The 55613-nt window shown below is 72.4% G+C and carries 57 protein-coding genes and 1 pseudogene (1 of these 58 running past the window's edge); 32 read left to right on the top strand and 26 right to left on the bottom strand.

Features of this window, described 5'->3' with window-relative positions:
* The 6 genes from BN2279_RS18445 to BN2279_RS18425 form a co-directional block, all read left to right on the top strand.
* Nucleotides 1-178, top strand: partial view of a hypothetical protein gene (locus tag BN2279_RS18445; RefSeq protein ID WP_199827755.1) — the 3' portion only. Its footprint begins 443 nt before the window's first position; the window shows 178 of its 621 coding nt (coding positions 444-621); its start codon lies beyond the left edge, outside the window; the stop codon is at nt 176-178.
* Between the two features lie 50 nt (nt 179-228).
* A complete protein-coding gene (locus BN2279_RS18440) occupies nt 229-4464 on the top strand; it encodes a putative T7SS-secreted protein (protein ID WP_234348004.1) in 4236 nt (1411 codons plus the stop codon).
* A gap of 48 nt (nt 4465-4512) precedes the next feature.
* Nucleotides 4513-4869, top strand: coding sequence for a hypothetical protein (locus BN2279_RS29480; protein WP_159037267.1), 357 nt, complete (start codon nt 4513-4515; stop codon nt 4867-4869).
* An 11-nt stretch (nt 4870-4880) separates the two neighbouring features.
* A complete protein-coding gene (locus tag BN2279_RS18435; RefSeq protein WP_159037266.1) occupies nt 4881-5627 on the top strand; it encodes a hypothetical protein in 747 nt (248 codons plus the stop codon).
* Between the two features lie 359 nt (nt 5628-5986).
* A complete protein-coding gene (locus tag BN2279_RS18430; protein ID WP_059011071.1) occupies nt 5987-6310 on the top strand; it encodes a hypothetical protein in 324 nt (107 codons plus the stop codon).
* Nucleotides 6311-6700: 390 nt separating this feature from the next.
* Complete coding sequence (locus BN2279_RS18425) at nt 6701-7474, top strand: GntR family transcriptional regulator (RefSeq protein WP_059011070.1); 774 nt, start codon at nt 6701-6703, stop codon at nt 7472-7474.
* 20 nt (nt 7475-7494) lie between these two features.
* On the opposite strand, the gene BN2279_RS18420 is transcribed toward BN2279_RS18425, so the two are convergent.
* From BN2279_RS18420 to BN2279_RS18410, 3 genes are all read right to left on the bottom strand, one after another.
* A complete protein-coding gene (locus BN2279_RS18420; protein WP_059011067.1) occupies nt 7495-7920 on the bottom strand; it encodes a DUF6278 family protein in 426 nt (141 codons plus the stop codon).
* A 64-nt stretch (nt 7921-7984) separates the two neighbouring features.
* Nucleotides 7985-8767, bottom strand: coding sequence for an exodeoxyribonuclease III (locus BN2279_RS18415; RefSeq protein ID WP_059011065.1), 783 nt, complete (start codon nt 8765-8767; stop codon nt 7985-7987).
* A gap of 23 nt (nt 8768-8790) precedes the next feature.
* Nucleotides 8791-9435: an MBL fold metallo-hydrolase gene (locus tag BN2279_RS18410; protein WP_059011063.1), complete on the bottom strand. Its 645-nt coding sequence runs from the start codon at nt 9433-9435 to the stop codon at nt 8791-8793.
* Nucleotides 9436-9618: 183 nt separating this feature from the next.
* Here BN2279_RS18410 and BN2279_RS18405 point away from each other — a divergent pair, with 183 nt between their 5' ends.
* Genes BN2279_RS18405 through BN2279_RS18385 form a run of 5 tightly spaced genes read left to right on the top strand, consistent with a single transcriptional unit; the run spans nt 9619 to nt 14482 of the window.
* Nucleotides 9619-10434 carry an ABC transporter ATP-binding protein gene (locus BN2279_RS18405; RefSeq protein ID WP_059011061.1) on the top strand — a complete coding sequence of 272 codons (816 nt, stop codon included), beginning with the start codon at nt 9619-9621 and terminating at the stop codon, nt 10432-10434.
* A complete protein-coding gene (locus BN2279_RS18400) occupies nt 10431-11222 on the top strand; it encodes an ABC transporter ATP-binding protein (protein ID WP_234348003.1) in 792 nt (263 codons plus the stop codon). Before BN2279_RS18405 ends, BN2279_RS18400 begins: the two co-directional genes overlap by 4 nt.
* Nucleotides 11219-12109, top strand: coding sequence for a branched-chain amino acid ABC transporter permease (locus BN2279_RS18395; RefSeq protein ID WP_059011057.1), 891 nt, complete (start codon nt 11219-11221; stop codon nt 12107-12109). The genes BN2279_RS18400 and BN2279_RS18395 overlap by 4 nt, the downstream gene beginning before the upstream one ends.
* A gap of 52 nt (nt 12110-12161) precedes the next feature.
* On the top strand, nt 12162-13202 hold the full coding sequence (locus BN2279_RS18390; RefSeq protein WP_079032396.1) for a branched-chain amino acid ABC transporter permease: 1041 nt from the start codon (nt 12162-12164) through the stop codon (nt 13200-13202).
* Nucleotides 13199-14482 (top strand): ABC transporter substrate-binding protein, encoded by a 1284-nt coding sequence (locus BN2279_RS18385; RefSeq protein WP_407702267.1) that lies wholly within the window; start codon nt 13199-13201, stop codon nt 14480-14482. The genes BN2279_RS18390 and BN2279_RS18385 overlap by 4 nt, the downstream gene beginning before the upstream one ends.
* 121 nt (nt 14483-14603) lie before the next feature.
* Here the strand turns inward: BN2279_RS18385 and pssA are convergent, their stop codons facing one another.
* From pssA to BN2279_RS18370, 3 genes are all read right to left on the bottom strand, one after another.
* Nucleotides 14604-15452, bottom strand: a complete 849-nt coding sequence (pssA, locus tag BN2279_RS18380; protein ID WP_199827754.1) for a CDP-diacylglycerol--serine O-phosphatidyltransferase — start codon at nt 15450-15452, stop codon at nt 14604-14606.
* Nucleotides 15439-16086, bottom strand: a complete 648-nt coding sequence (locus tag BN2279_RS18375; RefSeq protein ID WP_059011052.1) for a phosphatidylserine decarboxylase — start codon at nt 16084-16086, stop codon at nt 15439-15441. Before BN2279_RS18375 ends, pssA begins: the two co-directional genes overlap by 14 nt.
* Before the next feature lie 247 nt (nt 16087-16333).
* The gene (locus BN2279_RS18370; protein WP_059011049.1) at nt 16334-17875 is read right to left on the bottom strand and encodes a long-chain-fatty-acid--CoA ligase; all 1542 of its coding nucleotides are present in this window, start codon (nt 17873-17875) and stop codon (nt 16334-16336) included.
* Between the two features lie 286 nt (nt 17876-18161).
* On the opposite strand from BN2279_RS18370, the gene BN2279_RS18365 reads away from it, so the two are divergent.
* Nucleotides 18162-19424, top strand: a complete 1263-nt coding sequence (locus tag BN2279_RS18365; protein ID WP_059011047.1) for a PucR family transcriptional regulator — start codon at nt 18162-18164, stop codon at nt 19422-19424.
* Nucleotides 19425-19524: 100 nt separating this feature from the next.
* On the opposite strand, the gene BN2279_RS18360 is transcribed toward BN2279_RS18365, so the two are convergent.
* The 7 genes and pseudogenes from BN2279_RS18360 to BN2279_RS18330 form a co-directional block, all read right to left on the bottom strand.
* The gene (locus BN2279_RS18360; RefSeq protein WP_059011045.1) at nt 19525-20730 is read right to left on the bottom strand and encodes an acyl-CoA dehydrogenase family protein; all 1206 of its coding nucleotides are present in this window, start codon (nt 20728-20730) and stop codon (nt 19525-19527) included.
* 1 nt (nt 20731) lies between these two features.
* Nucleotides 20732-21241, bottom strand: a complete 510-nt coding sequence (locus tag BN2279_RS18355; protein WP_059011043.1) for a MaoC family dehydratase — start codon at nt 21239-21241, stop codon at nt 20732-20734.
* Nucleotides 21242-21259: 18 nt separating this feature from the next.
* Entirely contained in the window at nt 21260-22219 is a 960-nt protein-coding gene (locus BN2279_RS18350) for an HpcH/HpaI aldolase/citrate lyase family protein (protein ID WP_059011041.1), read from the bottom strand.
* Nucleotides 22216-24231, bottom strand: coding sequence for a protein meaA (locus tag BN2279_RS18345; protein WP_059011039.1), 2016 nt, complete (start codon nt 24229-24231; stop codon nt 22216-22218). The genes BN2279_RS18350 and BN2279_RS18345 overlap by 4 nt, the downstream gene beginning before the upstream one ends.
* A 1-nt stretch (nt 24232) precedes the next feature.
* A complete protein-coding gene (ccrA, locus tag BN2279_RS18340; protein WP_059011037.1) occupies nt 24233-25597 on the bottom strand; it encodes a crotonyl-CoA carboxylase/reductase in 1365 nt (454 codons plus the stop codon).
* Between the two features lie 316 nt (nt 25598-25913).
* Nucleotides 25914-26681, bottom strand: coding sequence for a TetR family transcriptional regulator (locus tag BN2279_RS18335; RefSeq protein WP_059011035.1), 768 nt, complete (start codon nt 26679-26681; stop codon nt 25914-25916).
* Between the two features lie 34 nt (nt 26682-26715).
* Nucleotides 26716-28519 (bottom strand): annotated as a pseudogene (locus BN2279_RS18330) (3-hydroxyacyl-CoA dehydrogenase family protein).
* A gap of 344 nt (nt 28520-28863) precedes the next feature.
* Between BN2279_RS18330 and prcB the strand changes: the two are divergent.
* Both prcB and BN2279_RS18320 read left to right on the top strand, forming a co-directional pair.
* The gene (gene prcB, locus BN2279_RS18325; RefSeq protein ID WP_059011033.1) at nt 28864-29703 is read left to right on the top strand and encodes a proteasome subunit beta; all 840 of its coding nucleotides are present in this window, start codon (nt 28864-28866) and stop codon (nt 29701-29703) included.
* A 72-nt stretch (nt 29704-29775) separates the two neighbouring features.
* Entirely contained in the window at nt 29776-30489 is a 714-nt protein-coding gene (locus tag BN2279_RS18320; RefSeq protein ID WP_059011031.1) for an HAD family hydrolase, read from the top strand.
* Here the strand turns inward: BN2279_RS18320 and BN2279_RS18315 are convergent.
* Nucleotides 30431-30937 carry a hypothetical protein gene (locus BN2279_RS18315; RefSeq protein ID WP_159037265.1) on the bottom strand — a complete coding sequence of 169 codons (507 nt, stop codon included), beginning with the start codon at nt 30935-30937 and terminating at the stop codon, nt 30431-30433. The two genes, BN2279_RS18320 and BN2279_RS18315, sit on opposite strands and share 59 nt — an antisense overlap.
* A gap of 108 nt (nt 30938-31045) precedes the next feature.
* Between BN2279_RS18315 and BN2279_RS18310 the strand changes: the two genes are divergently transcribed.
* Entirely contained in the window at nt 31046-31819 is a 774-nt protein-coding gene (locus BN2279_RS18310; RefSeq protein ID WP_059012513.1) for an SAM-dependent methyltransferase, read from the top strand.
* 23 nt (nt 31820-31842) lie between these two features.
* Here BN2279_RS18310 and BN2279_RS18305 read toward each other — a convergent pair whose 3' ends face one another.
* The gene (locus BN2279_RS18305; RefSeq protein WP_059011028.1) at nt 31843-32262 is read right to left on the bottom strand and encodes a barstar family protein; all 420 of its coding nucleotides are present in this window, start codon (nt 32260-32262) and stop codon (nt 31843-31845) included.
* Between the two features lie 199 nt (nt 32263-32461).
* Here BN2279_RS18305 and BN2279_RS18300 point away from each other — a divergent pair, with 199 nt between their 5' ends.
* Nucleotides 32462-33004, top strand: a complete 543-nt coding sequence (locus tag BN2279_RS18300) for an MOSC domain-containing protein (protein ID WP_059011025.1) — start codon at nt 32462-32464, stop codon at nt 33002-33004.
* Between the two features lie 191 nt (nt 33005-33195).
* Here BN2279_RS18300 and BN2279_RS18295 read toward each other — a convergent pair whose 3' ends face one another.
* The 4 genes from BN2279_RS18295 to BN2279_RS28675 are packed head-to-tail and all read right to left on the bottom strand — an operon-like array spanning nt 33196 to nt 35643.
* Nucleotides 33196-33738 carry an NUDIX hydrolase gene (locus BN2279_RS18295; protein ID WP_059011024.1) on the bottom strand — a complete coding sequence of 181 codons (543 nt, stop codon included), beginning with the start codon at nt 33736-33738 and terminating at the stop codon, nt 33196-33198.
* A gap of 10 nt (nt 33739-33748) precedes the next feature.
* Nucleotides 33749-34873 (bottom strand): adenosylhomocysteinase, encoded by a 1125-nt coding sequence (locus BN2279_RS18290; RefSeq protein WP_059011022.1) that lies wholly within the window; start codon nt 34871-34873, stop codon nt 33749-33751.
* A 33-nt stretch (nt 34874-34906) separates the two neighbouring features.
* The gene (locus BN2279_RS29475; protein ID WP_159037264.1) at nt 34907-35044 is read right to left on the bottom strand and encodes a hypothetical protein; all 138 of its coding nucleotides are present in this window, start codon (nt 35042-35044) and stop codon (nt 34907-34909) included.
* The gene (locus BN2279_RS28675) at nt 35041-35643 is read right to left on the bottom strand and encodes a hypothetical protein (protein WP_159037263.1); all 603 of its coding nucleotides are present in this window, start codon (nt 35641-35643) and stop codon (nt 35041-35043) included. The genes BN2279_RS29475 and BN2279_RS28675 overlap by 4 nt, the downstream gene beginning before the upstream one ends.
* 219 nt (nt 35644-35862) lie before the next feature.
* Between BN2279_RS28675 and BN2279_RS18280 the strand changes: the two genes are divergently transcribed.
* Nucleotides 35863-36708: a helix-turn-helix domain-containing protein gene (locus tag BN2279_RS18280; protein ID WP_059012507.1), complete on the top strand. Its 846-nt coding sequence runs from the start codon at nt 35863-35865 to the stop codon at nt 36706-36708.
* Between the two features lie 15 nt (nt 36709-36723).
* Nucleotides 36724-37281, top strand: coding sequence for a class IV adenylate cyclase (cyaB, locus tag BN2279_RS18275; RefSeq protein WP_059011018.1), 558 nt, complete (start codon nt 36724-36726; stop codon nt 37279-37281).
* 51 nt (nt 37282-37332) lie between these two features.
* On the opposite strand, the gene BN2279_RS18270 is transcribed toward cyaB, so the two are convergent.
* The gene (locus BN2279_RS18270) at nt 37333-38517 is read right to left on the bottom strand and encodes a low temperature requirement protein A (RefSeq protein ID WP_059011017.1); all 1185 of its coding nucleotides are present in this window, start codon (nt 38515-38517) and stop codon (nt 37333-37335) included.
* 444 nt (nt 38518-38961) lie between these two features.
* Here BN2279_RS18270 and BN2279_RS18265 point away from each other — a divergent pair, with 444 nt between their 5' ends.
* Nucleotides 38962-39378, top strand: a complete 417-nt coding sequence (locus BN2279_RS18265; RefSeq protein WP_059011015.1) for a hypothetical protein — start codon at nt 38962-38964, stop codon at nt 39376-39378.
* Between the two features lie 357 nt (nt 39379-39735).
* Nucleotides 39736-39912 (top strand): DUF397 domain-containing protein, encoded by a 177-nt coding sequence (locus tag BN2279_RS18260; RefSeq protein ID WP_059011014.1) that lies wholly within the window; start codon nt 39736-39738, stop codon nt 39910-39912.
* A gap of 1 nt (nt 39913) precedes the next feature.
* Here BN2279_RS18260 and BN2279_RS27920 read toward each other — a convergent pair whose 3' ends face one another.
* Both BN2279_RS27920 and BN2279_RS18250 read right to left on the bottom strand, forming a co-directional pair.
* The gene (locus BN2279_RS27920) at nt 39914-40183 is read right to left on the bottom strand and encodes a lasso peptide biosynthesis PqqD family chaperone (RefSeq protein WP_267887136.1); all 270 of its coding nucleotides are present in this window, start codon (nt 40181-40183) and stop codon (nt 39914-39916) included.
* Between the two features lie 170 nt (nt 40184-40353).
* Nucleotides 40354-41412, bottom strand: coding sequence for an Rv2578c family radical SAM protein (locus tag BN2279_RS18250; RefSeq protein WP_059011011.1), 1059 nt, complete (start codon nt 41410-41412; stop codon nt 40354-40356).
* Nucleotides 41413-41530: 118 nt separating this feature from the next.
* On the opposite strand from BN2279_RS18250, the gene BN2279_RS18245 reads away from it, so the two are divergent.
* Complete coding sequence (locus BN2279_RS18245) at nt 41531-41998, top strand: SRPBCC family protein (protein ID WP_059011009.1); 468 nt, start codon at nt 41531-41533, stop codon at nt 41996-41998.
* 4 nt (nt 41999-42002) lie between these two features.
* On the opposite strand, the gene BN2279_RS29990 is transcribed toward BN2279_RS18245, so the two are convergent.
* On the bottom strand, nt 42003-42824 hold the full coding sequence (locus BN2279_RS29990; protein WP_059011007.1) for an NAD(P)H-dependent oxidoreductase: 822 nt from the start codon (nt 42822-42824) through the stop codon (nt 42003-42005).
* Between the two features lie 99 nt (nt 42825-42923).
* Here BN2279_RS29990 and BN2279_RS29985 point away from each other — a divergent pair, with 99 nt between their 5' ends.
* The 4 genes from BN2279_RS29985 to BN2279_RS18220 all read left to right on the top strand — a co-directional run bounded on the left by BN2279_RS29985 (nt 42924) and on the right by BN2279_RS18220 (nt 48064).
* Entirely contained in the window at nt 42924-43793 is an 870-nt protein-coding gene (locus BN2279_RS29985; RefSeq protein WP_059011005.1) for a helix-turn-helix transcriptional regulator, read from the top strand.
* Between the two features lie 66 nt (nt 43794-43859).
* Entirely contained in the window at nt 43860-44696 is an 837-nt protein-coding gene (locus BN2279_RS18230; protein ID WP_059011003.1) for a M55 family metallopeptidase, read from the top strand.
* Entirely contained in the window at nt 44689-46032 is a 1344-nt protein-coding gene (locus BN2279_RS18225; RefSeq protein ID WP_059011001.1) for a M20/M25/M40 family metallo-hydrolase, read from the top strand. The genes BN2279_RS18230 and BN2279_RS18225 overlap by 8 nt, the downstream gene beginning before the upstream one ends.
* 10 nt (nt 46033-46042) lie before the next feature.
* Nucleotides 46043-48064: a S9 family peptidase gene (locus BN2279_RS18220; protein ID WP_059010999.1), complete on the top strand. Its 2022-nt coding sequence runs from the start codon at nt 46043-46045 to the stop codon at nt 48062-48064.
* Nucleotides 48065-48101: 37 nt separating this feature from the next.
* Here the strand turns inward: BN2279_RS18220 and BN2279_RS18215 are convergent, their stop codons facing one another.
* Together BN2279_RS18215 and BN2279_RS18210 are read right to left on the bottom strand one after the other, a co-directional pair.
* Nucleotides 48102-48536 (bottom strand): type II toxin-antitoxin system VapC family toxin, encoded by a 435-nt coding sequence (locus tag BN2279_RS18215; RefSeq protein ID WP_059010997.1) that lies wholly within the window; start codon nt 48534-48536, stop codon nt 48102-48104.
* A complete protein-coding gene (locus tag BN2279_RS18210; RefSeq protein WP_199827753.1) occupies nt 48518-48940 on the bottom strand; it encodes a hypothetical protein in 423 nt (140 codons plus the stop codon). The genes BN2279_RS18215 and BN2279_RS18210 overlap by 19 nt, the downstream gene beginning before the upstream one ends.
* A 133-nt stretch (nt 48941-49073) precedes the next feature.
* Between BN2279_RS18210 and BN2279_RS18205 the strand changes: the two genes are divergently transcribed.
* From BN2279_RS18205 to BN2279_RS18185, 5 genes are all read left to right on the top strand, one after another.
* Entirely contained in the window at nt 49074-49490 is a 417-nt protein-coding gene (locus BN2279_RS18205) for a CBS domain-containing protein (protein ID WP_059010995.1), read from the top strand.
* Nucleotides 49491-49583: 93 nt separating this feature from the next.
* A complete protein-coding gene (locus BN2279_RS18200) occupies nt 49584-49826 on the top strand; it encodes a LapA family protein (RefSeq protein ID WP_059010993.1) in 243 nt (80 codons plus the stop codon).
* A gap of 96 nt (nt 49827-49922) precedes the next feature.
* Nucleotides 49923-51824: a DUF5107 domain-containing protein gene (locus BN2279_RS18195; RefSeq protein WP_059010992.1), complete on the top strand. Its 1902-nt coding sequence runs from the start codon at nt 49923-49925 to the stop codon at nt 51822-51824.
* 68 nt (nt 51825-51892) lie between these two features.
* Entirely contained in the window at nt 51893-52390 is a 498-nt protein-coding gene (locus BN2279_RS18190; RefSeq protein WP_059010989.1) for an anthrone oxygenase family protein, read from the top strand.
* A gap of 79 nt (nt 52391-52469) precedes the next feature.
* Nucleotides 52470-52844, top strand: a complete 375-nt coding sequence (locus BN2279_RS18185) for a DoxX family protein (protein WP_059010987.1) — start codon at nt 52470-52472, stop codon at nt 52842-52844.
* A gap of 15 nt (nt 52845-52859) precedes the next feature.
* On the opposite strand, the gene BN2279_RS18180 is transcribed toward BN2279_RS18185, so the two are convergent.
* On the bottom strand, nt 52860-53666 hold the full coding sequence (locus BN2279_RS18180; RefSeq protein ID WP_059010986.1) for a methyltransferase domain-containing protein: 807 nt from the start codon (nt 53664-53666) through the stop codon (nt 52860-52862).
* A gap of 150 nt (nt 53667-53816) precedes the next feature.
* Between BN2279_RS18180 and BN2279_RS18175 the strand changes: the two genes are divergently transcribed.
* Nucleotides 53817-54890, top strand: a complete 1074-nt coding sequence (locus BN2279_RS18175) for an MBL fold metallo-hydrolase (RefSeq protein WP_059010984.1) — start codon at nt 53817-53819, stop codon at nt 54888-54890.
* A gap of 134 nt (nt 54891-55024) precedes the next feature.
* Nucleotides 55025-55613, top strand: a 589-nt coding sequence (locus tag BN2279_RS29980) for a winged helix-turn-helix transcriptional regulator (protein ID WP_199827752.1), incomplete at its 3' end; no start/stop codon positions are given.

Genomic DNA, 55613 nt, shown 5'->3' with positions numbered 1-55613 from the left:
GCTCGCGCGGGACGCGGAGCAGACCTGGCGTGACACCGGGCAGGCGCTGCTGACGGAGGGCACGGGCGGGCGGAACGCGGACATCCTCGACGGCCTGCTCGGCGCCGACACGTCCGGGCCGTCGCCGGAGCAGGCCCTGACTCTTATCCACCCCTCACGCCGCCGCCGCACAGGTTAGCGCCCCGTCCTTCCCCCCCCCCCGCCCACCCCCCCCTTGGGCTCGGAGATGTGTATAAGACGCAGCGGCTGGGGGACGTGGGCTGGGAGTCCGGCGCCGACTGGGTGCGGGAGCAGTCCCGTTCGCTGGCGAACCGGATGGGTGCCGAGACCGACGAGCTGGATCTCGGGCAGACCGAGGACAACACGAAGCTGATTTACGGCAGTCCGGGCACGTTGCGCGCCAACGTTTCCCATCTGCGCGATTTCCAGCGGTCGTTCGCGGATGTGGGCGCGGGGCTCGGAGGGCTGGACTCGGACTCGCTGCGCGGGGAGACGGCGGACGCGTTCCGCGAGCGGGTGTCGATCGAGCCGCCGAAGTGGTTACGGGCGGCGGAGGCGTGTGAACGGGCGGCCGGGGCGCTGGAGTCGTTCGCGGGAACGGTGGAGTGGGCCCAGGGCCAGGCGCAGGTCGCCATCGACCTGTGGCGGGAGGGCACGCGGGCGTCCGAGGAGGCGATGGACGCGCACAACGCGGCGGTGGACGCGTACAACCAGGCCGTCGACCGGTACAACGCGCAGCCGGCCGATGAGCGGGACCCGGCGTCGTTGCCGGCACGGCCGGGGGAGTTCTCCGATCCGGGCCTGTCCCTGATGGAGGAGGCGCAGGAGATCCTGGCGGAGGCCAGGCGGCAGCGCAACGAGGCGGCGGAGACAGCCCGTTCGGCGATCCGGGAGGCGCGGGACGCGGCGCCACCGAAGCCGTCGTACGCCGAGCAGGTCGGCGACGGCCTGGCGGAACTGCCGGTGATGTACACCCACTTCGAGGGCGGCATCCTGCGGGGCACGGCCGGGCTGGTCACCTTCGCGCGCGGCGTGAACCCGCTGGACCCGTACAACCTGACGCACCCGGCGGAGTACCTGACCAATCTGAACAGCACGGCGGCCGGGCTGGTGCAGGTCGCGAACGATCCGCTGGGCGCCGGACGCCAGATGGTCTCCGACTTCACGAGGGACCCGGCCGAGGGCCTCGGCCGTCTCGTTCCCGATGTGGCGCTGACGGTGGCGACGGGCGGCGCGGGCGCGGGCGTGAGGGCGACGCGGCTGGCCGGGGACGCGGCGGATCTGGCCGGGGACGCCGACCGGGCCCGCCGGCTGGCCGACGACGCGCCGCCGGGCACCCACGATCGCCCGGAGCCCGAGCGCGTCACCGAGGGCACCGACCCGGTGGACCTGGCCTCGGGACGGATGTTCCTGCCGCAGACCGACGTGGCGCTGCCCGGCGCGCTGCCGCTGGTGTTCACCCGCCGGGTGGAGTCCGGCTACACGGCGGGCCGCTTCTTCGGCCCTTCCTGGTCCTCCACGGTGGACGAACGCCTGGAGATCGACGCGAAAGGCGTCATCCACGTCACCGCGGACGGGCTGCTGCTGACGTATCCGCACCCCGCGCCCGGCCTGTCGACCCTGCCCGAATCGGGCACCGCGCGCCGCGCGCTGACCCGTGACGCGGCGGGCGACTACACCGTCACCGACCCGGACACCGGCCTGGTGCGCCACTTCACCGCCCCGCCCGGGACGGAACCCGGCGGGGACGGCGACGCCTGGCTCGTCCAGATCGACGACCGCAACGGCCACACCATCACCGTCGAGCGCGGCGCCGACGGCACCCCCACGGCTCTGGTCCACTCCGGCGGCTACGTCGTACGCCTCACCCGCGAGGACGGCCGGATCACGGCGTTGTCCCTGGCGGGTGTGGAGGCGCCGCTGGTCCGGTACGGCTACACCGACGGGAACCTCACCACCGTCACCAAGTCCCCCGGCTCCACCCTGACGTTCGTCTACGACGAGCACCGCCGGGTGACCGCGTGGATCGACTCCAACCAGCGCCGTTACGACTACGTCTACGACGACCGCGACCGGGTCGTCGCCGAGGGCGGCGAGGACGGCCACCTGCGGGTCTCGCTCACCTACTCCGCGCCGGACCCCGGGACGGGCCACCGCGTCACCACCCTGACCACGGCCGAGGGTCACACGACCCGCCACCTGATCGACGCCCGGTGCCGCGTCCTGGCCACCACCGACGCCCTGGGCCACACCACCCGCACCGACTACGACGACGCCGGCCGCGTGGTCGCCCGCACCGACGCCCTCGGCCGCACCACCGCGTTCGGCTACGACGAGGCCGGGCGCCTGGCCGCCGTCACCCTGCCCGACGGCTCCGGGACGACCGCCACGTACAACGACCACGGCCTGCCCGTCACGGTCACCGGCCCGGACGGCGCGGTATGGCGGCAGGAGTACGACGCGTGCGGCAACCGCACCGCCGTCACCGACGTCCTGGGCCACACCACCCGCTTCACCTACGACACCCACGGCCATCTCGCCTCGGTCACCGACGGGTTGGGCGCCGTCACGCGGGTGCGGTGCGACGCGGCGGGCCTGCCGCTGGAGATCACCGACTCCCTCGGCGGCTCGACGCGCTACGAGCGGGACGCGTTCGGCCGCCCCATCGCCGTCACCGACGCCCTGGGCGCCACCACCCGCCTGGAGTGGACGCCGGAAGGGCGCCTCACCCGCCGGGCGGACGCCAACGGCGCCGAGGAGAGCTGGAGTTACGACGGCGAGGGCAACTGCGTCCGCCACACCGACGCCCTGGGCCAGGTCACCCGCTTCGAGTACACCCACTTCGACCTCCTGGCCGCCCGCACCGACCCGGACGGCGCCCGCCACACGTTCGCCTACGACGCCGGGCTGCGCCTGACCGAGGTCACCAACCCCCAAGGGCTGACCTGGAGTTACGCCTACGACCCGGTGGGCCGCCTGGTCTCGGAAACCGACTTCGACGGCCGCACCCCGCGTTACACCCTCGACCCCGCCGGACAGCTCGTGGCCCGCACCACGCCGCTCGGCGAGACGATCGCGTATGAGTACGACCCGCTCGGCCGGGTGATCCGCAAGGACGCCGCCGGGCGGGTCACCACGTTCGCCTACGACCCGGCCGGACGCCTCGTGCACGCCGCGAACCCGGACAGCACGCTGATCCACCAGTACGACCGCCGGGGCCTGCTCAAGACCGAGCTGGCCGACGGCCACGCCACCACCTACGCCTACGACCCCCTCGGCCGCCGCACCCGCCGCCTCACCCCCACCGGGCAGCTCACCACCTACGGCTACGACTCCGCCGGGCGCCCCGACCACCTCACCACCGGCGGCCACCGCATCGCCTTCACCCACGACGCACGTGGGAACGAACTGGAACGCGTCATCGATGACGCCCTCACCCTGACCTCGACCTGGGACCAAGCCGGCCGCCTGGCCACCCAGCACCTCACCGCCGGCACCCGCACCCTCAACCACCGCGCCTACACCTACCGGCCGGACGGCCACCTCACCGGCCTCCACGACGCCCTGCGCGGCTCCTACGAGTACGGCCTGGACCCGATCGGCCGGGTCACGGGCGTCCACGCGGACGGCTGGACCGAGACGTACGCCTACGACGCGGCCGGGAACCAGACCTCGGCCTCGTGGCCCACCGACCACCCCGGCGCGGCGGCCACCGGCGACCGCGCCTACACCGGCACCCGCCTGCTGCGCGCGGGCCGCATGCGCTACGCGTACGACGACGCCGGACGCGTCGTCCTGCGCCAGAAGACCCGCCTCTCCCGGAAGCCCGACACCTGGCGCTACGAATGGGACGCCGAGGACCGCCTCACCACCGTCACCACCCCGGACGGCACCCGCTGGCGCTACCTGTACGACCCCCTCGGCCGCCGCACCGCCAAACAACGCCTCACGCCGGACGGTTCATCGGTGGCGGAGGAGATCCGGTTCGGCTGGGACGGCACCACCCTCATCGAACAGACCATCACCTCAGCCGACCTGCCGCACCTCGTCACCCTCACCTGGGACCACCGAGGCCGCAGCCCCCTGGCCCAGACCGAGCGCCTTCTGACGGCGGACGCCGATCAATCCCTCGTCGACGAACGCTTCTTCGCGATCGCCACCGACCTGATCGGCACGCCCACCGAACTCATCGACGAAACCGGCAACCTGGCCTGGCACACCCGCGCCACCCTCTGGGGCACGACCACCTGGGCCAGAACCAGCACGGCCTACACCCCGCTCCGCTTCCCCGGCCAATACCACGACCCGGAAACGGGCCTCCACTACAACCTGAACCGTCACTACGACCCCGAAACAGCCCCGTATTCCTCCTCTTGTCCTCAGCTCTATCACTGTCATGCGTCTTCTCTGTGCTATTCTCCTCCTCTCCTTTCCTCTTTCTTCCTTTTTTTTTTTTTTGAATGATCCGGCGCCCCCCGAGATCTCCACTATCCTCTTCGTCGGCAGCGTCAGATGGGTATAAGAGCCAGCACCTGGACCGACCCCCTGGGGCTCACGCCGTATCCCGCGCCGCAAATCACCCAGCACGGGCTGGATCACTCTTTCGACAGGCACGCGGCACAATGGTTCGGTGGGGAACCGAACCGGTCGACACAGATGGATGAATGGAGAGACCTCATCGAACGTACTTCCCATAGCAGCCATAGGATTCCCTGGAGTACGGGCGCCACCGAGACGCACGCATATCTGGCACGGATCGACAACAAATGGTTCGCTGTGCAGTTCGATCGCACGTCCGGTGATCTCGTGACCGCTTTCGTGCCCAACAGCCGACAGCTTTCGGCCATGCTCTCACTGCTCGGGAAGTGACGATGTCCGACATGTATCTCGAACCACCACACCTACTGACAGCCATCTATAGCCATGAGCCTGAGATGACGACCTTCCAGCGGGTTTGCGAGGTCGTTGCCGGTCTGGAGTGCTCCCTCCAAGACTTGGTAGAAGTAGCCCCACGCTGCCAGCAGTTCGAGTTGCTGTCCGATCTGGGCGGTGCGAGGAAGCTACGCAGTCCGGGGCTTCGCAATGTGCGTGAACTCATCGCCGGACGCCACGTTGGCCTCCGGGCGGTGAGGGTGGCATACTCGCACCGAGATCTGGGCAAAGTGCTGGTTGAGTATCAGTGGAAAAAGGGGGCCGAGCGGCACCCGATCAGCGTATCCATGGCCGCTGATGTTCTGGGGATTCCCGAAATCCTATGGAGCGATCGAGATCGCGATTCGGCGCTCGCCATCGGTACCTGGACGCGCGAGATATTCCAGAGGATGATCAGTGAGTGTGAGCCGCACTACGGCATGATCGCGGTTGAGAAGACCTTGCCCACGCCGTCGGGCTTGAAGGCCTTCGATGCACCTCTCTCTACCGAATTCTTTGTGTCGGAATCGCTCCTTAGAGGTCGGCCTTCCACGGTATCTCGTCTGGAGAAACTGTTTGCCGATGGTGACGTCAAGCACCTACCGAATGGTCTTCTTTTGTCCGGATGGGCCCCGTTCAATCCCCGCCGGAGGTCGCTCGGTGATCCGGATGAGGGAGCCAGGCGGCTGACCTCACTTCTCAGGGACGCCGTTTGACGAAGGGCAAGGACCGGCCACAACGATAGAGAGACGTGACGGTCAACGGCATCCCGAGGATGGGGAGCGGTATTTATTCCCGACAGATATCCGAAGCGGCCGGATCGTGACGGGTTATCTCAACAGCGAGGCAGAATCATACATCCTAAGCTTCCGCGACCTCTCAAACGGAACGAGAGGGAGGTTTTAGAACGTATCCTGAGTGCTGATTTTCCTGCATCCGTCGAGTTTCTGAGGCAACTTGACAGGACCGAGGTGGCTGAACCACCCGGCTCGCCGGGCGGTCCGCCTTTTGGGCGGCACGGCTGCTGGAGCGCCTCGACCTGTAACCACCGCGACGCACGAGCGGGGAAGTCACCGTGAATTTCACACACGTCATCACTGATGTCCGAAGGCGCCCGAATGCCTACGCGCTCCGTGGCTATCGCGAGTTCGTGGCGTTTGTGAACGGCTACAACACCGCGACGGGTGGGCAGTTGCTCGATGGTTTCTCGGCCCGTCTGGCCGGACGCCTGGGACGCGGGGGCAATCTCCATTGGGCGGAACTGATCGCGAAGCTCGCCACCGCCCCGGAGGAGGTACGGACCATGGACGACATGAGTGGCCCGCAGGAAGAGCAGGCGACAAAGCTGCTGTTCGAGGAGCTTCTGGCGTTCCTCGCCGCCCCGGGCCCGGACGTGTGAGAGCCGTGGAGGAGACGGGCCGGGGAATCCGAGCGTTGGACGAATGTCGGCGTGTGGGGCGAGACCAGCGGTGCGTGCGGAGGCGAGCCGCTGGGGCGTGACGTGACCCGTGCGGGAACGGCGGCATATCCCTTCAGCTTCGCCGTCGAGTGCCGCCTCGGCCGGCTTGCGTCGCCGCCCACGGCGAAGGCTCACCGGGCGAAGGGCATCCACCCGGCAGCCACTGTGCGCCGGGAGGCCGTCTTGTCGGGCGGGGTGGTCGAGGGGGTGGCACCGGGTGTCATAACCTCATGCCCGAAGCTCACCACTAGTAAGGATCTCTGACGCCGTGTGACGTAGCCTGGGCACGGGGATACCAGCGGAACGCACAGCCTGCGAAGGGAGACGCGGATGGGCGACGGCCGGCCGGTGTACCAGCGGATCGCCGATGACCTGCGGGAGCAGATCGACGAGGGCGTGCTCGTGGTGGGGGCGCGGATTCCTTCCCGGGCCGAGCTCAAGCGCACCTACAAGGCCAGCGACCAGACGGTGGACCGCGCGGTGCGCGTGCTGAAGGCCGCCGGATATGCCACTGGCCAGTTCGGGCGGGGTGTCTTCGTCAGCGACCGCGAGCCGATCGGCGCCCTGGTCCGCTGCCCGGACGCGGACGATTCGCCGCTGGCCGCCAGGATCAGTGTCCAGGACCGGCTCCGGGACAAGGAGCCCGATCTCGCCTGGGAGGCGACCTCCACCAGCACGGTCGCCCCGGCGGGCATCGCCGAGCGGCTGCGGGTCCGCCCCGGCGAGCGCGTGATGTGCACCCAGTACGAGTACCTGGCCGATCGCCGCCCGCTTCAACTGGTCACGAGCTGGGAGCCGTTGGCCCTGACCGAGGGCACCGAGGTGGCGTTTCCCGAGCGCGGGCCCTACGCCAGACGCGGCGTGCGCGGCCGGTTCGCGGCCATCGGCATCCAGGTCGTGCACGCCAAGGAGATCGTCGGCTCCCGCCCGGCGACCAGCCCGGAGGCCGAGGCGCTCGGCTGTGTCCCCGGGCAGTGCGTGACGGCCGTCGAGCGGACCCACTACGACGCGGACGACCGCCCGGTGGAGACCTCCGACACCGTGGTCCTCGGCGACCGCTGGCGGCTGGAGTACGCGATCACCTTCAACGGCCGCCCCGGCTGACCCGGCCGCCCCGGCCGACGCTAGTCCTCGGCGACCTCGGCGTACACCTGGGACAGTTCGGGGGAGCCGGTGTCCGCCCACTCCTGGCCCGCGGCCACCACGTCCACCTCGCGGCCCGAGGCCATGACCACGATGGGCCGCCCGTCCGGCCCCGGCCCCCAGTGCGCCCCGGGCACGGTCCGCACGATCACGGTGCCCAGATACAGTCCCGCGTCGTTCGCCAGCCGGGGCAGCTCCTCCGGGTCGTCCCGCCAGCGGGGGAGAAGCTGGTCCAGCGCCTCCAGGGAGACCGGGCTGTCACCGAGCACCACACCGTCCCGCTCGGCGCGGTCCCGCAGCAGATCGCACTCCGACAGGAGCCGCGCCACCCCTTCGGGATCCGACCAGGCGCCGGTCGCCGTCGCGCCGGGCCTCTTGCGCCAGTTGTCCAGGAAAGGGATGTTCATGCGGCCCAGGGTCCCACCTCGGGGCGGCCCGGCACCACAGGGCGCGCGACCCGGTGCCGGCTCGTCAGCTCGGGTCGAGGTCCACGACCACCGGGGCGTGGTCGGACGCGCCCTTGCCCTTGCGCTCCTCACGGTCCACATACGCGTCCTTGACCGCGCCGGCGAACGCGCCGTTCCCGTAGACCAAGTCGATGCGCATCCCCCGGTTCTTGGGGAAGCAGAGCTGCCGGTAGTCCCAATAGGTGTACGGGTGCTCGTACTTGAGCGGGCGGGGCACCACGTCCGACAGGCCCGTCTCCCGCAGCGCGGCCAGCGCGGCGCGCTCCACGTCCGTCACATGCGTGGCGCCCTCGAACTGGGTGATGTCGTGGACGTCCTCGTCCGCCGGGGCGACGTTGAAGTCGCCCAGCACCGCGAACGGCCGCGCGCCCGCCGCGTCCCCGGCGACCGTGTCCCGCAGCGCGGCCAGCCACCGCAGCTTGTAGGCGAAGTGCGGATGCCCGACCTCCCGGCCGTTCGGCACGTACACCGACCAGACGCGGACCCCGCCGCATGTCGCGCCGACCGCCCGCGGCTCGGCCTTGCCGTCGAACTCGGGGCCGCCGCGCAGCCCGCTCTCCACCTCCTCCAGGCCGACTCGGGAGAGCACCGCCACCCCGTTCCACCGGCCGTCGGCGTTGACCGCCGCCTCGTACCCCGCCTCCCGCAGGCGCTCGGCGGGGAAGGCCGCCTCGTCGCACTTCAGCTCCTGGAGGCAGAGCACGTCGGTGCCGCTGCGCTCCAGCCAGGCCAGCAGCCGGTCGACGCGGACGGTGATCGAGTTGATGTTCCAGGTGGCGATACGCATGGGATCTCCCGAACGAAGGGTGCTCAGAGGGCGGTCGACTCGCCGGGGACGAGCCGCGCGTACGCCGCGCCGCCGATCCCCGGGCCCTGCGGGCCCATGTTCCGCCCGTAGATCAGGTGGCCGATGTCGGAGAGCAGCCCGTCGTGCACCGCGACGGCGCGCGCCGGCCGGACCTCCCTGACATAGTCCACGACCTCGGAGAACTTGTTCCACGGGGCGTGCACGGGCAGCAGCAGCGTGCCCACCGGGCGACCGGGCACGGTCAGCGCGTCGCCGGGGTGGAAGACGTCGCCGTCGATGACGAAGCCGGCGTTCGCGACGCGCGGCAGGTCGGGGTGGATCACGGCGTGCAGCTCGCCGTGGACCTCCACCTCGAACCCGGCCGCGGTGAACGTGTCCCCCGCGCCCACCGTGTGCACCCGCCCGGGGAACGCCGCGGAGAGCTGGTCCGCGACGCTGGCCACCGTCCACAGCTCGACCGCCGGGTCCGCCTCCAGGGCGACCCGCAGCCGCCCCTCGTCGAAGTGGTCGATGTGCTCGTGCGTCACCAGCAGCGCGTCCGCGCCGGCCGCCGCGTCCTCCTCGCTGAACGCCCCCGGGTCGATGACGAGGGTCCGCCCCTCCTCGGTCAGCCGGACGCAGGCGTGGCCCTTCTTGGTCAGCTCCATGCGGGCCATTCTGCTACGCCCCGCCGACAACCGTTCCGCCGCGGCCGTCCACCCCGGTTGTGCACGCGCACAGCCCGGCGCCGTGCCCGTTGGTTTCCGGCAGCGATTCCCCCGCGCTCCATGGACGGTCCCGCGAACGCGGTGCTGGATGGTGGCTCACCTTCCGGCGAGAGGAGCCAGCCGATGACGGCTGCCGTACTGCGGGTGCGCGGGCTGTGCGTGGATTACGGCCCGGTGCGCGCGTTGACCGGTGTCGATGTGGAGGTGCCCGACGGGGCGGTGACGGCTGTGCTGGGTGCGAACGGTGCCGGGAAGTCCACCCTCTTGCGGGCGGTCTCGGGCACCTTGCGCTTCCACGGCGGCGCCGTCACGGAAGGCTCGGTCGCCCTGGGCGAGGACCGGCTGCACGGTGTGGCCCCGGCGCGGATCGTGGCGGCCGGGGTGGTGCAGGTGCCCGAGGGGCGGCAGGTGTTCGCGCGGATGACCGTGGCGGACAATCTGCGGGCCGGTGCGCTCGGCGCGCGGGGCGGCCGGGCGGCGGTGCGGGCGGCCTTGAAGCGGGTGCACGAGCTGTTCCCGGTACTGGCCGAGCGTGCGCACCAGCGGGCCGGGCTGCTGTCGGGGGGTGAGCAGCAGATGCTGGCGATGGGCCGGGCGCTGATGGCCGGGCCGCGGCTGCTGCTGCTGGACGAGCCGTCGCTGGGTCTGTCCCCGCTGATGACCACGCGCATCGCGCGGACGGTCCGCGAGATCAACGCGCAGGGCACGTCGGTGCTGCTGGTCGAGCAGAACGCGGCGCTGGCGCTGAAGCTGGCGTCCACCGCGTGTGTGCTGGAGAACGGGCGGGTGGCGCTGGCCGGCGACGCGGACGAGCTGGCCGCCAGCGACGAGGTGCGCCGCCGCTACCTGGGCGTGGCCGACGAGGACGCCGCCACCGAGACCGGGGCGGCCGTCGCGGCCGGCACGGCGCGCCCGGCGCTGAGCAGGTGGTCGGCGTGAACGGGCCGCAGCCGCTGACCGTCACCGGCCTCACCGTGCGGTTCGCGGGTCTGACCGCGCTGGACGGCGTGGGGTTCACCGTCGCGCCGGGCACGGTGCACGCGTTGATCGGGCCGAACGGTGCGGGCAAGTCGACCTGTTTCAACGTGCTGTCCGGTGTCTACCGGGCCACCTCCGGCAGTGTCCGGCTGGGCGGGCGTGAGCTGACGCGCGAGACCCCGCACGCCATCGCCTCGCTCGGGGTGGCCCGCACGTTCCAGAACCTGGCGTTGTCCGCGCACAGCACGGTCGCCGACACGCTGCTGCTGGGCCGGCACCGGCTGACCCGTTCCGGCATCCTCGCGTCCGGTCTGCGGCTGCCGCGGGCGGCCCGGGAGGCCGGGCGGCACACCGAACGCATGCGGGAGATCGCGGCGTTCCTCGGCCTGGAGCCGTATCTGGACGCGCCGGCCGGGCTGCTGCCCTACGGGGTGCAGAAGCTCGTGGAGCTGGGCCGGGCGCTGTGCATGGAGCCGGACGTGCTGCTGCTGGACGAGCCCATCGCCGGGATGAACCCGACCGAACGACAGCACACCGCCGCGCTCATCGCCTCCGTCCGCGACAGCCTGGGCCTGTCGGTGCTGCTGGTGGAACACGACATGGGAGTAGTCATGCGCCTGGCCGACACGGTCACCGTGCTGGACTTCGGCCGCAAGATCGCCGAAGGGACGCCGGGGGAGGTGCAGAACGACCCCGAGGTCGTGCGCGCCTACCTCGGCGAGCACCAGGAGACGGAGACACCGAGATGACCGCCTTCCTGGAATACCTCGTGCACGGCCTGTCGCTGGGCGCGGTGTACGCGCTGATCGCGCTCGGGTTCGTGATCATCTTCAAGTCGACCGAGGTGGTGAACTTCGCCCACGCGTCCCTGCTGCTGGCCGGCGGGTACATCGCGGTCCGCGCCCAGGAGTCCGTCGGGTTCTGGGCCGCGCTGCTGGCCGGTGTCGCCGGGGCCGCCACGCTGGGCGCGCTGCTGGAGTGGGCGGTGATCCGCCGCTACCGGGGTGCGGACCACAGCGTGCTGGCGATCGTCACCATCGGCATCGACATCGTCCTGCTGACCGAACTCGCCCGCCGTATCGGCCCGGACATCCTCACCTACGACGACCCGTGGGGCGACGCGCTGGTGACGGTCGGTTCGGTGACGGTGCCGCAGACCAGGGTGGCGGCGTTCGTCACCGCCGCACTGCTCATCGGGCTGTTCCTTGCGGCGTTCCGCTGGACCTCGTGGGGGGTGGCGATGCGGGCGGCGGCCGAGAACCGGGAGACCGCCGCGCTGATGGGCATCCGCCTGGGCCGCGTCTCCTCCTCCGCGTGGGCCGTGGCCGGGGCGCTGGCCGCCGTCGCGGCGCTGTTCCTGTCCGTGTTCCCCACCTCCGGCCTGGACCGGGCCACCGGCGAGGTCGCCCTGGCCGCGTTCCCCGCCGCCATCATCGGCGGCCTGGACTCCACCACCGGCGCCCTCGTCGGCGGCCTCACGGTCGGCGTCACGGAGGCCCTGACCACCGGCTACGCCGCCGAACTCGACTTCCTGGGCAACGGCTTCGGCCATATCGCGCCCTACGTCGTGATGGTCCTGGTCCTGCTGGCCCGCCCGGCGGGGCTGTTCGGAACGAGGGAGTTGTCCCGTGTCTGAAAGGCTCACCTCCCGGCTCGGGTGGCTCCTGGGCGGTGTCGTGCTGCTGGCGATGCCGTTCTACCTCGAACGGTTCTGGCTCCAGGCCGGGGTGTTCGCGATGGCCGCCGCCATCGGCGCCATCGGTCTCAACCTGCTGACCGGCTCCGCCGGGCAACTCTCCCTGGCCCACGCGTTCTTCCTCGCGGTCGGCGCCTACGGCTACTGCGTCTTCGCCGGCGACTCCGGCTCCGCCACCGGCCTGACCGGCTGGGGCCTGCCCCCGGTGCTCGCCGCCGTCCTGGCCGTCGCCCTGGCCGGGGCGGTGGGCGGCCTGTTCAGCCCGATCGCCGGCCGGGTCCGCGGCCCCTACCTCGGCATCGCGACGCTCGCGCTGATCTTCATCGGCCAGCACGTGCTGCTCAACGCCCACGACCTGACCGGCGGGTTCAACGGCCGCGCCGTGCCGCCGCTGTCCGTCTTCGGCTTCGCCTTCGACGACAGCGCGACCGTCGTCGCCGGGGTGCCGTTCCGGAGCATGGAGAAGCTCTGGTATCTGGGCCTCGCGCTGCTGGCCGCCGGGGCGCTGTTCGCCCGCGGCGTGCTGCGCGGCCGGCCCGGCCGCGCGATCAACGCCATCCGCGACCACCAGACCGCCGCCGGCGTCATCGGCATCCCCGTCGCCCGCACGCGCGGCGCGATCTTCGTCCTGTCCTCCATGTACGCCGGGCTGGCCGGGGTCCTGCTCGCGCTGGCCTTCCAGCACGCCGTGCCCGGCTACTTCGGCATCGTGCTCTCCCTGGAGTACCTGGCGATGATCGTCATCGGCGGCCTGGGCACGGTCTCCGGCGCGGTCATCGGCGCCGCGTTCGTCACCCTCATCCCACAGGTCCTCACCAAGTACAGCGAGTCGCTCCCCCTGGTCTCCGCGCCGGGGACCGGCGGCGTCGCACCCGGTGAGGCGTCCCGCTACCTCTACGGCGCCGCCGTGGTCGCGGCCGTTCTCTTCCTGCCGGGCGGACTGGCGCGTCTGCCCGTCCCCCGGTGGGCCCGCAAGGGGGCGCGGGACAAAGCCCCCGCCCCGACGTCACGGAACATGGAGGTTTCGACGTGAGCATCCGACACAGACCGGGACGCGGTCCGGCGGTCGCCGCCCCGGCGGCGGCCGGGGTGCTGGCGCTGTCCCTGACGGCGTGCAGCGGCAAGGCCGACGACAGCGACGGCGGCAGTGGTGGTGAGGGCGGCGACGGGGTCGCCACCGACATCGGCGTCACCGACGACACCATCACCCTGGGCGCCCTGACCGACATGACCGGCCCCTACGCCACGCTCGGCGCCAGCGTCACCCAGGCGCAGCAGTTGTGGGTGAAGCAGACCAACGAGGCCGGCGGGATCTGCGACCGGCGGATCGAGCTGGAGGTCCGCGACCACGCCTACGACGCCGAACAGGCCGTCTCCGCCTACACCGAGCTGACCCCGCGGGTCCTGGCCTTCCCGCAGTTCATCGGCTCGCCCTACGTGGTCGCCGTCAAGGACCGCGTCGACGGTCAGGACCACGTGCTGATCACCCCCCAGGCGTGGTCGGCGTCGCTGCTGGGCAGCGAGTACATCCACATGGTGGGCCCCACGTACGACATCGAGACGGTCAACGCCGTCTCGTACCTCGCCGAGGAGTACGGCCTGTCCGAGGGCGACTCCATCGGGCACGTCTTCTTCGAGGGCGACTACGGCGAGAACGCCCTCGAAGGCTCCCGGTACGCGGCCGGGGAGCTGGGTCTCACCGTCGAGGAGCAGCGGATCAGGCCCACCGACGAGGACATGACCGCGCAGGTCACCGCGCTGGCCCGGGAGGGCGTGTCCGCGATCGTGGTGAGCGCCGGCCCGCGCCAGGCCGCGTCGGTGGCGGGCGTCGCCGCGGCCTCCGGCCTGGAGGTGCCGATCATCGGGAACAACTCGGCGTTCGCGCCGCAGATCCTGGAGACCGACGCGGCCCCCGCGCTGCTGGCGTCCTACCACGTGGCGTCCCCGGGGCTGCCGATCGGCGCCGACGAGGGCGCGGTCCCCGACCTGGCCGAGGCGTACACCGCGGAGTACCCGGACGCGCTGCTCGACAACGGCGTCGTCGCGGGCTACAACAGCATCTCCCTGGTCGGCCGGGCGATCGAGACGGCCTGCGAGGCCGGTGACCTCACCCGGCAGGGCGTGGCCGACGCGATGGCGACGCTGACGGCCGAGGACGACGGCTTCGGCGCGGTCCACGACTTCTCCGACCCGGCGAACCCGTCCACCCTGGCCAGCTACATCCTCCGGCCGGACGAGTCGGCCCCCGGCGGTCTGGTGGTGGAACGGGAGGCCGCCGCCTCCGACCTGGCGCAGTCGTTCCCCCGCGAGTGACCAGCCTTCCCCGCGAGTGAGCGGCGGGGTTCCGTGACGGAGCCGGGGCCCGGACACCTGATGTGTCCGGGCCCCGGCCCTTTCGTGCTCCGCTTCGGAAGGCTCCGCGCCGATCGGCCGGTCAGGACTGCGCGCCCGCCCGCGCCTCGCGGCGGTTGTCGCGGAACGCGTACACCCGGCGGACCATGGCGAAGAGGGGGATCACCGCGCCCAGCACGAGCTGGAGCGAACAGCCCGTCTGGAGCAGCAGCTCGCCACCGGGCGCGTCGAACGCCCAGGCCGTCAGCAGGGCCATGCTGAGCACGATCCAGCCGAGCATGGCGACCGCGAGCGTGCCGCGCGGCTTGGGGTACTCGACGCGGCTCACCATCAGCCAGGCGACGCCGAGGATCGCCAGCAGCGTCGGCGTGAACGGCAGCTCCAGCAGCACGATGGACACCACCGTGAGCGCGCCGAAGGGGCTCGGCATGCCCTGGAAGACGCCGTCGGGCATCGTCACGCACGAGAATCTCGCCAGCCGCAGCACCACGGCCAGCAGCACCATGATCGCGGCCAGGGCCGACAACGGCTCGTGCACGTCGCCGACGACCATCCCCCACACCAGCACGAAGTAGGCGGGGGCCAGGCCGAAGCTGATCAGGTCGGACAGGTTGTCCAGCTCGGCGCCCATGGCGGAGCTGCGCAGCTTGCGCGCCACCAGGCCGTCGAAGAGGTCGAAGACGGAGGCGAGCAGCATCAGCAGCACGGCGGTGGCCGCGTTGTTCCGCACGACGCCGACGTCGCCCCGGTCCAGCAGGTGCGGGATCAGCACCCCGGTGGTGGTGAAGTACACCGCGAGGAACCCGCAGGTGGCGTTGGAGAGCGTCAGGGTGTCCGCTATCGACAGCCGCATCGACAGCGGCAGGTCGTCGGGCTCCTCGTCGTCCTCGGCAGCCCAGGAGACCGTGCTCTTCCGGTCAATCACGGTCAAGTCGGGTCACTCCCGCGGTGGTGCGCCGGCCGACCTCGACCGCGGGCTCGATGCCCTCGGGGAGGTAGACGTCGACACGCGAGCCGAAACGGATCAGCCCGACGCGGTCACCCTGCTCCACCTTGCAGCCCTTCGGCACGTACGGCACGATGCGGCGGGCGACCGTGCCGGCGATCTGGATCATCTCCACATCGCCCAGCTCGCTGTCGAAGCGCCACACGACACGCTCGTTGTGCTCGCTCTCCTTGTTGAAGGCCGGCACATAGCCGCCGGGGACGTGCTCCACGGAGGCGACCGTGCCGGCCACCGGAGCACGGTTGACGTGGACGTTCAGCGGGCTCATGAAGATCGCCACGCGGATACGTCCGTCGGGCCAGGGTGTGATGCTCTGCACCACGCCGTCGGCGGGGGAGATCACACGGCCCTGGCCGATCTCCCGCTCGGGGTCGCGGAAGAACCAGAGCATCCCGGCGGCCAGCGCGGTGGTGGGGACGGCGACCGCGGCCCAGCGACCGGAGTGACGCGCCTTCACCAGGCCGGTCGCGGCGGCTGCCACCGTCGGCACCAGCCAGGGCGACGCGCCGCGCGCCAGGCGCACCCGGCCGCTGGGTAGCGGGAATGAGCGGTGAGGCATGGGACCTTACCTTCGTCAGCGGGGGAAGCCGCGCCTTCCCTTCCGAAGCGGAGCGGCTGCGTCGATGCTATAGGTTTCGGGCCGTAACTCGGCAAGCCAGCAGCCCGTTCGGCGTGATAAGTGGCTGGCTCCTATACACATCTCCGAGCGCTGGCTCCTATACAAAATCTCGTATGGGGAGGGGGGGGGAGGAGCAGGGGAGGGGGGGGGGGGGGCGGGGGGGGGGCCGCCGGGCCCGCCCGCCGCGTCAGACCCCGGTGGGGGTGTAGCGGTGGCGGAGTTCTCGTTTGAGGACCTTCATGCTCGGGCCCAGGGGGAGGGAGTCGACGAATTCGACGCGGCGGGGGTACTTGTGGCGGCCCAGGCGTTCCCGGGACCAGGTGATGATCGCGGCGGCGTCCGGGTGGTCGCCGCGGGGGACCACGACGGCGCAGATCTCCTCGCCGCGCTCCGGGTCGGGGAGGCCGATCACGGCGACGTCGGCGATGTCCGGGTGGCCGCTGAGGACCTCCTCCACCTCCGCCGGGTAGACGTTGAAGCCGCCGCGGATGATCACGTCCTTCACCCGGTCGAGGATCGTCAGGAACCCGTCGGCGTCCTTCGCGCCCAGGTCGCCGGTGCGGAACCAGCCGTCGACCAGCGCCTCGGCGGTCTGCTCGGGCAGGCCGAGGTAGCCGGAGAAGACGTTGGGGCCGCGCACCACGACCTCGCCGGAGGTGCCGGTGGGCAGCAGCGCGATCCGGTCGGTGACGTCCGGGTCGGCGATCTCCACCTCGACCCCCCACATGGCGTGGCCCACGGTGCCGGGGCGGGTGCCGAACGACGGCTGGTTGACCGTCGCGGTGGGGGACGTCTCGGACAGGCCGTACCCCTCGTAGACGACGGTCCCGAAGGCCCGCTGGAAGCGGTCGAGGACCGGCCCCGGCAGGGCGGCGCCGCCGGAGACGCAGTGGCGGGGCCGGGGCAGAGCCGCCGGGTCGGCGGCGGTCTCGGCCTCGCGGCTGAGCGCCACGTACATCGCGGGCACGCCCAGGAAGACGGTGACGCCCTCGGCGGCCATCAGCGCCACCGTGTCGGCGGCCTGGAACCGCCGCTGGAGGACGAGGGGGGCGCCCACCCGGAAGGCGGCGTTCATGGCGCAGGTCTGGCCGAAGGAGTGGAACAGCGGCAGCGCGCCCAGCACCACGTCGTCCTGGCTCAGCCCGTGGGCGTCGAAGGCGGAGCTGGTGGCGTTCATGACGAGGTTGAGGTGGCTGAGGACGGCGCCCTTGGGGCGGCCGGTGGTGCCGCTGGTGTAGATGACGACGGCCGGGTCGGACGCGTCACGCGTGGCGTAGCGCGTCAGCGGCGCGGTCCCGTCCGCGCGCAGGTCCAGATCGCCGGGCCGGCCGTCGGCGGTGTCGGCGGTGACGGCCAGCGGGACACCGGCGAGCCGGGCGGCCTCGGCGGCGGGCTCGCGCAGGCTGTCGGTGGCGACCAGGACGGTCGCGCCGCTGTCGCGGAGCATGAACGAGATCTCGCGCGGTGTCAGCAGCAGGTGGACGGGGACCACGACCCCGCCGGCCGCGAGGATCGCGTAGTAGGCGCGGGGGAACGCCGAGGTGTTCGGGGCCATCAGCGCCACCCGGTCGCCGGGCGCGACCCCGGTGGCGCGCAGCGCGCCACCGAGCGCCAGGGCCTCGTTCCACAGCCGCCGGTAGGTCAGTCTCGCGCCGTTCTCGACGACCGCGACGTGCTCCGGGCGGCGGCGGGCGGACTCGGCGAGGACACAGGCGAGAGAGAGGGTCATGGGGGGCTTCCTCACGAAGGTCGGTGCTCCGTCGGCTCGGACGCGTGACCTGATCACCTCAGCACCGGGGGGTGGGAACGGCGACGTTCCGTACCGTCTTTGGTGCCGATTCCCAGGCGGACCCCGGCCGGGTTGTGACGGTGCCCAGAACCGGGGCCCCGTACCAGCGGACATCACCGAGGGTGATGGGACAGCCTCTGTCACCCGGTCGGCCGGACACCTACGATGGCGCCATGCGACGACCCGGCGGCGACGACGCCGCCCGGTGAGCCTTTCGGGAGGGCCGATGCACACCATGCGGGAAGCCCCGGAGCACGCGTCCGAGCTGTTCCTCCGCGCCTGCTCGCGTCTTCTGGCACAGGGGACCGAGTTCACCGACACCGTGGTGGCCGGAATCCGCGCCGAGGTGCCGTACTACGCCGATCCCGTCCTCTCCCCGCCGGACCTGGACGCGATGGTGACCAGGGGCTCCCGGCTCGGTCTGGAGATGCACCTCGACCCGTCCCGGCTGCCGGACGTCGAGCGGTTCACGCGGGAGCTGGGGCTGCGCGTGGCCCGGCAGGACCGTCCCGTCGACGACGTGCTGCACGCCTACCGGGCCGCGGCCTCGGCGTTCTGGCGCGGCATCGTGCGGACCGTGGAGCGCGAGCGCCTGGGCGACGTGCACGATCTGGTGCACGTCGCGGACTGGGTGTGGAAGTCCGTGGACCGGGACTCCTTCTTCGTGGCGGACGCCTACCGGCTGGCCGTCACCGACGCGTCCAGCCGGAACGCCGAGCGGCTGCGCCTGATCACCGGGGCGCTGCTGGACAACGGCGCCTCGCCGGAGTTCGCCGAGGACGCCGCGGTCATCCTGGACCTGCCGGCGGACGGGCGGTTCGCGGTCGTGGCCGTCGCGCCGGCCCACGCCGGGGGCGGGGCGCCGGAGGTCCCCGGCATCCGGCTGCTGCGCCACCTGCGGGGCCGGCGGGAGCTGTACCTGGCGCACCTGGGGGAGTGGCCCGTGGAGGCGCTGGTGGCGGGCCTGGGCTCCCGGCCGGGGACCAGGACCGGCGTCAGCCCGGTCGTGACCGGGCTGCGCGAGGTGGCCCGCGCCCGGGAGCTGGCGGAGCTGGCGCTGCGCACCTGCCGGCTGGACGGTGAGGTGGCCCGGCTGGACGCCCGGCTGCCGGACGGGCTGCTGGTCTCCCGGCCCGACCTGTCCGCCGAGCTGGCGACGCGGGCGCTGCGGCCGGTCTTCGCGCTGGAGCCCGCCGACCGGGACCTGCTGCTGGACACCGTACGGACGTGGGTGGACCAGGGCGGGTCGGCGCTGCGGACGGCGCAGCGGATGTTCTGCCACCGCAACACCGTGCTGAACCGGCTGCGCCGCTTCGAGGGCATCACGAGCCTGGACCTGTCCCGGCCGCGTGATCTGGTGGAGGTGACGCTGGCGCTGGACACCTACCGGCTGCTGGGCGCGGGCGCGGCGTTCGGCGCGCTGTACGAGGAGGCGGGCGCGGCGGCCGGGGCGGGCCGGTCGCGCCGGCCGGGCGGCGCGACCCGCTGACCGGTGGCCCGGCACGGGCCGGGCCGGGCCGGAGAATCCGCCTGGCCCGGGGGATGTCTTCACCCCGGGCCAGACCGGTCTCATCGCCGTTCCCGACGGATCAGGAACGGAGCTTGTACTCCTCCAGGAGCCTGCGGCCGACGATCATCTTCTGGATCTCGGCCGTGCCCTCGCCGATGAGCAGCATCGGCGCCTCGCGGTAGAGACGCTCGATCTCGTACTCCTTGGAGAAGCCGTAGCCGCCGTGGATACGGAACGAGTCCTCGACGACCTCCTTGCAGAACTCGGACGCGAGGTACTTGGCCATCCCCGCCTCCAGGTCGTTGCGGCGGCCGTCGTCCTTCGTCTTCGCCGCCTTGACCATCAGCGCGTGCGCCGCCTCGACCTTGGTGGCCATCTCGGCGAGCTTGAACTGGATGGCCTGGTGCTGGGCGATCGGCTTGCCGAACGTCTGCCGCTGCTGGGCGTAGGCGATGCCCAGCTCGAACGCCCGCTGCGCCACACCGCAGCCGCGGGCCGCGACGTTGACACGGCCGACCTCGACACCGTCCATCATCTGGTAGAAGCCGCGGCCGGTGGTCCCGCCGAGCACCCGGTCGGCCGGCACGCGCAGGCCGTCGAGGATCAGCTCGGTGGTGTCGACGCCCTTGTAGCCCATCTTGTCGATCTTGCCGGGCACGGTGAGCCCCGGCCTGACCTCGCCGAAGCCGGGCTCCTTCTCCACCAGGAACGTGGTCAGCGACCTGTGCCCGGGGGTGCCCTCGGGCAGGCCCTCGTCGGTGCGGCACAGCACGGCGACCAGGTTGGCGGAGCCGCCGTTGGTCAGCCACATCTTCTGGCCGGTGAGCACGTACTCGTCGCCGTCCCGGACACCCTTGGTGGTGATCGCGGAGACGTCCGAGCCGAGGCCGGGCTCGGACATGGAGAACGCGCCGCGCACCTCGCCCGTCGCCATCCGCGGCAGGAAGTGGTCCCGCTGCTCCTGCGTGCCGTGCTGGAGGAGCAGGTACGCCACGATGAAGTGGGTGTTGATGATGCCCGAGACGCTCATCCAGCCGCGGGCGATCTCCTCCACGCACAGGGCGTAGGTGAGGAGCGACTCGCCGAGGCCGCCGTACTCCTCGGGGATCATCAGGCCGAACAGGCCGAGGTCCTTGAGGCCCTCGACGATCTCGGTCGGGTACTCGTCCCGGTGCTCCAGTTCGGTGGCGACCGGGATGATCTCCTTCTCCACGAAGGTGCGGACGGTGGAGAGGATCTCCTGCTGGACCTCGGTCAGCCCGTCGGTCTGCGCCAGCCTGCCCATCTCATTCCTTCCCGCGCGGCTCGGGGCGGCCCGGCTGCTCGCCGCCGCGTTCCTTGATGTAGGTGGCGGTCGGCACCATCACCTTGCGGCGGAAGACGCAGACCAGGGTGCCGTCCTGCTTGTAGCCGCGGGTCTCCACGTGCACGATGCCCCGGTCCGGCCGGGAGCGGGACGGCGTCTTGTCGAGCACGGTGGTCTCGCCGTAGATGGTGTCGCCGTGGAAGGTCGGCGCCACGTGCTTGAGCGACTCGATCTCCAGGTTGGCGATGGCCTTGCCGGAGACGTCCGGGACGGACATGCCCAGCAGCAGGGAGTAGATGTAGTTGCCCACCACGACATTGCGGCCGAAGTCCGTGGTCTTCTCCGCGTAGTTGATGTCCATGTGCAGCGGGTGGTGGTTCATGGTGAGCAGACAGAACAGGTGGTCGTCGTACTCGGTCACCGTCTTGCCGGGCCAGTGCTTGTACACGTCCCCGACGGTGAACTCTTCGTAGGTGCGGCCGAACTGCATGGTGTGCGGACTCCTGGCTCAGGCGGCGGGCGGCTCGAACTTGCTGGTGCGGGTGAGGCCGGCGGCGCGGCCCTTGCCCGCGACCACGAGGGCCATCTTGCGGCTGGCCTCGTCGATCATCTCGTCACCGAGCATCGCCGAGCCCTTGGCACCGCCCTCCGAGGAGGTGAAGTACTCGTAGGCGTCCAGGATCAGTTCGGCGTGGTCGTAGTCCTCCTGGCTGGGGGAGAACACCTCGTTCGCCGCGTCGATCTGGCCCGGGTGCAGCACCCACTTGCCGTCGAAGCCCAGCGCCGCCGCCCGCTTCGCGACGTCGGTGAAGCCGTCCACGTTGCGGATCTGGAGGTAGGGGCCGTCGATGGCCTGGAGGTCGTTGGCGCGGGCCGCCATCAGGATGCGCATCAGGATGTAGTGGTAGGCGTCCGCCGGGTAGCCCGGCGGCTGCTCGCCCACGACCAGGGACTTCATGTTGATCGACGCCATGAAGTCGGCCGGGCCGAAGATGATGGTCTCCAGCCGGGGCGACGCCTCGGCGATGGCGTCGACGTTGATCAGGCCCTTGGCGTTCTCGATCTGCGCCTCGATGCCGATGCGGCCGACCTCGAAGCCCATGGTCTTCTCGATCTGGGTGAGCAGCAGGTCCAGCGCCCTGACCTGCTCGGCGTCCTGCACCTTGGGCAGCATGATGCAGTCCAGGTTCGGGCCGGCGCCCTCGACGACGGTGATCACGTCGCGGTAGGTCCAGTGGGTCGTCCAGTCGTTGACGCGCACGACCTTGATCTTGTCGCCCCAGTCGCCCTCGTTGAGCGCCTCGACCACCGTGTGCCGGGCGCCTTCCTTGGCGATCGGCGCGCAGGCGTCCTCCAGATCGAGGAAGACCTGGTCGGCCGGCAGCCCCTGGGCCTTCTCCAGGAAGCGGGGGCTGCTGCCGGGCACGGCCAGACAGGAACGCCGGGCACGCAGCCGGTTGGTGCTCATGAGGAAACCTCCAGCGGGTCGAGCTTGTGGGCGATGCGGATCTCGTTGACGATACGGCCGATGATGCCGGTGATGCCGAAGTCCTTCGGCGTGAAGACCGCGGCCACCCCCGCGGCGCGCAGGGCCGCGGCGTCGGCCGACGGGATGATGCCGCCGACCACGACGGGGATGTCCCCGGCGCCGGCCTCGCGCAGCCGCCGCAGCACGTCGGGCACCAGCTCGGCGTGCGAGCCGGAGAGGATGGACAGGCCCACGCAGTGCACGTCCTCGGCCACGGCGGCCGAGACGATCTGCTCGGGGGTGAGCCGGATGCCCTGGTAGACCACCTCGAACCCGGCGTCCCTGGCGCGGACCGCGATCTGCTCGGCGCCGTTGCTGTGCCCGTCCAGGCCCGGCTTGCCGACCAGCAGCCGCAGCCGGCCCACGCCCAGGTCGGCGGCGGTGGTGGCGGCCCGGCGGCGCACGTCGGCCAGCTCGCCGACGCCCGGCTCCTCGGCGGTGACGGCCACGGGAGCGCCGCTGACGCCGGTCGGCGCGCGGTACTCGCCGAAGACCTCGCGCAGCGCGCCGGCCCACTCGCCGGTGGTGACGCCCTCGCGGGCGCACACCAGGGACGGGATCATCAGGTTCCCGTCGCCCTCCGCGGTCCGCTTCAGCTCGTCCAGCGCGCGCCGGACGGCGGCGGAGTCGCGGCGTCCGCGCCACTCCTGGAGCGCCTCGACGACCCGGGCCTCGTTGTCGGGGTCCACGGTCATGATCGCGGTGTCGAGGTCGGCGGTGAGCGGGCTGGGCTCGGTCGACTCGTAGACGTTGACGCCCACGATCTTCTCCTCGCCCGACTCGATGCGCCCGCGGCGCCTGGCGTGCGAGGCGACCAGCTCCGACTTCAGGTAGCCGGAGGCGACGGCCGCCATCGTGCCGCCCATCTCCTCGATCCGCGCCATCTCGGCCAGGGAGTCCCGCATCAGCTCCTGGGTCCTGGCCTCGATGACGTGGCTGCCGTCGAAGATGTCCTCGTACTCCAGCAGGTCGCTCTCCTCGGCCAGCACCTGCTGGATGCGCAGCGACCACTGCTGGTCCCAGGGGCGCGGCAGGCCGAGCGCCTCGTTCCAGGCGGGCAACTGCACGGCGCGGGCGCGGGCGTCGCGGGAGAGGGTGACGGCCAGCATCTCCAGGACGATGCGCTGGACGTTGTTCTCCGGCTGGGCCTCGGTCAGGCCGAGCGAGTTGACCTGCACGCCGTAGCGGAACCGGCGCTGCTTGGGGTCGGCGATGCCGTACCGCTCGCGGGTGATCTGGTCCCAGATGCGGGTGAAGGCCCGCATCTTGCACATCTCCTCGACGAAGCGGACGCCCGCGTTCACGAAGAACGAGATGCGGGCGACCACGTCACCGAGCCGCTCCTGGGCCACCTGCCCGGAGTCGCGCACGGCGTCCAGGACCGCGATGGCCGTGGACATCGCGTAGGCGATCTCCTGGACCGGCGTGGCGCCGGCCTCCTGGAGGTGGTAGCTGCAGATGTTGATCGGGTTCCACTTCGGCACGTGGTGCACGGTGTACGCGATCATGTCCGTCGTCAGGCGGAGCGACGGCTCGGGCGGGAAGACGTACGTCCCGCGCGAGAGGTACTCCTTGACGATGTCGTTCTGCGTGGTGCCCTGGAGCAGGGCGGGATCCGCGCCCTGCTCCTCCGCCGCGGTCCGGTAGAGCGCGAGCAGCCACATGGCGGTGGCGTTGATCGTCATGGACGTGTTCATGCGGTCCAGCGGGATCCCGTGGAACAGCTTCCGCATGTCGCCCAGGTGCGCCACGGGCACCCCGACCCGGCCGACCTCGCCGCGGGCGAGGATGTGGTCCGGGTCGTAGCCGGTCTGCGTCGGCAGGTCGAACGCGACCGACAGGCCGGTCTGGCCCTTGGACAGGTTGCGCCGGTACAACTCGTTGGACGCCTCGGCCGTGGAGTGACCGGCGTATGTCCGCATCAGCCACGGCCGGTCCCGCTTGGCGCCCATGTCACTCGCCCCTGTTCGGCGCGTCGTCGCGGAACAGGTTGATCGAGTCGATGTGCTTGGCGCGCATCTCGGGGTCGCGCACGCCCTGGCCCTCGGCGGTGGCGAGGCACAGGACGCCGACCTTGCCCTGGTGGAGGTTGCGGTGCACGTCGTACGTGGCCTGGCCGGTCTGCTCCAGCGTGTACGTCTTGGACAGCGTCGGGTGGATCTTGCCCTTGGCGATCAGGCGGTTGGCCTCCCACGCCTCGCGGTAGTTCGCGAAGTGCGAGCCGACGATGCTCTTCAGGCTCATCCAGAGGTAGCGGTTGTCGTAGACGTGCTCGTAGCCGGAGGTCGAGGCGCAGGTCACGATGGTGCCGCCCTTGCGGGTGACGTAGACGCTGGCGCCGAAGGTCTCCCGGCCCGGGTGCTCGAAGACGATGTCGACGTCCTCGCCGCCGGTCAGCTCGCGGATCTTGGCGCCGAACCGCTTCCACTCGCGCGGGTCCTGGTTGTTCTCGTCCTTCCAGAACTTGTAGCCCTCGGCGTTCCGGTCGATGATCGCCTCGGCGCCCATCCGGCGGCAGATGTCCGCCTTCTCGGGGCTGGAGACGACACAGATCGGGTTGGCGCCGCCGGCCAGCGCGAACTGGGTGGCGTAGGAGCCGAGGCCGCCGCTGGCGCCCCAGATCAGGACGTTGTCGCCCTGCTTCATGCCGGCGCCGTTGCGGGAGACGAGCTGCCGGTAGGCGGTGGAGTTCACCAGGCCGGGGGCGGCGGCCTCCTCCCAGGAGAGGTGGCGCGGCTTGGGCATGAGCTGGTTGGTCTTGACGAGGGCGATCTCGGCCAGGCCGCCGAAGTTGGTCTCGAAGCCCCAGATGCGCTGCTGGGGGTCGAGCATGGTGTCGTTGTGGCCGTCGGCGGACTCCAGCTCGACCGACAGACAGTGGGCGACGACCTCGTCGCCCGGCTTCCAGGCGTTGACGCCGACGCCGGTGCGCAGCACCACGCCCGCCAGGTCCGAGCCGATGATGTGGTACGGGAGGTCGTGCCGCTTGGTGAGCGGGGAGAGCCGTCCGTACCGCTCCAGGAAGCCGAAGGTGGAGACCGGCTCGAAGATCGAGGTCCACACCGAGTTGTAGTTGACCGAGCTGGCCATGACGGCGACGAGCGCCTCACCGGGGCCGAGTTCGGGCACCGGGACGTCGTCCAGGTGCAGGGAGCGGCGCGGGTCCTTCTCGCGGGTGGTGAGGCCCTCGAACATGCCGGCCTCGTCCTTGTGCACCGTCACGGCGCGGTACGACTCGGGGAGCGGCAGCGCGGCGAAGTCCTCCGCCGTGGCGTCCGAGCTGTCCAGCGCGTTGATCGCGTCCAAAATCTCTTTCACGGGTGCCTCCGAACAACATGCGGGTGGACGACAGAAAACAGGTATGGGGACTACTGCTGCTGTGCCGTCGGTCCGGCGGCGGTGGTGGGCTGCGGGGGGTGACGCAGCCGCCTGTGACGCAGGCATCCGAGGCGCCCGCGAGATGCGGTGGGACAGCGCCCGGATGCCCTTCACGGTATGGCACGCCGTGCCAGTCGGCAAGACACTGAGTGCCGACAATTTCGCTCATATGCCCGCGAGGGGACCCCATGTGAGCGAGGTCATGCCGCGCCCCCGCCCCCGTCGGCACGGGCGGGGGAACGGGGACCCGCGGGCCCTACGGGCGGCGGAGGGCCTGCTCGATCGTGCGCATGACCTCGCTCAGCGGGGCGTCCGTCCTGGCCACCGTCACCAGGACCTCGCCCTGCGCCGAGGCGACCGCCGCCGGGGCCGCCGACGCGATGGCCGGCAGGGCGCCGAAGGTGCGGCGGACGATGGCGAACGCGTGGTCCAGCTCGGCCTCCACGTCGCCCTCGCCGCCCCGGCGCAGCCAGCGCCGCAGCACGTGGTTGTGCGCCGTGACCACCGCCGCGGCGGCCACCTCGGCGAGAAGCGGCTCGTCGCCGTTGTGCGAGTTCTCGTCGAACTGGCCCAGCAGGTAACGGGTGAAGAGCCGCTCGTACCGGGCGACCGAGGCGATCTCCCGCTCCCGCAGCGCCGGGACCTCCCGCGTCAGCCGGTACCGCTGCACCGACACGGCCGGGGAGGCCGCGTACATCTTCATGACCTCCTTGATGCCCCGGCACACGGTGTCGATCGGGTTCTCGTGCGCCGGGGCCGCGTCCAGGACCGCCTCGGCGCGCACCAGGGTGTCGTCGTGGTCGGGGAAGATCGCCTCTTCCTTGGACCGGAAGTGCCGGAAGAAGGTGCGCCGCGCGACTCCCGCCGCGGCGGCGATCTCGTCCACGGTCGTGGCCTCGTAGCCCTTCGCCGCGAAGAGTTCCATCGCCGCCGCGGCCAGGAGCCGGCGCACCTTCAAGCGCTGCGTGGACGTCTGCGGACGGACGGGCTTCACGGGCTGGGCCATGGAGCGAACGTACTGCATGCGTCACATCCGATGCTCACGCGTCGCACCCCGGTCAGCGCCGGGCGTACTCGTGGAAGCCGCGCCCGGTCTTGCGTCCGAGACAGCCCGCGGCGACGAGTTGGCGCAGCAGCGGCGCCGGGGCGAGCGACTCGTCCCGGAACTCCCGGTGCAGCACGTCCTCGATGGCCAGGGAGACGTCCAGGCCGACCACGTCGAGAAGCTCGAAGGGCCCCATCGGGTACCCGGCGCCGAGCTTCATGGCGGTGTCGATGGCCTCGGGCGTCGCGTAGTGCTCCTGCACCATCTTCACCGCGTTGTTGAGGTACGGGAAGAGCAGCGCGTTGACGATGAAGCCCGCCCGGTCGGTGCAGTCCACGGGGTGCTTGCGGACCTTGTCGCACACCGCGCGGACGGTCGCGTGCACGTCGTCCGCGGTCAGCACCGTGCGGACGATCTCGACCAGCTTCATCGCCGGGGCCGGGTTGAAGAAGTGCATGCCGATGACGTCGGCCGGGCGCGAGGTGGCGCGGGCGCAGGCGATCACGGGCAGCGAGGAGGTGGTGGTGGCGAGCACCGCGCCGGGGCGGCACACGCGGTCCAGCGTGGCGAAGAGCTGCCGCTTGACCTCCAGGTCCTCCGCGATGGCCTCGACGACCAGATCGACGTCGGAGAGCGTCTCCAGCGAGTCGGCCGGAACGATCCTGCCGAGCGTCGCGTCGCGGTCCTCGGCCGACATGCGGCCCTTCTTGACCGAACGCTCCAGGGACGAGGCGACCCGGTTCCGCGCGGTGTCCGCCTCCTCGGGCTTGGGGGGGCGACCGCCGACCGGGTCGCGGGCAGAGCCAACGCCCTCGACGATGCGGGAGGGTGTGGCGCGGGCCCCTGCGCCCCCAGGGCCCGCGCCGCCCGCCCGCCCCGGCCGCCCCCGCCCCGGCGTCCGCGGCCGACCCGTCGGCGACCACGGTGGCGCTGCCGGGGCCCTCGTAGGTGTAGAAGCCGCGGCCGGCCTTGCGGCCGGTCATCCCGGCCTCGGCGAGCTGGCCCAGGATCGGCGCGGGGGCGTGCAGCCGGTCGCCGGTGCGCTCGTACATGGCCTCCAGCACGGTGCGCGCGGTGTCGATGCCGATCAGGTCGAGCACGGCCAGCGGGCCCATCGGCAGGCCGCAGCCCAGGCGCATGGCCGCGTCGATGTCGTCGCGGGTCGCGTAGCGGGACTCGTACATCGCGGCGGCCTGGTTGAGGTAGCCGAACAGCAGGCCGTCCGCGATCAGCCCGGTGCGGTCACCGGCCGGCACCGGCTCCTTGCCCAGCTCGCGGGCCAGCCGCGAGACGGCCTCCACGGTCTCGGGCGAGGTGAGGACCGAGGGAACGACCTCGACCAGCTTCATCGCCTGCGCCGGGTGGAAGAAGTGCAGGCCGACGACGCGCTCGGGGTGCGCGGTCTCGGTGGCCAGCTCCGTGATCGGCAGCGCGTTGGTGCCGGTGGCCAGGATCGCGGTCGGCTTCACGATGTCGTCGAGCGCGGTGAGGACGCCGAGCTTGAGCGCGTAGTTCTCGGGGACGGCCTCGATGACCAGATCGGCCTCGGCGACCGACCGCAGGTCACTGGACACGTGCAGGCGCTTGATGATTTCCTGCCGCTGCTGCACGGTGAGGCGCTGCTTGTCCACGGACCTGGCGGTGGAGGCTTCCAGCGACTCGACGGCGCGGCGCGCGGCCTCGTCGTCGATCTCGACGCCGATCACGTCACGCCCCGAGCGGGCGAGGATCTCGGCGATGCCGGTGCCCAGGGTGCCGAGGCCGACAACGGCGACGGTGGGCAGAAGAGGGAATGCGGGCGCGGCGGACTGATCCATCACGGACTCCAGGGATGGTGACGACGTCGACGAGAGCCGCGGCGGGCCCTGTCCCGGGGCCTGCCGTGTGGTGTCGTGCGGCGAATGCCGGACCGACGGCATTCTCGACGGCTGCGTCACCAAACCGCCTGAGCGGGGTACCGCTCCGATGAGCAGAGTAACCCGGGGGTAACAATGGCGCCACCCCCCGGACGGCTCCCGCTCATGTAATCCCCGTCACGGAGACCGGCCGCTCCCCGCGTTCCGCCCGGCCGCCCGCACCCCCTGGCCCGGGGCGTCAATACGCCTACGATGGGGCGCAGTTCGTCACCCGGTGCCCGCACCGGCGAGGGAAGGGGAGAGCCATGTCCGCCGACATCTCCGACTGGGGAGCGCTGCCCGCCGGGTTCCTGGCTCCCGGGCCGCCCTCGTTCCTCGACTTCCTCACCCGCCACGCGCCCGACGCGCTGCCCTCGCGGCGCGCGCTGCCCGCGACCGCGGGCGTGGCCGGCGTCCCGCACGGCACCACCATCGTCGCCGCCGAGTACGCCGACGGCGTGCTGCTGGCGGGCGACCGCCGCCTGACGATGGGGAACCTCATCGCCCACCGCGAGGGCGAGAAGGTGTTCCCCGCCGACGAGTTCTCCGCCGTCGGCTACTCCGGCACGGTCGGCATGGCGATCGAGATGGTCCGGCTCTTCCAACTGGAGCTGGAGCACTACGAGAAGGTCGAGGGCGCCACCCTCTCCCTGATGGGCAAGGTCAACCGCCTCACCAGCATGATCCGCGGCAACCTGGAGCTGGCCATGCAGGGCCTCGCGGTGATCCCGCTCTTCGCCGGATACGACGTCGGCGCCGGACGCGGCCGGATCTTCTCGTTCGACATCACCGGCGGCCACCACGAGGAGCACGGCTTCGCCGCCACCGGCTCCGGCTCGGTCTTCGCCCGGGGCGCGCTCAAGAAGCTCCACCGGCCCGGCATGAGCGAGGCCGACGTCGTCGCCGCCGTCCTCCAGGCCCTCTACGACGCGGCCGACGAGGACACCGCGACCGGCGGCCCCGACCTGACCCGCCGCATCTTCCCGGTGGTCGCCCTGCTCACCGAGGACGGCTACCGCAGGCTCACCGAACAGGAGGTCTCCGAAGCCGCCCGCGCCGTCCTCGACCAGCGCCTCGACCACCCGGACGGCCCGACCGTCCCCTGACACGGCCGCCCGCCCGGACACGCGGTTCCCGTTCTGTCAGGACGCGCGGGTCCCGGTGCTACGGTCCCGCCCATGGGGATCAGCGCCGTGGTCTGGGACATCGACGACACCCTGTTCGACTACAGCGGCACCGACCGCGCCGCCGCGCTGCGGCACTTCACGGCCGAGGGGCTGCTCGGACGGTTCCCGTCGCCGGAGGCGGCGCTGCTGCGGTGGCGGACGGTGATGGAGGAGCAGTACGGCCGCTACCTCGCGGGCGAGCTGTCGTTCACCGCGCAACGCCGGGAACGGGCCCGCGCGTTCCTCGGGGAGGACCTGTCCGACGCCGACGCCGAGGCGTGGTTCGGCCGGTATCTGGCCCAGCGCCGGGAAACGGAGGGGCTGTTCCCCGACGTGCTGCCCGCGCTGACCGACCTCACCCCCGGCTACCGCCACGGCCTGCTGTCCAACTCCGACATCGACCACCAGGAGCGCGTGCTGCGCGGGCTCGGCATCCGCGACCGGTTCGAAGTGCTGATCTGCTCCGGCCAGATCGGGCACCGCAAGCCCGCGCCCGAGGCGTTCCTCGCCGCCTGCGAGGCGATGAACCTGCCACCCGCGGCCGTCGCCTACGTCGGCGACCGGCCCGACATCGACGCGGCGGGCGCCGACGCGGCCGGACTGGTCGGCATCTGGCTGGACCGCACCGGCACCGCAACCGACCACGCCCACCTGGGACTTCGCCGCATCACCGGCCTGGCCGCGCTGCCCGCCCTGCTGACGAGCCTGGCGGACCCCACCAGTTGAACAGCAGCTCGCCCAACGTCCGGGGCCGCCACCTGCGGACGGCCTCCCGGTCGCCCTCGTCCAGGGCACCGAGATCCACCCCCGCCAGCGGCGTGGCCAGCACCTCGGCGCGCAGCACCCGCAGCCCGTACCAGGCGAACACCTCGGACCAGGGCGGCGGTTCACGGAAGTGCAGCAGGGCGGAGCCCGGGAACGGCGGCGGGGCCGTGAACGCCACGAAGCCGCCGCGCGGCCGGCACAGGACGCGGTGGCGCAGCGCGCTGTCGCGCATCGCGGCGGAGTGGAAGTTCGGGACGCCGGTGGCCTCGGTCAGCTCGTAGAACGTCACGTCCGGCGTTCTGCGCGCCGCCTCGTGGCACGCCTCGCGGAAGACCTTGAGCCCGGAGTCGCGCTGCGTCGTCATCACCCCCGCCATCACCCCTGTCCCGTTCGGTACTTCGCCTGCCACGAAGCGTAGGCGACCGGCGCGTTCGGGAGCAGGCGGGCGGGCCCCGGCCGGTGCGCGCGGCCCGGCTTGCACGGGCGGGGGGACCCGGCCATCATCGCGCGGGTGACGGTGGATGTGAACGTGGCGCACAACGCCCGGGTGTGGGACTACTGGCTGGGCGGCCGGGAGAACTACGAGGTGGACCGCCGGGTCGGTGACGAGATCATCGGCATGTTCCCCGGCATCGTCCAGATAGCCCGCGACGACCGGCAGTTCCTGGCACGCGCCGTCACCCACCTGGCCGGCGAGGCGGGCGTGACGCAGTTCCTCGACATCGGCACCGGCCTGCCGACCGCGAACAACACCCACGAGGTGGCGCAGCGCCTGGTGCCCGGCGCCCGCGTCGTCTACGTGGACAACGATCCGCTGGTCCTCGCCCACGCCAGAGCCCTGCTGGTGAGCGGAGCCGGCGGCATCACCGACTACGTCGACGCCGACGCGCACGACCCGGACGCGATCCTCCATGCGGCGGCCAAGACCCTGGACTTCGGCCGCCCGGTCGCGATCATGCTGCTGGGCATCCTCAACTTCATCCTCGACACCGCGCGGGCCGAGGACGTCGTGCGCCGGCTGCTGGACGCGGTGCCCGCCGGGAGTTACGTGGCGCTCACCCACCCCACGCACGAACTCGGCGGCGCCGCCAACGTGGAGGCCATCCGCCACTGGAACCGCAAGGCCACCCCGCCGCTGACGTGCCGCGGTCGCGCGGAGATCAGCCGTTTCCTGCGCGGCCTCGACGTCCTCGAACCCGGCCTGGTGAGCTGCTCCCGCTGGCGGCCGGCACCGGACCGGCCGCACCCGCCCGAGGTGGCCCAGTACGGGGCGGTCGGCCGCAAACCGTGACCGGCACCCGGCGGCGGCCCGGCTCAGCCGTCATGACCGAGGGCGGCGATCTCCGCCCGCAGCCCGGCGGCCTGTTCCGGAGTGGCGCAGCGCAGGACGACGGTGAACGGCCCCCCGCGCGCCGCCCACGCCGCGTCCGCCCGCGCCAGCACGTCGAGCAGCACGGCACGCTCCCGGGGCCGTTCCGCGAGCATCCGCTGCGCCGCCGCGACGTCGATCAGGCAGCCGTCCGCCGGGAGCCACGCCAGGTCGCGCAGGGAGTCGTCCAGCGCGTCCCAGTTGGCGCCGGACCAGTCCGGCAGCCGCAGCGCCTCCCGGAACCGCGCGAAGACGTCCGCCGCCTCCGCCAGCCCGGCACCGTCCACCCGCGCCACCCACCGGGCCCCGTCCCCGTCCCCTTCCACCGGCACCGGATCGGCGCCCACCACCACGCACAAGCCCATACCCCCAGGCTCCCACGCCGGCCCGGCCGGAGCGGTTTCCCGTCGGGGTTGCCGTCGCCGACGTCGGGGAGGCCGTGCGCGTACGGCGTGACGGGCGGGAACGGCTGGGCCATGGCGGTCTCCTCCTGGCCGCACGGCGAGGTGCCAGCGGCGCGGGCTAGGCTCGTTGGCCCGGAGACCACCGAACGGGGGACAGCACGTGAGCGGCACGGTCACGGCGGTCAGCGGGAACGGCGCGTACGCGTTCACCAAGCCCAACAGAGCCAGTATCACGTTGCTCGCCGGGCTCGGCGTGGAAGGGGACGTCCACGCCGGCGTCACGGTCAAACACCGCTCGCGGGTCGCGCGGGACCCCACGCGGCCGAATCTGCGTCAGGTCCACCTCATTCACGAGGAACTCCTCACCGAGGTCGGCGCGGCAGGGTTCGACGTACGGCCCGGCGACCTCGGCGAGAACGTCACGACCCGCGGCGTCGACCTGCTCGGCCTGCCCACCGGAACACTGCTGCGCCTCGGGGACGAGGCGATCGTGGAGGTCACCGGCCTGCGCAACCCCTGCCCGCAGATCGACACCTTCCGCCCGGGCCTGCTGAGGCAGGTCGTCGGCCGCGACGCGGACGGGAGGATCGTGCGGAAGGCGGGCATCATGAGCGTCGTCCGCACGGGCGGCGTGGTGCGTCCCGGCGACACGATCACAATCGAACTCCCCGACAAGCCCCACCGGCCCCTCGCCCCGGTCTGAGGCCACCCGGTCCCCCGCGCCTCGGCCCGAGCAGTGGTCGTTACCTTGTCATCCGCGTCAACGCGGTCTGCCACCACCAGAACAACCGCCCCGCCTCGCGCCACGAGGGCTGCTCCCGCCCTCATGAGGTCCGGATGAGGAAGCCGCCCCGGGGCGCACAGCAGTGGCTGGTGCCAGGGGCGGCTTCCGTGTCAGCGCGGGGCATCGAGGACGCGACCGCGCAGCGTGGCGTTCTCGATGATGTTCGCGTGGCACCATGCTGCGGCCGTGACCTCCTCGGTCTGCAACTCGACAACATCGGCCGAGGTGCGGAACAGGAACCGGAAGTCGACGTGCCGGTGATCCGGCTCGCTCTTCGCCGGGTTCGCGGGGATGTCATGGGCGTCGACGTGGACGGGGTGGTGTCCGGCCGGGATCACGGCCGAGGCCGGGATGCCGGTCTCCTCCGTCAGCTCGCGGAGCGCGGCGGCGAGAAGACTTGTGTCGTCGGCCTCCAGGTGCCCACCGGGCAGGAGCCAGCGATTCAGGGCGCGATGCCTGATGAGCAGCACGCGGCCGGTGAGGTCGAGGAGGATCGCTCCGGCGGTGACGTGGCCACGGAACTCCTTGCGGCTGACGAGGTCCGCTTCGGCGTCGAGAAGTTCGGAGACGAGCGAGAGTTGCTGTTTCTCGTCGGGGTGGGCGCCGAGGTAGTCGTCGAGGGTCGCGCGGATGTGGTCGGGCGTGATGGGCACGGTGTTCTCCTCATCGGTTGAAGTAGTCGAGCCAGGTCGCGGCGATGGCCGCTCGATCGCTCGGCGCGGTCTCGTGCATTCCCGGGTCGAGGCCACCGCGGGCGAGCGTGGCGGAGGCGGCGAGTATCTCGGCTTGGACGAGGAAGATGAACGGGCCCACGCTGGCGCCGTGCAGGAAGTTGACGGCGTTGCCCCCGTTGAGCAGGTAGAAGTAATGACCAGTCGTTAAATACCGGGTCACGTGTTCGCCGATCGAGTCGCGCTCGTACACATCGGGCAGGCCGCCGAGTTCGAGTTCGTCCTCGCTACTGGTCACGGTGGCCACGTATGCGCCGTTGCGCAGCCTGGGGAAGTCCTCGCCACGCAGCGAGAGCGCTCCGGTCGCGCACAGCACGAGCCCGGCGTCGCTGAGTCCGGCCTCGCGGTCGCGGGCCACCGTGAATCCCTGTGAGAGCGCCTGGGTGCGGCGTACGGGGTCGATGTCGTACACCGCGACCCGTACGCCCTTGGCGTGCAGCAAACGGGCGATGCTCGACCCGAGTTTGCCAAAGCCGATCACGAGCGCCGTACGGCCGTGCAGGATGTCGCCCCGGCCGCGCATGAGCGCCTCGGTCGAGAACACGACCGACTGCCCGACGAGAAAGTCCTCCGGATCTTTGAGCGGTGACCGGGCGACCGAGACGACGGGGCAGGGCGGCTTGTCGAAGGCGGCATAACGGCGGTGCCCGTTCTCGGTGTCCTCGACCACGCCAAGGATTCGGCCCGAGAACCGGTCACACAGTGCTGTGAGTGACGGGGCGAAGTACCCGCCCACGTCGAGGAGAACGACCGGACAGCCTGCGGCACGTGCTTCGATGTACCGCACCGCGCGCGCTGGATCGGCGAACAGCTCGCGCGACAACCTGTCGCAGGCGTGCCCGTCCGCCTCGACCTGACGCAGCGCCTCGGCGTGCACGGACTTCGGCTTGGGCAGCACCGCGCGCAGCTCGGTCACGCTCGCCACGCCCCGGACGAACGCCGGCCGTTCCGGGAGCAGATGCGTGATCAGGAACGCGGCCGGACGCCCGGCAGGTGCGAAGTGCGAGGCAATGCGTCCGAAGTAGGCGTCGAGTCGGGCGCGTTCGAAGGTCTCCACGGAGGCGGCTCCTTTCATGCTTCGTGCGGCTGGTCATGGGTGGCGCTGCTTGTTGCGGGCGCGGAGGGCGGCGCGGGAGGCGGCGTGGTCGCGGAGTTGGGCTCCGGCCTGCGTCAGCCAGCGGCGGACGGTGCTTTCGGAGGTGTGGAAGTCCTGCGCGAGGGCGGTCACGGATTCGTGGTCCGTGAGGTAGCGGCGGCGCAGTTCGGCGGGCGGGACGGGGGCAGGAGCGTTCCGCGTGGTCCTGGCCGGTCGGTGGGCGTGAGGAGGCGCAGTGCCTGGCTGTAGCGCAGGCCGGTCGTGTGCAGTACCTCGCGGATTCCCTGGCCGGGGGTGTACCACCAGTCGGTGATCAGCCCGGCCAGTTCCGTCACTTCGCCGGTCCGGTAGGGGTAGTCGTGGACGAAGTCCACGCGGATACCGAGCCGTTGCAGCCACCGGCGCACCTCGCAGGCGTCCTGGCGGCCCGGCGCCGCCAGGAGCTGGAGGCTGGCGTCGTCGGTCCGGTACCGCTTCAGCAGCACCTCGTAGGGAAGCCTGTCGTTCACGCCGCTCACCTCTGCCCGAGCGGCCGGACCGGCACCGGTGGCGGCTGGTACCGGGGCGAGGGCATCTTCACGGCCGAACACCGAGACGCCCGGCAGCTCCCAGCCGATACCCGCGCCCGGCTCGACCAGCCATGCGACGAAGCCGGCCTCCCGGTCCTCGATCACGCCGCCGGAAGCCCGGTCCAGGACACCGAGCGCCCGGACGCCGTCGAAGCGCCTCACGAGCACGGCGTCCCGGTCCACGCCGCAGGGGCGTTGCCCGGCCAAGTGGCCGGACGGGACCCAGACGGGGAAGGGCGGGGTACTGTTCGGGCGATCGTTGCCATGGGGCACTCCAGCGTCGGAGGGGTGCCCCGAGAGTTCCACCACGCACCGTATTGTCTCGATACCGCAGCGGTAATCTCACGGTGAGATACGGCGTCACGGCTGCTGGGAGTGACCATGAACAGGGCGCTGGTGCCCCTTGACCTCTCCGACACGGCATGGCGCCACGCGGATGTCCGCGCCGCCCTCCGTGATCGCGACATCGGTGCGCTGTTCCGCCTCGTGCAGCGCTTCACCGGAGCGGGGCAGGCGCGCGTTGCGACAGCCGTGGGTATGACGCAAGCCCGCGTCAACGAGATCATCAAGGGGCGGCGCGTTGTCACCGCGCTGGAGGTGTTCGAACGGATCGCGGATGGACTGGACATGCCCGACCAAGCCCGTCACCTCCTTGGCCTGGCGGCCGGGCGCGAGACGGCGGCCGGAACGGCGTTCGACCTGGCCACGTTCCCCGAAGTCGTCCGGACCTACCACACCCAGGCCACCGCCGGAGGTGAGATCCAGCGGCAGGCACGCCAGGCGACCGAGCTGGACGTCCTCGCGGTGCGCGGCCTGGGGCTCCTGGGCCTGCGGGACTCCCTCCTCCGGCCAACCCTCACCCGTGTCTCCGGGCCGGCGCCGACCCTGCGTGTACTGCTTCTGCACCCCGAGGCACCCGCTCTGGCCCAGCGGGCCGAGGAGATCGGCGAGAGCGCCGAATCGCTGGCTGGCGGCGTCCGGCTGGCCGAGGCCCGGCTGGCAGAGCTGGCCGAGGTCTGCGAGGTCCAGGCATACAGATACCGAATCCTGCCGACCTGGCGGTTGATCCGTCTGGACAGCACCGTCTACGTCTCATCCTTCGATGTCGGCTGGGAGGGGCACAAGTCGGCCACATACAAGGTCGTGGAGACACCGAGCGGGCCCCTGTTCGCCGGCTTCCGGCGTATGTTTCAGGCGATGCTCGATGACGGCGAGCGCATCGTCTGATGGAAGGAAGTCAGGGTGATCGAGGCGGAGTTGAAGGCGCGGGTCCGCAACCCGGAGGAAGTCGCCCGGCGCCTGGACGCGCTGGCGCCGGGCCGGTCCGAGGTCTACCAGGACGCTTACTACGACAGGCCGGACGGCGAACTCGGCACCCGTGGCCACGAACTGCGCATCCGCACTGTCCTCGGTCCCGAAAGCACTGTTTCCCTCCTGACTTTCAAGGGGTCCGTGCTCGATGAGGCGTCCGGCTCCAAGCCGGAGCAAGAAACGCGTGTGGAAGACCCGGAAGCGACCGACGCGCTGCTGCGCGGCTTGGGCTATGAGCCCGTCATCGCCTTTCAGAAGCGTTGCCGCAACCACGCGTTCGACGCGCACGGCCGAAAGCTGCTCGCCACGCTCGTGCGCGTCCCCGAGATCGCCGGCACGTTCATCGAGATCGAGACGCTGGTGGCCGACGACGAGCAGGTGCCGGACGCACTGGCCGCCGTTCGCGGAGTTTTGGCAGACCTGGGCATCAGCGAGGAAGACCTGACACGGGAGCTGTACACCGACGCTGTCGCTGCCCGGCGCGGGTAGCCCCCGTCTCCGACAGGGCGTGGAGTCGGGCTGTCTCGGGTAGGGCTGCCCTTATGTCTGGCGGGGCGCGGGGGTGGTGCGGGCCGCCACGACCAGGGTCGCGGCGATGAGGAGTGCCGCGAGGATCCCGGTGACGAGCACGGGCTCGGGGGCGAAGGTCGCGGCCAGGATCGCGAGAACGGCCGGCGGGTGGATGATGTCGCTCGCGCCGCGCACCTCGGAAGCTCGGTGGTGCAGAAGCCAGACGATGGTGATGAAGACGGCGACAGGGACCGTGTAGGCAGCCGCGGCGGCGTGGTCGCCGAGGTGGCCGTGACCGGTGGCGTGGGCGACGTTGAGCGCGAGCCCGGCGCCGACCGCGCCCGCGGAGGCGAAGACGGCGTAGTGGCCGTAACCCCAGAGCAGGGCGGAATGCAGCCCGGTGAGCCTGCGGGGCGCGTTCTGGGCGAAGTAGAGCCACCACAGGGCGAAGACGGTGAGGATGCCGCCGACGACGAGGGTGGCGACGTCACCGAGCGCGGCATCGCCGTCGAGGGCGGTCCGGACGGCCATCGTGGCCGCGATGATCGACTCGCCGAGGACGATCAGGGTGAACAGGCCGTAGCGTTCGGCGATGTGGTGCGGGTGCCAGGTGGTGGTGGCGGCGCGTTCGGCCCAGACGGGGACGCCGAGTTCGGCCAGGGCCAGGAGCACGAACAGGACGAGGCCACCGTCGTCGGGAACGAACAGGCGTGCCACCCAGCCGACCTGGACGACGAGAATCCCCACCGCGTACCGCAGGCAACTGGTGCGGCGTTCGGGATCGGCGCGCGCGGCGCGCAGCCACTGGCTGACCATCGCGAGGCGCATCACGACATAACCCCAGGTGATGACGGTGAAGTCCTGGGACTGGAGGGCTTCCGCCGCCCCGGCGGCCATGATCAGGGCGCCGGTGATCTGGACCAGGGTGAGGAGCCGGTAGGCGACGTCGTCGGTGTCATAGGCGGAGGCGAACCAGGTGAAGTTCATCCACGCCCACCAGATCGCGAAGAACACCAGGGCGTAGCCGAGCACGCCATGGGCGATGTGCCCCTCGGCCAGCTCGTGTTCGAACGCCACGGCGGCCTGGGCGACGGCGGCGACGAAGGACAGGTCGAAAAAGAGCTCCAGTGCGGTCGCGCTGCGGTGCTTCTCGTCCGCGGAACGAGCGACCATCGGCCGGTGCCACGCGCCGGCGATGGAGGGTGTCTGGCTCATGGGCGTGCGATCCCTGCGGTGTGGTGACGAGCTGGGTGTCGTGTCGTATCCGGAAACGGCTGATCCTGCCGCCGGTGACCACGAAAGTCCAGGCAGAACCACGGTCGGCCCCCGGGGGAGCGGTTCTGAGATCGTTTCGTCCGGGTCGGTGTCGCTCGGTGCGGTCGCGCGATCGTTGCTCCGCTCAGGCGGGTTCCCGGCCAGGAGCAGGTCTCGTCCAGGGCATGTCGGAACGGTGAGCTGGTGATCAGGACGCCGAGCCGGCCAGGCTTCACCAACCACAGGAACAGCCGGGGACCGTCTTCCACGAGCCGCGGATCACGGCGGTCGGCCTGGAGAGCGACGGCGTCACGCGCAACGCCGCCCCTGGCCGCGGCGATTGTCCCAAGGCGTCTTCGACGGCCTCTGTAGCCTGGCATCGCCGAACGTCGGGGGGAGTTGACCGTGGAGAGCGTCCTGCCGGTGGCCATCGGGGCCGCTATCGGCCTCATGGGCGTGGTGTTCGGTTCGTGGTTCACCGCGCGCCGGCAGGACCGCATGTGGCTCCGCGAACAGAAGCTCAAAGCCGGGATCGGCTTCAACACGGCCGTGGTTCAGCTGATGGACTACCTCAAGGAGTCACGACTGAGCGACGACGGCCCGGGAGCCAACGAGTTGGCGCACCGGATGCAGGAAGCGCGCTCGGCCCTCTACCTGCTCTGCGCCGGCGACACCGTGGATCTCGCCGACGCTCTCGCGCGTCGGGTCTGGAGCATCCGGCCCACCGACGGCAGGGACGACCGCCGGGCCGAGTTCCGGGAGACGCTGGACCTCCTGCGTCGCTTCACCCACCAGCTCCGGCAGGAGATCGCCGGATCGTAGTCCCCCTTCGATCCCCGGGCGGACCCGCGACGCCGCCTCCTGCCGCCATCGAGGACAACGGCGGCAGATACGACGCCGAGAGGGCACCGGCGGGCCCGGGGCGCGGTTACCCGGGGTGCCGGATCTGTCTCTTCTACCCCTCTCCCCCGCCCGCGCAAGAGGCTACGTGCGTGCTACAGCGTCGCGTGCTGTCTATGCGTGCTAGCTCTCGTTTTCGTTCATCTATGGTTGTTTGTTATGAAAGCACAAGCTGACAACATCGCGACTTTTTTTTGTGTCGGCGGCGGGTGAGTTTGATAAGAGACATGGTCCCGTCCGGTCGGGGTGGGGGCCGGGGCTTTCGTGAGGTGGGCGCGCATGTGGCGCAGATCGAGCTACAGCAACGTGAACGGCGGCGACTGTGTCGAGGTGGCCGACGACGGGCCCGGTGGGGTGCTGCCCGTGCGGGACAGCAAGGTGCCGGCGGGGTCGTCGCTGGTGTTCTCGGTGGGGGCGTGGGCCGCGTTCATCGGGTCGGTGAAGCGCGCCGGGTAGGTCAGGTCCGGGGCAGGGGTTCGGCCAGCCGGACGCTGGTGAGGCGCTCGATCAGCGCCCCGACGTCCGCCGCCGCCTGCTCGGGTGCCACCTGGCGGTCGGCGGCGAGCCGGCCGGCGGCTTCCTCCGGCGTGGCGCCGCCCAGCAGGGCGCGCAGAACGAGGGCGCCGGTCGCGTTCAACTGCCAGTACCGGCCTTTCCGTTCGTCCAGCAGGACCATGCCGGTGCCGGTGTCGCGGGCGGTGATGTCACGGCGCAGGCGCAGGCTCACGGGGGTGCTCCTTCGGGTGGGCGCGTGGGGGCACACCTCCGGGCCGCGAGGCGTCGCGCGTGCCGTCCGCCTTCCGGGAGGTGCCGCCCGGGAAGTCCGGGCATACGGATGATTGCCGTCCGCGTCCCCGGACATGCGGCCCCGTGGCACTACGGCCAGGGGCGGCCGGGTCAGAGGAGCGTGAGCTGGGTCGCACCCGGCGCGGGCGCCGGCGCGGGCTCGGGTGCGGGCTCCGGCAGAGCGCGGTGGGCGCCCCTGCGGGTGGGGCCCATGCCGTACTCGGCGGCCAGCTCGTGGACCTGGCCGGTGATCCGGCGCTGGTACCACCGGGGGGCGTAGGAGCCGTCGGCGTAGAGCACCTCGTACCGGCGGACCAGATGCGGGTGGTGGCGGGCCAGCCAGCTCATGAACCACTCGCGGGCGCCCGGCCGCAGGTGCAGGGCGAGCGGTGTGACGGACGTGGCCCCGGCGGCGGCGATCGCGCGGACCGTCTCGCGCAACTGGGCCGGGGAGTCGGACAGGTACGGGATGACGGGGGCCATCAGCACGCCGCAGGAGATGCCGTGCCCGGCGAGGGTCCGCACCATGGCGAGCCGCCGTTCGGGGGCCGGGGTGCCCGGCTCGACCGTGCGCCACAGCGCGGGGTCGGTGAACCCGACCGAGACGGAGATCCCGACGTCCGTGACGGCGGCGGCCTGCCGCAGCAGCTCCAGGTCGCGCAGGATGAGGGTGCCCTTGGTGAGGATCGAGAACGGGTTCGCGTAGTCGCGCAGCGCCGCGATGATGCCGGGCATCAGGCGGTAACGGCCCTCGGCGCGCTGGTAGCAGTCGACGTTGGTGCCCATCGCGATGTGCTCGCCCGCCCAGCGTGGGGCGCCCAGCTCGCGGCGCAGCAGGTCGGGGGCGTTCACCTTGACGACGATCTGGGAGTCGAACCCGATGCCGGTGTCCAGGTCCAGGTAGCTGTGCGTGTTCCGGGCGAAGCAGTACACGCAGGCGTGCGAGCAGCCCCGGTACGGGTTCACCGTCCAGGCGAACGGCATCCGTGAGGCGCCCGGCACCCGGTTGACGAGGGAACGGGCCCGCACCTCGTGGAACGTGATGCCCCGGAACTCGGGCGTGTCGATGGGCCGTGTCACGACGTCGGCGGCGCCGAAGAGCGCGGGTGGCGTCGCGGGGGCGTCCGGGCCCGCGCCGTCCTCGCTCAGGCTCAGGTTGTTCCACCGCATGGGGCCTCCTCGCTGCCGTCGTGCCGTATTAGGACACATGTTCGAAGAGGTGGTGTCAAGCGGGATCGTCGCGAGGTGATGAGATAGCCGTACATCCGCACCGACCCAGGAGGTTCCCATGGCACAGGTCGAGGTCGTCGCGCGGCGGGACATCGCGGCGAAGCCGGACGACGTGCTCGATGCGATCGCCGACTACCGACAGACACATCCGAGGCTGCTCCCGGAGCAGTTCAAGGACTACGAGGTCCGCGAGGGCGGCGACGGCGAGGGCACGGTCGTCTTCTTCCGGCTGCACGCGACGTCCAAGCGCGTGCGCGAGTGCCTGATGGACGTCACCGAGCCGTCGGACGACACGCTGGTGGAGAGCGACCGCAACTCCACGCTGGTCACCACCTGGACCGTGGTCCCCGGGGAGGGCACCGACGGCGCCCGTTCCCGGGTGACCATCCGCACCGTCTGGGAGGGCGCGGGCGGCATCGGCGGCGTGTTCGAGCGCCTCTTCGCCCCGCGCGCCCTGGCCGCGATCTACGACCGGATCCTGGCCAACCTCGCCGCCGAGACGGAGAAGGACAAGCCGGCCGCGTAGGGGCTCAGCCCCTGGTCCGGAGGTGCAGGTCGAACCCGGTGACCCCCGGGGCCTCCACCTCCGGCCGCAGTTCGAGGGAGCGGGTGTAGTCGCCGTCGCGCAGCGAGCGGAACGGGATCGGCTCGTCCGTGAACAGCGCCCGCAGCCGCTCCCCGTACCCGGCCGTCACCTCCGCGTACCGGGCGTCGTCCAGCTCGGCGGCGCCGAACACGGCGAACGGCTCCAGCACGTCCATGCCCGTGAAGAACAGCACCCCGTGCTGGATGGGGAACAGCACGTCCGCCAGCGGCCCGTGGATCCCGCGCGGGGAGAACGACGGCTCGCCGGCGCCCAGCGTGACCGCCACCAGCGCCCGCCGCCCGGCCAGCGTGCCGCCGCCGTAGCCGGGGTTGCCGGAGGAGAAGTAGCCGAAGTTGTTGGTCAGGACCCGGTCGAACCAGCCCTTCACGATCGCCGGCGCGGAGAACCACCACAGCGGGAACTGGAGTATCACCGCGTCCGCCCACAGCAGCTTCTCCTGCTCCGCCGCGATGTCCGGCGACAGCCGCCCCTCCGCCGTCGCGCGGCCGGACACCTCCATCACGTCCAGGCGGCCGTCGGGGCTGAGCCGTTCGAAATCGGGGAAGTCGTCGGCGGTCACCTCGGCCCGCCACTTCATCGCGTACAGGTCGGACGTCCGCACCTCGTGCCCGGACCGGCGCAGCTCGGCCTCCGCGAAGGAGGCGAGCGACGCGGTGAGGGAGCGGGGATCCGGGTGCGCGCTGACGATCAGGATCTTCTTGCCGTGTGCGGGGGCCGTACGGTCCGTGGGCTGCGTGGTTTCCATGGCCCCAGTTCTCGCAGCTCCCGGCGGCGGCAGCCAGAACCCCGTTCTTCCTGCGGACTCGCTGTCCTGGTACTGCCAGGGCCACGCATACTGGGCGGCATGGAGGACAACGGCCGTGAACTGGGCGCCTTCCTGCGCTCCCGGCGCGCGCGGATCGCCCCGCAGAGCGTCGGCATCGCCAACGGGCGCCGCCGCAGGGTCCGGGGGCTGCGCCGCGAGGAGCTGGCCCAACTCGCCGGGATCAGCGTCGACTACTACGTGCGGCTCGAACAGGGCCGCGCCACCCAGCCGTCGGCCGAGGTACTGGACGCCCTGGCCACGGCGCTGGGCCGCGGCCGCGTCGAGCACCAGCACCTCGTCACCCTCGCCACCCGCCCCCGCGCGACCGGCGGCACGTCCCCCGGCGACCACGCCCCGGGCGGCGTCAGCCGCGAGCTGCGGCGCGTCCTGGACGGCATGCCGGAGCTGCCCGCCTACGTCGTGGACGAACGCCTCGACGTCCTGGCCTGGAACCGGCTGGGCGCCGAACTCCTCGGCGCCCCCGCCGCCCGCGGAGCCGACCGGAACTGCGCCAGGTATCTCTTCCTCGACCCCGCCTCCCGCGCCCTGTTCCCCGACTGGCGGCAGCGGGCCACCGAACAGGTCGCGATGCTGCGCCACTCCCGCGGCCGGTACCCGGGCGACCACCGGCTGACCGAGCTGATCGCCGAACTGTCCGAGCGCAGCGAGGAGTTCCGCCGCACCTGGGCGGCTGGCGACGTGATGATGTGCGGCACCGGCACCAAGCGGTACCGCCATCCCGCCGCCGGGGAGCTGGAGCTGACCTACACCACACTCCATGTCCCGCCGCTGGACGGGCGGATGGGGCAGCAGCTCCACGTGTTCACCGCCGCGGAGGACAGCCCGACGGCGCACGCCCTGCGCACGTGGGCCGGGAGTCCCCTGGTGTGCGCCGGCGACTGCGCGTAGCCGCCGCGCCCCGGTTGTCCGCCGCCTCCTGACCCCGGCCGCGCGGGGCGGGTAACGTGGCTGAGCATGACCAAGATCCTCATCTCGGCCGACATGGAGGGGGCCACGGGGGTGACCTGGCCGGCCGACTGCCTGCCGGGAACGCCGGAGTGGCAGCGGTGCCGCCCGATGTTCACCTCCGACGTGAACGCCGCCGTCGCCGGGTTCTTCGACGGCGGCGCCGACGAGGTCCTGGTCAACGAGGCCCACATGACGATGCGGAACCTCCTGCTCGAACAGCTCGACGACCGCGCCTCGATGCTCACCGGGCGGCACAAGGCGCTCGGCATGGTCGAGGGCGTCCAGCACGGCGACATCGACGGCATCGCCTTCGTCGGGTACCACACGGGCGCGGGCGACGAGGGCGTGCTCGCCCACACCTACCTGGGCAACTCGCTGACCGGCGTCTTCGTGGACGGCGTCCGGGCCAGCGAAGGGCTGCTGAACGCGCTGGTCGCCGCCGAGTACGGCACCCCCGTCGTCCTGGTCACCGGCGACGACCGCACCTGCGCCGACGCGCGCGGCTACGCCCCGGACGCGCCGGCCGTCGCCGTCAAGGACCACGTCTCCCGTTACGCGGCCGTCTGCCGCACCCCCGCCCGCACGGCCGCCGCCATCCGGGCCGCCGCCGCGCGGGCCGTCGCCCTCGCCGTGCGGCACGAGCCGGCGGCGCCCGTGCCGCGGAACGTCGAGATCGAGTTCGACGCCGAACACCTCGCCGGCGCCGCGACCGTGGTGCCCGGCGTGGAGCGGACCGGCCCGTGCCGGGTGGCGTACACCGCGCCCGGCATGTACGAGGGGATCCGCTGCTTCAAGGCCGTCACGACACTGGTATCCGCCGCGGTGGAGGAATGGTATGGCTGAGCACATCGATGACCGGGCCCTGGACGAGGCCGTCCGGTTCACCTCGGACCTGATCCGCTTCGACACCACCAACCGGGGCGGCGGCGTGGGTGTCGAGCGTCCCGCCGCCGAGTACGTCGCGGCGCGGCTCGCGGAGGCCGGGATCGAGCCGCTGCTGCTGGAGAAGGCGCCCGGCCGGACCAACGTCGTCGCGCGGATCCCCGGCACCGACCCGGCCGCCGACGCGCTGCTCGTCCACGGCCACCTCGACGTCGTGCCCGCCGACCCCGCCGAGTGGACGGTGCACCCGTTCTCCGGCGAGATCCGCGACGGGGTCGTCTGGGGGCGCGGTGCCGTGGACATGAAGGACTCCGACGCCATGGTCCTGGCCGTCGTCCGCGCCTGGGCGCGGGCCGGCGTCCGGCCCCGGCGCGACATCGTGCTGGCGTTCACCGCCGACGAGGAGGACACCGCTCAGTTCGGGTCGGGGTTCCTCGTCGCCACCCGCCCCGAGCTGTTCGACGGCTGCACCGAGGCGGTGGGGGAGTCGGGCGCGTACACGTTCCACCCCGGCGACGGCCGCCGGATCTACCCGGTGGCGGCGGGCGAACGCGGCACGTCCTGGCTGAACCTGACGGCGCGCGGGCGGGCCGGGCACGGCTCGAAGATCAACCACGAGAACGCCGTGACCCGGGTGGCCGCCGCCGTCACCCGTATCGGGGAGCACACCTGGCCGGTGCGGCTGACCCCGACCGTGCGGGCCGCCCTCGCGGAGCTGGCCGCGATCTACGGCCTCCCGCTGCCCGACCTCGACCGCGCGGACGGCACGGTGGACGACGCGGCCGTGGACGGCCTGCTGGCCCGCATCGGCCCGGCCGCCGCGCTGGTCGCCGCGACCGTCCGCAACAGCGCCAACCCCACGATGCTGGAAGCCGGTTACAAGCTGAACGTGATCCCGGGCCGGGCCACCGCGCACGTGGACGGGCGGGTCCTGCCGGGCGGCGACGAGGAGTTCACCGCGACACTGGACCGGCTGACCGGCCCGGACGTGGAGTGGACGTACGCGCACCGCGAGATCCCGCTCGAAGCGCCCGTGGACGCGCCGTCGTTCGCCGTGATGCGCGAGGCGCTGCTCCACTTCGACCCGGGCGCGCACGTGATCCCGTACTGCATGTCGGGCGGCACCGACGCCAAGCAGTTCTCCCGCTTGGGGATGCGGAGTTACGGGTTCATGCCGCTGCGGCTGCCCGAAGGCGTCGACTACCAGGCGATGTTCCACGGCGTGGACGAGCGGGTCCCGGTCAGCGCCCTGCACTTCGGCACCCGTGTCCTCGACCGCGCGCTGCGCTCCCTGTGAGGCCGGTGGGATGACGAAGAAGACGATGCCGTACGGCAGTTGGCCGTCCCCTGTCGGCGCGTCGCTGGTCGCCGCCCACGACGGCGCGCCCGAGTACCTCGGCGCGGTCGGCGCCGAGCTGTGGTGGACCGCGCCCCGGCCCGCCGAGGGCGGGCGCCGCGCGCTGCTGCGGCTGACCGCCGACGGCGACGGGCCGGTGCCGGTGCTGCCGCCGCCGTGGAACGTCCGCAGCCGGGTCATCGAGTACGGCGGGCGGCCGTGGGCCGCCGTGCCGCGCGAACAGGGCGGCCCGCTGGCCGTGTTCACGCACTTCGCGGACCAGCGCCTGTACGCCGCCGAGCCCGGCGCCGGCCCCGGCGCCGCCGCCGTGGAACCGCGCCCGCTCACCCCCGTCTCGGGCATCGGCGGCGGGCTGCGCTGGTGCGATCCGCTGATCCTGCCCGACCTGGGCGAAGTGTGGTGCGTGATGGAGGAGTTCACCGGCGAGGGGCCGGGCGACGTGCGGCGGGTCCCGGTGGCCGTGCCGCTCGACGGCTCGGCGGCCGGCGACCGTTCCGCCGTCCGTGAACTGGCCGACGAGCGGCACCGTTTCGTCACCGGGCCGAAGCTGTCGCCGGACGGCGGGCGCGCGGTGTGGCTCGCCTGGGACCACCCGCGCATGCCCTGGGACGGCACCGAGCTGATCATCGCGGACGTCACCGGCACCCCGCCCCGCTGCGCGGACCCGCGCGTCCTCGCGGGCGGCCCGGAGGAGTCCGTCGCCCAGGCCGGGTGGGCACCGGACGGCACCCTGCTCGCCGTCACCGACCGCACGGGCTGGTGGAACCCGCACCGCGTCGATCCGGACACCGGCGACGCGGTCAACCTCTGCCCGCGCCACGAGGAGTTCGCCGGACCGCTGTGGCGCGTCGGCGCCACCTGGTGCGCGCCGCTGGCCGACGGGACGGTCGCCGTCGTCCACGGCCGGGGCGACGCCCGCCTCGGCGTCCTCGACCCGGCCACCGGCGACCTCGTGGAGGTGCCGGGGCCATGGACCGAGTGGTCGTCCTCGCTCGCGGTCCGGGGCACCGTCGTCTCCGGCGTCGCGGCCGGTCCGCACCGCCACCACGAGATCGTCTCCCTCGACACCGCCACCGGGCACTGCCGCGTCGTCGCCGAACCGCACCGCGACCTCGTCGATCCCGCGTACCATCCCGAGCCGGTCGCCCGCGTGGTGCGGGGGCCCGGCGGCCGGGAGGTCCACGCCCAGGTCTACCCGCCGAGGCATCCCGCCGTCCGGGGCCCGGACGGCGAGGCACCGCCGTACGTCATCTGGGCCCACGGCGGCCCGACGGCCCGCGCGCCGCTCGTGCTGGACCTGGAGATCGCGTACTACACCTCGCGCGGCATCGGCGTCGCCGAGGTGAACTACGGCGGCTCCAGCGGCTACGGCCGCGCCTACCGCGACCGGCTGCGCGGACAGTGGGGGGTGGTGGACGTCGAGGACTGCGCCGCCGTCGCCCGCGCCCTGGCCGCCGAGGGCACCGCCGACCCGGCGCGGCTGGCCATCCGGGGCGGCAGCGCCGGCGGCTGGACCGTCGCCGCCTCGCTGGTCTCACCGGCCGCCGAGGGCCTGTACGCCTGCGGCGTGATCAAGTACCCGATCCTCGACCTGACCGGCTGGGCGGTGGACGACACCCACGACTTCGAGTCGCACTACCTGGAGACGCTGATCGGCCCGCTGAGCGAGGTCCCCGACCGGTACCGCGAGCGGTCCCCGGTCCACCACGCCGAGCGGATCACCGTCCCGTTCCTCCTGCTCCAGGGCCTGGACGACCCGATCTGCCCGCCCGCGCAGGCCGAACGGCTCCTGGCCGCCGTCGCCGGGCGCGGCGTCCCCCACGCCTACCTGGCGTTCCCCGGCGAGGGCCACGGCTTCCGCCGCGCGGCGACCATCGAGCGCGCGATCGAGGCAGAACTCGCCCTGTACCTGCGGGCGTTCGGCATCGAACGCCCCGACGCCCCACCCCTGGACCTGAGCGGGACGGCCTGAGCGGGACGGACCCGGCGATCGACTCCGCACCCGTCCGTCACACCCGCACGACAGCGACCCGCGCCTCCTTCGCCCGGCCGGGCTCCTCGACCAGCCGGTCCAGATCGTCGGGATCGCTGGTCAGCAGCAGCACGGGCCGTGGCGCCCCCAGGGCCGTCGCGGCCACCACGGAGTCGATCGCGCACCGATGACCGGACAGCCCGGTGGCTCCGAGCAGCTCACCGGCGGCCCGCGCCAGCTCGGGCGTCACCGGCAGCGTGACCAGGCGCGCCAGCACCCGGTGGACCGTCGCGTCGCGGGGACCGCCCCGGAGGACCTCGGTCAGCGTGATCGCGCTGACGACGACCCGAGCGCGCCGCTGGTGAGCGGTCTCCACGTAGGCCCGCACCCGCGGGTCGCCCGCCGCCAGCTTGGACAGCCCCTCGCTGTCGAGGACGAGGGTGCCCCCCACCCCTAGCCGGCGTCCGGCCATGCCGCCTCGGCCTCCGCCAGGAACGCCTCCGGGACCGGGCCGTGCTCCGCGTCGAGCGATGCGACCAGCTCGCCCAGCAGGTCCAGTTCGAGCTGCCGGGTGACAGCCTCCGCGACATACCGGCTGAACTCGCCCTTGCCGACGCGCCGCTGGACGGCCGCGGTGAGCTCCTCGGGCAGCGACACACTGACCTTCCTGGCCCGGCCGAGCGGGCGCGCCGGTGGGGTGGACGGCTCCCACTGGTCCATCCGGGCCAGGAGCTCCTGAATCGCTTGCGAGGCCCTCCCGGCATCGTGCGCAGCGGTCAGGTGTGTCAGTCGCCGTGCCAGCTCGGCCACCGTCTGTTCGTCGAGGTCGAGCGGTGACGAGTGCTCGCTCGCCGACCTCTGCGGTTCGCTGCCCATGACAGCATGCTACCAGCGGTGGCAATCTCTCCGGGGGTCGTACTGAAATCACTCGAATGGCGCATAGCGGTCGCTGGGGGGAGGATGGCCACTGAGGATGGAGACTGACCGAACCGAGGAGGGATGTGACGTCATGACCACCGCCGCCGACATCATGAACCCGGGTGCTCAGTGGATTCCCGCCACCGAGACGCTCGACCGTGCCGCGCAGGTGATGCGCGAGCTCGACGTCGGAGCGTTGCCCGTCAGTGATGAGAACGAGCGCATGTGCGGCATCCTGACCGACCGCGACATCGTCGTGGGCTGTGTCGCCGCCGGGCACGATCCGGCTCAGGTGACCGCGGCGGAGCTGTGCAAGGGCACGCCGCGCTGGATCAGCAGCGACGCCTCGGTGGACGAGGTGCTCCAGCAGATGGAGAGCCACCAGATCCGGCGGCTGCCGGTGATCGACGGGAACAAGCGGCTCGTCGGCATGATCACCGAGGCCGACCTCGCCCGCTCGCTGACCGACGACCAGCTCGCGCAGTTCGTGGAACGCGTCTACGCGTAGGACGCGACGAGCGCGCCCCCGCCCGGACCGCCGGGCGGGGGCGCGCTCTCGTGTGGACGGGCGGGAACGCGCGGGCGCTCGCATCCTGGAGGCATGACTGCGAGCCCCAGAGGTCCCAAGAACCCCAGAAGCCCCAGGGATCCCGCGTTCTGGACGCCGGCCCGGATCGGCATCGCGGCGGTCGCCGCGCTGACCCTCGTCTTCATTTTCGAGAACAGCAGGCGGACGAGGATCCGCCTGCTCGTCCCCGAGGTCACCATGCCGCTGTGGCTGGCGCTTCTGGGCACTGGCCTCATCGGCGTCCTGTGCGGGATGTACTTCGTCCGGCGGCGCTGACGCCGGGGCCCTCTGGTCACCGCGCCCCACGCCGTGTTCCATGGTGATCACGCCACCGATCCGGCGGCGCCCAGGGCGAGGGAGCGAGGGGCACCAATGGCAGGGACCGTCACCACGACCATCCGCCGCGGCACGCTGATCCTGCCCGCAGCGGCCATCGGCCCGGAGAACCCGCTGCCCGCCCTCCTGCCGCCCGCCGGTCTCCCGGCCGCCGCCCGTTCCGTCCCGGACCGCAGGCGGCGCGGCCACACGCCACCGGCCTCGGTGCTGCCCGTGCGGCTGCTCGCCGGCTATGGCCGCCGCCGCGCCTCCTCGGAGCTGGACGCCCTCGTCATCGAGAACGACCGGCTGGCCGTCACCGTCCTGCCGGCCCTCGGTGGCCGGATCCACTCCTTGCGCCACAAGCCCACCGGCCGGGACCTGCTCCACGTCAACCCCGTGCTCCAGCCCGTGCACCGCGCCCTCAACGGCGCCTGGTTCTCCGGCGGCATCGAGTGGAACGTCGGCGCCCACGGCCGCTCCGCCCTGACCTGCGCCCCCGTCCACGCCGCCGTCGTCGCCGCGCCCGACGGCGGGCAGATGCTGCGGCTGTGGGAGTGGGAGCGGCTGCGCGACATTCCGTTCCAGGTGGACCTGTGGCTGCCGGACGGCTCCGACTTCCTGCACGTCGGCGTCCGCCTGCGGAACCCCCACGAGCGGACCGTTCCCGTTACCTGGTGGTCCAGCGCCGCCGTTCCCGACACGCCGGGCGCCCGCGTCCTGGCCCCCGCCGACGACGCCTGGCACACCGGGCCGGAACGGGAGCCGCGCCGCGTCCGCGTGCCGGACGACCCGCTGGCCGCCGCAGACGCGTCCGACTGGTTCTACGAGATCCCGCCGGGCACCAGACCGTGGATCGCCGCCCTCGACGCGCACGGCGACGGCCTGGCGCAGACCTCCACCGACGCGCTGCGCGGCCGGCGGCTGTCCGCCTGGGGCACCGGGCGCGGCGGACGGCGCTGGCAGCGCTGGCTCACCGACGAGGACACCCCCGGCTGCGCCACGATCCAGGCCGGCCCCGCGAGCCACGGCCACGGCCATGTGCCGCTGCGCGCGGGCGAGGAGCTGACCTGGCTGGAGGCGTACGGCCCGCTGACGGCCGCCTCCCGCGAGGAGGCCGAGCGGCGCCTCGCGGCGGCGCTGCCGGAGGACGCGCTGCGTCAGGCGCACGCGGCGTGGCTGCCGTACGCGGACCTCGACCCGAAGGAGATCCTGCACACCGGTGGCGGCTGGGGCGCGCTGGAGGTGGAGCGCGGCGCGTTCGAGCTGCCCGGCACCCCGTTCGACCCCGCCGCGCTCGGCCCGGAGCAGCGGCCCTGGCTGGAGCTGCTGCGCGGCGGGCGGCTGCCCGAGGAGGACTTCGCCGTCGAGCGGCCCCCCGGCCCGACCCTGGTCTCCCGCCCCTGGCGGGAGCGGCTGGAGTACGCGGCGGAGGGCCCGCTCGCCCTCTACCACCTGGGGGTCGCCCAGTGGCACGCGGGCGACCGGGCGCAGGCGCGGCGGAGCTGGGGGCGGTCCCTGGCCGCCGCCAAGAGCCCGTGGGCGCTGCGCTGCCTGGCCGTCGCGCACGCCTGCGCCGACCATCCGGAGCGCGCCGCCGAGCACGCCCTGACGGCGACGGAGCTGGCGCTGGACACGGCGTCCGTGCCGATCCCGGCGCTGGCGGCGCTGGCCCGCGAGGCGGGGCCCGCGCTGCGGGCCGTGGGCCGCGCCGCCGGCGCGCGGGGCGTGCTGGACCGGCTGCCGTCCGGGGTCAGGCGGACGGGCCGGTTCCGGTTGCTGGACGTGTGGACGCTGATCGCGGAGGGCGAGACGGCCGCGGCGCGGGCCGCGTTCGACGCGGGCTTCGACGTGGCCGACGTGACGGAGGACGACGACTCCCTCGCCCGGGCGTGGGCGGCCCTCACCGACGAGCCGCTCCCGGAGCGGTACGACTTCCGGCTGGGCCCGGCGGCGTAGACGGCCGCGCATGCGGGTGAGCCACTCGATGATGGCCGCCCGCCCCGGCCGGCACTTGACTGGGGGGCATGGCGATCCTCGTAGTCCTCACCGCGTCCGTGGCCCTGCTGACCGCCGCCGTCATGGCGGGAATCTTCCTGTCGTTCACGCTGTCCGTGATGCCCGGACTCGACGCGATCGAGCCGGAGCACTCGGTGCGGGCGATGCAGAGCATGAACGACAAGATCCTCAACCCGGCGTTCCTGACCGCGTTCATGGGCGTCCCGGTCGCGGCGGCGGCGACCGGCGGGCTGCTGCTCCTGCTCGGGCACCGGGCGGCGGGCCTGGCGTTCCTCGCCGCGGCGGCCGTCTACGTGCTGGGCGCGTTCGTGCCCACGGCGGCGGTCAACGTGCCGCTCAACGACGCCCTGGCCGCCGCGGGCGGCGACCCCGCCGACGCGGCGCGGGTCTGGGCGGACTTCTCGCCGCGCTGGAGCCGCTGGAACGCGGTGCGGTCCGTGTCCAGCGCGGTCACCGTCCTGCTGATCGGGCTCGCCCTCCACCTGTGGGCGAGATCCGACGCCTGACGCCGACCCCTACCACCAGTGGCTACCGGTCAGTAGGATCCATCCGGACCGCGCCCGAGGACACGACAGGACAGCGCCGATGACCAGCACCGCCAGCCGCCTCGCCCCCCTGGGCCTCGCCGCCCTGCTCGGCGCGGCGGGCGTCCTGCATTTCACGGCGCCGAAGTACTTCGACCCGCTCGTCCCCCGGCAGTTGCCCGGCGACGCGCGCGCCTGGACCTACGGCAGCGGCGTCGCCGAGCTGGCCTGCGCCGCGGCCGTCGCCCTCCCGGCCACCCGCCGCGCGGGCGCCCTGGCCTCGGCGGCGCTGTTCGTCGCCGTCTTCCCCGGCAACGTGAAGATGGCGAAGGACTGGAGCGGGCGCGGCACGGCGCTGCGCACCCTCGGCTACGCCCGCCTGCCGCTCCAGGTCCCCCTGGTCCGGTGGGCTTTGAAGGTCCGCCGCGAGGCGTGACGCCCGGCGCGGCCGTCAGACCGCGCGGCAGAGGATTTCGCCGTTGAGGACCGTGAACCACGCGTCGTCGTGCGCGCCCCACGCGCGCCAGGCGTCCGCCAGGCGTTCCAGGTCGGCCCGGGTGGCGTGGCCGCCGTCCACCGCGACGCGGGCGTAGGACGACTCCGTGGTGCGGTCCGCCCACAGCGCGCTCCACCAGGCGCGGTCCTCCGGGGTGGCGAAGCACCACACCGAGGCCGTCGCCGTGACGTCGGTGAAGCCCGCGGCGCGGGCCCAGGACAGCAGGCGGCGCCCGGCGTCCGGCTCGCCGCCGTTCTCCCTGGCCACGCGGCGGTAGAGCGCCAGCCACTCGTCCAGGCCCGGCAGCAGCGGATACCACGTCATGGCCGCGTAGTCCGCGTCCCGCGCGGCCACCACGCCGCCGGGTCGGCAGACGCGGCGCGCCTCGCGCAGCGCCCGTACCGGGTCGCCGAGGTGCTGGAGCACCTGGTGCGCGTGCACCACGTCGAAGGAGTCGTCGGGGAAGTCCAGCGCGTGGGCGTCCGCCGTCGCGAACCGCACGGTGGTCAGGCCGCGGGCGGCGGCCTCCGCGCGGGCCGCGGGCAGGATGTCCGGCGCGTGATCGACGGCGGTGACCGGCCCGGGGGCGACGCGCCCGGCCAGGTCCGCGGTGATCGTGCCGGGCCCGCATCCGAGGTCCAGCAGGGACAGCCCGGGACGCAGCTCGGGCAGGAGATAGGCCGCGGAGTTCTCCGCGGTCCGCCAGCGGTGGGAACGCAGCACCGATTCGTGGTGCCCATGGGTGTACACGGCTTCCGGCATGCCCGCATCCTTCCGTCTGTCTCGCATGGTGAGCAATATCGTTTCGCATGTTGGACTGTGTCACCGCACCGGACCAACGCCGCCCGGCTCCGGAGGGCCGCCCGCCCGGCCCGTGCTGGGCTGGGGGAACAGGCCCGATGGGAGGCGCCGATGACGGAACAGATCGAGCGGCGGGACCCGTCTCCGCCGCCCGCCCCGCGCCCGCTGTTCGAGCGGCGCGTCTGGCCGCGCAGCTTCGCCGACCGGCTCACCACGCCGCTGCCGGGGCTGCCCACCCTCCTCCGGATGGCCCGCAGGGGCGCGGTGCGGCCGGGCGCGGCGGCGCTGCTCGACACCGCCGGGCTGCCGTTCGCCCCCGGCCCGCTGCCGCCCGCCGGCGCCGGGACCGTCGCCGTCACCTGGGCCGGGCACGCGAGCTGGGTGATCCGCATGGGCGGCCTGACCGTGCTCACCGACCCGGTCTGGTCGCGGAAGATCCTCGCCACCCCGGCCCGGATCACCCCGGTCGGCGTGGCCTGGGACGATCTGCCGCCGGTGGACGCCGTGGTCATCTCGCACAACCACTACGACCACCTCGACGCCCCCACCCTCAAGCGGCTGCCGCGCCGCACCCCCCTGTTCGTCCCGGCCGGGGTGGGCGAGTGGTGCCGCCGCAGGGGCTTCACCCGCGTCACGGAGCTGGACTGGTGGGAGGCGGCGGAGCTGCCCGCGCCCGGCGGCGGCGCGGTCCGTTTCGACTTCGTGCCCGCCCACCACTGGTCGAAGCGGACCCTGACCGACACCTGCCGCTCCCTGTGGGGCGGCTGGGTCCTCACGGACGGCACCCCCGGCGTGAACGGCGGCTCGGGCGCCTCGGGCGGCTCGGGGCGGCGGATCTACTTCGCGGGGGACACCGGATACGGGCACTGGTTCACCGAGATCGGCGCCCGTTACCCCGGCATCGACCTGGCGATGCTGCCCATCGGCGCGTACGACCCGCCGTGGCTGCAACGGGCCGTGCACACCGATCCCGAGGAGGCCGTCCTCGCCTGCCGCGACGTCGGGGCGGCGCGGATGGCGCCGATGCACTGGGCGACGTTCCTGCTGTCCGCCGAACCGCCGCTGGAGCCCCTGGTCCGCGTCCGCGCCGCCGGGCGCGCGGCCGGGCTCCCGGCCGGTCGGCTGTGGGACCTGCCGGTCGGCGGGTCCCGCGTGCTGGGCGGTCCCGGCGACCGGGCCGCCTGACACGCCACGACCGGCCCCGGCGACCGGGCCGCCTGACACGCCACGACCGGTCCCGTTCCGGCCGCCACGCCGGGGCCCACCCCGGGGCAGACGCTCACGATCGGTAAGTGCCTATCGCACGGTAAGCTCCGGCCATGACCGGAGGAACGCGGACGGCGGGCGACCCACGCGACGTCTTCGCGGCCGACTGCCCGGCCAGGACCGCGCTGGACCACGTCGCCAGCCGCTGGGGGGTGCTGATCCTGGCCGCGCTGCGCCGGGGGCCGCAGCGGTTCTCCCAGGTGCGCGACCGGGTCGGCGGCATCAGCGAGAAGATGCTCGCGCAGAACCTGCGGATCCTCGCCCACGACGGCCTGGTCACCCGGCACGTGGAGCCCGCGATGCCGGTCCGCGTCCCCTACGCGCTCACGCCGCTCGGCGAGAAACTGGCCGCGCCGCTCCAGACCCTGCTCGACGTCATCGCCGCCCGCACCCCCGACATCATGGCCGCCCGCGCCCGCCGCACCCCGCCGGACACCCCGGCGCCGCCGGTCAGGGCCGCTCGGGTGCCGGCCGGGCGGATCCCGGTGATGCTGGCGTGCCTGCTGGCGCGGATGCCGATGCACGTCTATCTGCGCGGCGACCTGCCGGCGGCGCCGGGGTGGCCGGCGGGGTGCGGCGGGGGGGGGGGGGCCAGGCGGGGGGGGGGCGGGGGGCGGAGGAGGCGGGGCGGCGGGCCCTATT

This window comes from Streptomyces specialis (assembly GCF_001493375.1).
GTDB lineage: Bacteria > Actinomycetota > Actinomycetes > Streptomycetales > Streptomycetaceae > Streptomyces > Streptomyces specialis.
The sequence above is the reverse complement of the archived record's forward strand: the minus strand, read 5'-3'. Positions and strand labels throughout refer to the sequence as shown.

Bases quoted from the DNA above. Each gene is read 5' to 3' on its own strand.
- BN2279_RS29480 (WP_159037267.1), top strand. From the start codon at position 4,513: ATGGGTATAAGAGCCAGCACCTGGACCGACCCCCTGGGGCTCACGCCG.
- BN2279_RS18435 (WP_159037266.1), top strand. From the start codon at position 4,881: ATGTATCTCGAACCACCACACCTACTGACAGCCATCTATAGCCATGAG.
- BN2279_RS18425 (WP_059011070.1), top strand. From the start codon at position 6,701: ATGGGCGACGGCCGGCCGGTGTACCAGCGGATCGCCGATGACCTGCGG.
- BN2279_RS18420 (WP_059011067.1), bottom strand. From the start codon at position 7,920: ATGAACATCCCTTTCCTGGACAACTGGCGCAAGAGGCCCGGCGCGACG.
- BN2279_RS18415 (WP_059011065.1), bottom strand. From the start codon at position 8,767: ATGCGTATCGCCACCTGGAACATCAACTCGATCACCGTCCGCGTCGAC.
- BN2279_RS18410 (WP_059011063.1), bottom strand. From the start codon at position 9,435: ATGGAGCTGACCAAGAAGGGCCACGCCTGCGTCCGGCTGACCGAGGAG.
- BN2279_RS18405 (WP_059011061.1), top strand. From the start codon at position 9,619: ATGACGGCTGCCGTACTGCGGGTGCGCGGGCTGTGCGTGGATTACGGC.
- BN2279_RS18395 (WP_059011057.1), top strand. From the start codon at position 11,219: ATGACCGCCTTCCTGGAATACCTCGTGCACGGCCTGTCGCTGGGCGCG.
- BN2279_RS18390 (WP_079032396.1), top strand. From the start codon at position 12,162: ATGCCGTTCTACCTCGAACGGTTCTGGCTCCAGGCCGGGGTGTTCGCG.
- BN2279_RS18375 (WP_059011052.1), bottom strand. From the start codon at position 16,086: ATGCCTCACCGCTCATTCCCGCTACCCAGCGGCCGGGTGCGCCTGGCG.
- BN2279_RS18370 (WP_059011049.1), bottom strand. From the start codon at position 17,875: ATGACCCTCTCTCTCGCCTGTGTCCTCGCCGAGTCCGCCCGCCGCCGC.
- BN2279_RS18365 (WP_059011047.1), top strand. From the start codon at position 18,162: ATGCACACCATGCGGGAAGCCCCGGAGCACGCGTCCGAGCTGTTCCTC.
- BN2279_RS18360 (WP_059011045.1), bottom strand. From the start codon at position 20,730: ATGGGCAGGCTGGCGCAGACCGACGGGCTGACCGAGGTCCAGCAGGAG.
- BN2279_RS18355 (WP_059011043.1), bottom strand. From the start codon at position 21,241: ATGCAGTTCGGCCGCACCTACGAAGAGTTCACCGTCGGGGACGTGTAC.
- BN2279_RS18350 (WP_059011041.1), bottom strand. From the start codon at position 22,219: ATGAGCACCAACCGGCTGCGTGCCCGGCGTTCCTGTCTGGCCGTGCCC.
- BN2279_RS18345 (WP_059011039.1), bottom strand. From the start codon at position 24,231: ATGGGCGCCAAGCGGGACCGGCCGTGGCTGATGCGGACATACGCCGGT.
- BN2279_RS18335 (WP_059011035.1), bottom strand. From the start codon at position 26,681: ATGCAGTACGTTCGCTCCATGGCCCAGCCCGTGAAGCCCGTCCGTCCG.
- prcB (WP_059011033.1), top strand. From the start codon at position 28,864: ATGTCCGCCGACATCTCCGACTGGGGAGCGCTGCCCGCCGGGTTCCTG.
- BN2279_RS18320 (WP_059011031.1), top strand. From the start codon at position 29,776: ATGGGGATCAGCGCCGTGGTCTGGGACATCGACGACACCCTGTTCGAC.
- BN2279_RS18305 (WP_059011028.1), bottom strand. From the start codon at position 32,262: ATGGGCTTGTGCGTGGTGGTGGGCGCCGATCCGGTGCCGGTGGAAGGG.
- BN2279_RS18280 (WP_059012507.1), top strand. From the start codon at position 35,863: ATGAACAGGGCGCTGGTGCCCCTTGACCTCTCCGACACGGCATGGCGC.
- BN2279_RS18270 (WP_059011017.1), bottom strand. From the start codon at position 38,517: ATGAGCCAGACACCCTCCATCGCCGGCGCGTGGCACCGGCCGATGGTC.
- BN2279_RS18260 (WP_059011014.1), top strand. From the start codon at position 39,736: ATGTGGCGCAGATCGAGCTACAGCAACGTGAACGGCGGCGACTGTGTC.
- BN2279_RS18250 (WP_059011011.1), bottom strand. From the start codon at position 41,412: ATGCGGTGGAACAACCTGAGCCTGAGCGAGGACGGCGCGGGCCCGGAC.
- BN2279_RS18245 (WP_059011009.1), top strand. From the start codon at position 41,531: ATGGCACAGGTCGAGGTCGTCGCGCGGCGGGACATCGCGGCGAAGCCG.
- BN2279_RS29990 (WP_059011007.1), bottom strand. From the start codon at position 42,824: ATGGAAACCACGCAGCCCACGGACCGTACGGCCCCCGCACACGGCAAG.
- BN2279_RS29985 (WP_059011005.1), top strand. From the start codon at position 42,924: ATGGAGGACAACGGCCGTGAACTGGGCGCCTTCCTGCGCTCCCGGCGC.
- BN2279_RS18230 (WP_059011003.1), top strand. From the start codon at position 43,860: ATGACCAAGATCCTCATCTCGGCCGACATGGAGGGGGCCACGGGGGTG.
- BN2279_RS18225 (WP_059011001.1), top strand. From the start codon at position 44,689: ATGGCTGAGCACATCGATGACCGGGCCCTGGACGAGGCCGTCCGGTTC.
- BN2279_RS18220 (WP_059010999.1), top strand. From the start codon at position 46,043: ATGACGAAGAAGACGATGCCGTACGGCAGTTGGCCGTCCCCTGTCGGC.
- BN2279_RS18215 (WP_059010997.1), bottom strand. From the start codon at position 48,536: ATGGCCGGACGCCGGCTAGGGGTGGGGGGCACCCTCGTCCTCGACAGC.
- BN2279_RS18210 (WP_199827753.1), bottom strand. From the start codon at position 48,940: ATGGGCAGCGAACCGCAGAGGTCGGCGAGCGAGCACTCGTCACCGCTC.
- BN2279_RS18205 (WP_059010995.1), top strand. From the start codon at position 49,074: ATGACCACCGCCGCCGACATCATGAACCCGGGTGCTCAGTGGATTCCC.
- BN2279_RS18200 (WP_059010993.1), top strand. From the start codon at position 49,584: ATGACTGCGAGCCCCAGAGGTCCCAAGAACCCCAGAAGCCCCAGGGAT.
- BN2279_RS18195 (WP_059010992.1), top strand. From the start codon at position 49,923: ATGGCAGGGACCGTCACCACGACCATCCGCCGCGGCACGCTGATCCTG.
- BN2279_RS18190 (WP_059010989.1), top strand. From the start codon at position 51,893: ATGGCGATCCTCGTAGTCCTCACCGCGTCCGTGGCCCTGCTGACCGCC.
- BN2279_RS18185 (WP_059010987.1), top strand. From the start codon at position 52,470: ATGACCAGCACCGCCAGCCGCCTCGCCCCCCTGGGCCTCGCCGCCCTG.
- BN2279_RS18180 (WP_059010986.1), bottom strand. From the start codon at position 53,666: ATGCCGGAAGCCGTGTACACCCATGGGCACCACGAATCGGTGCTGCGT.
- BN2279_RS18175 (WP_059010984.1), top strand. From the start codon at position 53,817: ATGACGGAACAGATCGAGCGGCGGGACCCGTCTCCGCCGCCCGCCCCG.